This window comes from Psychrobacter sp. C 20.9 (assembly GCF_001921765.1).
Taxonomy (GTDB): domain Bacteria; phylum Pseudomonadota; class Gammaproteobacteria; order Pseudomonadales; family Moraxellaceae; genus Psychrobacter; species Psychrobacter piscatorii_B.
Window position 1 is genome coordinate 173,015 of sequence record NZ_MRYC01000001.1, and the last position, 57,671, is coordinate 230,685.

Consider the following 57,671-nt stretch of genomic DNA (forward strand, 5'->3'; position numbering starts at 1 on the left):
CAACAATTTTCTAATTATTCCCAAGCATTTCTTTACACCCGATATTATTGTTAAGCGTAAACCCTTATCAGTGACGGCAAAACGAGCAGGTTGGGTTGGTTGCAATATTGACTTACGCCAAGTACCCGAATCAGGCAAAGTGTTTTTGGTCAAAGACCAACAAGTTATACCGCGTGAAAATGTCACCCAACAGTTCCAAAAGACTTTATTTTTACGCAAACAATCTATGGCTTCACGCGGTTGGACACTCGATGTCTGGCAATGTATCGATAGGCTTGATACTCACTTTTCGCTAAAGCAGGTTTATGGTTTCGCTGATGAGTTGCAGCTCAAACATCCTGAAAACACCCATGTAAAAGATAAGGTCCGCCAACAGTTACAAGTATTACGAGATAAAGGCATCATTGAATTTGTAAGCCGTGGTCACTATCGAAAATTATACTAAAAACACTTATCATCCCATAATGGCAAACCTTTGGCAGCAACCAAACGACCGTAAAACTTGTGAGGAGGATAATCTAGCTCTAGCTCATCATTTACTTTGAAAAAGTGTTTCACATTGCCATCGAGACAGGTATAAGCTCGATTTTTTACCTGTTTATTCCAGCTCATTAACAGCCCTAACGGAGTGCGAGAAGCTTTAGTAAAAGCTTGTCTTTCGGTTGTGATTGCACACATCACAGTATCTTCATGAAACTGCTTATCTAAACCTTGTTCAATGACTTCTTGACGGGTATGCGCATACTTAAACACACTTCCAAACGCTGTGTATTTTTTATCTTTCTTAGAATAGACAATACTAAATGCTATCTGTGAATAGCAAGGTAAGTGAATTACTTCATCAGGATTTTCTTTTGCTACACAGCAAACTTTATTAAATATCATCAATCTACGAACTTGTAGCGGAATTCGTTGATCTTTATATACCGAACGCATGCGATATTTTCCTTTTAAAAATTTCTATTGAAAAAGGATCATTGATCGATTTGCTTTATGGCACAAGTCTGCGTAACAAAAGACGATCACTTCTTTTGAGGGCTTTTGCTAATCTAATTGGTATAAATGACTGAAGTGATATATGAGAGACTTTAATTATTGAGGATATTTATGATAAAGACAGGCGGTTCAAATACTTATCAAATAGAAGTAATCGAAACGATGAGTGCACTTATAGAAGTGGTTGCAGAAGATGGTGAAACTGCTCTACTAAAAGCGCGAGAAATGTATAGAAGCGAGGATATTATTTTAGAACCTGATGATATGCTTGATACTGAATTTATTATCTTTGGCGTAGAAGAGAATGAGTAGCTAGCTCAAACCAAAAGTAGCTCTCAGTACTTGTGAACATTAATGAATAAGCGTATAGATAATAGTAGAGCGCTGTCTCTTGACCAGTACATTCAACGATGGTTTGACAGTGAAAAATGGTAAAGTCCAGTCAGTCAATAAAGGTCAGTGGGACAAGCTTGTCAGTGACAATGATGCTTATGTATTTACCTACGAGTGGCTTTTTGCTGTACGAGAGAAAATGGCAGATAATGCGACATTATGGGTTAGTGGTACACATCACAATATTTTTACTCTGGGTCGTATTTTGCCGCAGCTTGGTTTTAAAATACTTAATGTTATAACTTGGGAAAAAACCAATCCACCGCCTAATTTTTCTTGTCGGTTTTTCACTCATTCAACAGAGTTTATTATCTGGGCGAGAAAACATCCTAAAGTGCCACATTATTTCGATTATGATTTGATGAAGCGACTCAATAACGATAAGCAAATGAAAGATGTGTGGCGCTTGCCAGCAATTGCTAAGTGGGAAAAATCTTGTGGTAAGCACCCTACGCAAAAACCTTTGGCATTATTGGCACAGATGATTTTAGCCTCTACTAAAAAAAATGCTTTGATACTTGACCCTTTCGCTGGATCTTCAACAAAAGGTATCGCAGGTAATATCTTAGAAAGACGTTTTATTGGTATTGAGCAGGAAACTGAATATCTACAACTCAGCCAAGCACGCTATGAAGACCTACAACATGAAGGAAAAAAAGAGTTTTTTAAACAACATTTCTATCGTTTATTAAATAAAGGAAATAACAACTAAACAGATTCAAAATCTACAATATCACCTGACAATAGCGTCAAACTGGTCATGGGCATGATGCCGCGCAGTGCATTGCAAAAGAATAACCGCGTCAACCTAGGCAAGTCCTCATCTGATAACGACCGTATCACCACTGGGTACTCTGTCGCGGACAAAGCATCAATAATCACCTGCCGCATCACACCAGCAACGCCCGATTTATCCATGGAAGGGGTATACCATTGACCTGTTGTTAGATAATTTTCATGATTGTTATCAACATCTTCGTGGCCACTAGAGTGCGTTTCAGATTCGCATAAAGGCTCATCTGCTAACTGATAGAACACATTGCTCATCGTACCTTCAACCCAGTGACCACTCATATCACGTAGCAGCCCTTCACTGAGGCTCTTTGTAACGTTAGCCGCTAATGGTTCAGCTTTTATACGCTGTAGCTCGCCACTGGCAAGGACATTATCTAGGCGGCTCAAGCTTTTGAGTCCTGCCAGCGATGGCGGCAGGCAGGCAATCTGTGAAGATAAGCATATCGCTGAGGCATTCGGCTGCATGGGTACTAGATTGCCGTCAGGTAATGACAGTTGCACAGCCGTAGAGACTCTCATAACAGACGGTTTTAGCCATATCTCACAAGCGCTTCCTGATTCACTTGATGCATAGCCATAACCGCGAATGTCTTGTGCGGCGCGAGTCACCACGAGCTTGAGCATACCCTGCTCTAGCTGCTGGGCATACATTTTTAATACTGCCAGTAGTTCCTCGCAGTCTATATCTAACTGCAAGGCGTCGGCATGGGAGATGAGCCGCTGATGATGGTAGTCTGCCCATAGGATGAGTCCGTCCATCACACCCATGGTCGTAAAAAACCCATCCGCATATGCTAGGCCGCGGTTGTCTGGCGACAGTGTCACCGCTTTGCTGGTTGCCATATCGTCTTGTGGATATAGACATACCCAGCTGTTGGGCAGTGACCTCATGTCTATCATCGCTTAGCTATTGTCTGTTTGGGCAGCGGATTTATTGATGACTAGCATACAGCTATAAAACTCACATTTTGCCAGTTCCACTTTCTGTCCGCCAATGACTCTGTTTTTGATGATTTGGTTACTGAGCATCTCAGCGACCATTTTGCCACCCTCATCACCCATCAGTCGGCGCGATAGTTGGTAGGCTTTTTTGGCATGGTCTTGGCTCAACTCTTTTTCTTTATCAGAATCGGTCGGATTGGCATAATACCAGCCAAGCTCAAGATATTTTTCGGAGTCGATAATATCTAGATAAGGCGCGTCCGTCTTCATAAAGCGATATTTGGTGGCAGGATTACTGGCATAGTCTAGGCTATTTTCATCCGTACTTATTACTTTACCAAATGCTGACTTGATACTATCTAACTCATCGGTGCCAAGGGGCTCGCCCTTGTCAGCGTTCCATGCCGAGACATCGTATCTTACTGGTGTACCTTGTTGGGCGGTCGCGCCATCTAGATCAGGATTATCCCCAGCGCTGTTCTCTACAGGAGCCTCAGCCACAGCCTGCTCGCTGCTCTCAGCGTTTGTCTCTGGATTTTGAGCATCCTCTTTGGTGCTATCACAGCCGCCAAGCGTCACACTAACTGCCATTATCGTACCGACTAGAAGAGTCTGAAGGTTATGATTCCACATAGATAATTTACTCACACTTTTAGATTGATCTTAAAAGAATATTAACGAGCTGGCCCACAAGCCACCGATAACAAAGGATTTTTTAATAAAGAATGTATGTAATAAAAGTTATAACCTAACAGTCATTAGAGCATATTATACTAATTAACATATAATCGATAGTTTACCCAACTGCTCAGCGCTTGACTACCTTTTAGGTTACACATAACGTTCCAAGAAGGTACATATTTGTTAAATATATCACTCATCAAACCCTGCCCGATATAAGGCTTATGAAGTGAGCCATTGGTTTGTCAATCATCATTTTATCGCTTATGATAAATGGCCGTAAGCGATGCATCTTTAATGATGTCTTGCCTCTTTTAGCCAATGGACCCTTTATGACCCAACATTTCATCGTTATTGGCAACCCGATTGCCCACAGCAAATCTCCTGAAATTCATGCGCAGTTTGCCTTACAGGCAGGTATTGATATTCGCTATCAGCGCCAGTATTGCCCTGACGATGCTGCCAGTTTTACAGCGGTCATTGAGGCGTTTTTTCATGGTGGTGGTGTGGGTGCTAATGTAACCATACCCTTTAAGCAAGTCGCTTATGACTGCTGTGCGGCACGCGGCGGCTTGTCAGATCATGCCAAAACAGCAGGCGCGGTCAATACCCTCATGATAAATGAGGCGCTACTACAACAAGGCGCGTCGATAAAAGAGGCCATATACGGCGATAATACAGACGGACAAGGGCTCGTCAATCACATAACACGCTTAGGTTGGCCACTGGACGGTGCTCGCGTTGCCCTGATTGGCGCAGGCGGCGCGGCACGCGGTGTCATATTACCGCTGATTCAAGCAGGTATTGGCTCACTGACTATTGCCAATCGCACCGTGAGTAAAGCGGTAGATTTGGTGGACGAGCTGAGCGCAGCAAGTTCGGTGATTGCAGCGCAGCAGATTCAGACCTGTGCCACCAAGAATTTGAGCGGCACGTTTGATATGATTATCAATGCCACCTCTATTGGCTTATCAGGCGATAAACTGCCGCTGGATGATACTCTACACTGTCAATACGCTTATGACATGATGTATGGGCGCGACCTACCCTTTTTGCAGCATTTCGCGGCGCGTGAGGCCCAAACGTCTGAAGGTTACGGTATGCTCATCGGACAAGCAGCCTTGAGCTTTGAGCGCTGGACTAATCATAAGATCGACGTCGCAAAAGCGACAGCCGCCTTGAGTCAAAATACTTAATGGAACTCTTAATTAGCAGCATCAAACTGCTGCTTATTATTCACTAAAGCGCAGCAGCAGCCAATCCTCCAAACGCCGCAGTGGTACACGCAATTGTGTAGAGTGGATGGCCAAACCACCGCTCAGACCAATCACACAACCAAGTGCCGTATCAATCATGCGCGTATGAATGACATCTCCTGCCACTGGCGGCACCGGCATCGTGCTGCCGTACTCTGCGATAAATATCGTCAACGGTGTAATAAAAATCACCGCCAGCCCATAATGCCGATCGACAAACGACTCAATCAATAACATCATTGATAATATAGCCACGGCGACACCCCATGTCGAGAGCCCCCAAGACAGCATCCAACTTGCAACCACCATACCAACTAACGTACCCAATATACGATGCAACTGTTTGATCCACATGGTTCGTAGCTGCATACCTTGGATGATAATAAAGCAGCTCATCGCTGCCCAGTAGGGATAAGGCAGCTCTAACAGAACGGCGACGACCAACGCCAAACTAACGAAACTTACCACGATAAGACTATCGCTAATCATATCAGGCTGATAATCATAGACAGGTACAGAAGCAACAGGGCGCATCGCCAATAAGAACAAACTATAGAGTAGTGCTAGCAACATCGAGGAGCCACTGCCCAATATCACAAGCCCTATCGCTGAGAGCACTTGATCAATCGGCACGGGGATAAATAGCGCAATCGCACCCGCCATCAACACAAACAATCCCGCTGGTGGTGGTTGCCGATAATAACGACCTAACATCACTACGCTAATGCCAATCAACATAAACACGGGTAGCCGAAGTACTGGTAATAGCTGCGCGATCAGACCCAGTGCAAAGCTAAGTATCATCGCAAACCCCCAAGCCATGACTGTCACTAGCCGATGTGGTAGCCCGCCTGCAAACGGTAGGTTTAAAATAATCATCGAGCCTAGCGAGGCTTTGATACCTGAAGATAAGTCACCAAAATAAGCCCCTACAAACACCGGAAAGCTAATCGCAATCGCTGCAATAATAGGCATATGCCAGGGTCTTCGGCTACGATTGACGGTTAGTAAATGCCCAAGCTCACCGTCAATGAGCAACTTAATGCGCATCAAGAATGTGGTCAACCAAGAGGTTTGTTTGTGTGATTTTGACTCGCTCATAGAGGGTCTGCCTTATTTATTATGTCTATTACTCTTCGGTCTTCTGCTTATCATCAATCATCTATAACAGATGATCTTTGAGCACATCCAGTACATATATCAGCCACTTCATAAAACTAAAATTGATTAATTAAAATAAAAGTCATGAATAATAGTTATGAATTGTATATTTATTGGTCTATAAGATTTATAATCATATCAACGCAATAATAGCTGACGCTCAACAAGGACGTCCTAAAGCCCTTCACAATGGACTCGCTGTTTATTACTAGCACTCATAACAACAGATATAGTATCTATCTCGATTAAAATAATGACACATCGCTGACATGACTTTTGACTCAAATACTGCGTCGTAAGTCCATGATAGCGAACCAACCAAAGAGAGCGATTATGTTAACTTACAAAGCACCTTTACGTGACATCAAATTTTTGATTAATGATGTATTTGATTACCAAACGCATTATAAAAGCCTAGACAATGGCGAAAACGCGGATCCTGAAACCATAGATATGATCCTACAGGGTATGGCAGATTTTGCTGAAAACGTCCTTGCTCCTATCTATCAATCAGGCGATGAAGAAGGCTGTCATTTTGAAAATGGCGAAGTCACCACACCAAAGGGCTTTAAAGAAGCTTATGACCAATTTGTAGAAGGCGGCTGGCAAGGTATCTCGTATCCTGAACAGTACGGCGGGATGAACTTACCGACGTCAATCAACCTAATCAAAGCTGAAATGATCGGTACTGCTAACTGGCCGTGGGCGATGTACTCTGGCCTCTCAACTGGTTGTATCAATACGCTACTGCAATACGGTACGGATGAGCAAAAAGCCCTTTATCTACCGAAATTGGTCGAAGGAACGTGGGCGGGTACGATGTGTTTGACCGAGCCACAGTGTGGTACGGATTTGGGTCAGGTAAAGTCAAAAGCCATCCCGCAGGATGACGGTACCTATAAAATCAGTGGTACCAAAATCTTTATCTCAAGTGGTGAGCATGATCTAACGGACAATATCATTCATATTGTTTTAGCACGCCTACCAAATGCGCCAGAGGGCACACGCGGTATCTCGCTATTTATCGTACCAAAATTCACGCCGAATGCTGAAGGCGAGTCTGGCGAGCGCAATGCCGTTGTCTGTGGTTCAATCGAGCACAAAATGGGTATCAGCTCGTCTTCGACCTGTGTATTGAACTTTGATGGTGCTACTGGCTACCTAATTGGCGAACCGCACAAAGGCCTAAAAGCGATGTTCACCTTTATGAACACTGCTCGTATCGGTACTGGTATCCAAGGTCTGGCGCACACTGAGCTGTCTTTCCAAAATGCATTGCCCTATGCCAAAGAACGCCGCTCTATGCGTACGCTATCTGGTACCAAAGATCCTGAAAAAGTAGCTGATGCGATCATCCACCACGCTGACGTACGCCGTATGCTACTGACGCAAAAAGCCTTTGCTGAAGGCGGTCGCTCAATGATTTATCATTCAGCACGCTATGCGGACAAAATGGCACAGGGTATCGTGAATGGCGATGAAGAAGAGTTTGAAAAATGGGATGACAAGCTAGGTTTTTATACGCCAATCCTAAAAGGGTTCTTGACTGAGCTTGGTATCGAAGCGGCCAAACACGGTCAGCAAGTCTATGGCGGCCACGGCTATATCAAAGAATGGGGTATGGAGCTGATTGCTCGTGATGCTCGTATCGCGACCATGTACGAAGGTACGACTGGCGTACAGGCACTGGATCTATTAGGCCGTAAGGTTATCTTGCAATCTAAAGGTAAAATCATCCGTGACTATACCTCAAGCATCATGAAATGGTGCGGCGAGTATGCCCTTGATAAAGACATGCGTAAATTTGTTTGGGCACTTACCAAGCTGTGCGCTGAATGGAACACATTGACAGTACGCTTGATGCTAATGGCTCGTAAAGACCGTGAAATCATCTCGGCGGCCTCGGATGACTTCCTCATGTACTCAGGTTACGTCATGATGGGCTATCACTGGGCGCGCATGGCAGCCGTGGCTTATGATAAGCTTGAAAATGGCGGTACAGAAGCGCCAGAATTCTATAAAGCAAAAATTCAAACCGCAGAATTCTATTTTGATAAGCTGTTGCCACGCACTTCAGGTCATGCTGAATCCATGGTCGCACCAAGCAATAGCATGACAGAGATGGACATCGAAAACTTTGCTTTTCTAGACTAACACTGTATTCATAATCCACAAAAAAGCGCCTATCATTTAGGCGCTTTTTTGTGTTTAACTGACCGTATTATGATTAAAGACTATCAAAAGTAACCTGTAATTTAGGAGCAAATAATGGTTTTACCTAACGATAAAAACACGGCTTTAGCTGCTCGATATATACGAGCATTGGTCATTAGTACCACGCTCGTCAGTATTGGCATCAGCAGTGCAGCGGCCAAAAGTAGCGATAGTACTCTACATTTTGCAAAAGGCGCTGTTACTAGCGTCGTCACTGGCAAACTCGCTCCTCATATCGATGAGCAGTGGTATCGTTTCGATGCTGCCAGTCAGCAATATGCCGTTATTAACATTTCACCACTTGCAGGTACGCCCGAGACTGCTAACGTCGGTGTATTGCATATGCCGGATGGTACCCAAGATGGCACCAAAGGCGGTATCATTTATCAAGGCTGCTTACCTAAAACGGGAAAATACCGTTTGCGTATCGCACGTAATCTTATGGCCACTCATGGCAAAACAGCAGGCTATAAAGTTGAGGTCATGATACTACCAAAGGTTGCTAGTCAGTCTTTGTGCAAGCCCGCTTAACTATAGATCTTTAACACCTTCAAACTATAACATTCAAAATAGAATAAGTCGCTTTGGAAAAGGTTAGAGCGTTCAACATTAACTAACTAGCATCTTCTTATGATATACCGCACTAATCTCTTCGACTTCTACGCATATTTGCAGTGCCGCACGACCTGATTGCTCGTCTCCGATCTTTTCTTCGATGGTAGCGACCAAGAGCTCAGCCAGCTGATTACGAGTCTCTATATCGCGGCCGCTCATCAGTTTTAGATTGGCATAGATAAACCCATTCGCTTGCTCATCATCTTCCACACCCACCAAAAACGTCTCAATAGGTAAGATACGTGTTTTGATATCTGTCGGCTTACCAAAATATCCACTGTCCCATAGTGCTTTGTTGAGCGACTTTAGCAATGATTCTTCGTGAGGGATACTGACATTGGGCGTGGCTTGAATGGTTAAATGCGGCATGATTATGTCCTTAAATATAAAAAGTAATAGAAGATCTGGCTGATAAGTTTACGCGGTATCTTTAGCCACCGTAAAACGTTTATTTGTATTATTCATCAGTAATCGCACTAAAATGCGCATCAAGTGTGTTGGCTAATTGCGCTGGTGGTAACTCAATCTCCAAACCGCGACGACCGCCACTGACATAGACTGTTGTCTGATCTTGAGCACTACTATCTATGACTGTTTTTAGGCGCTTTTTTTGCCCGAGTGGACTGACGCCGCCCAACACATAGCCGGTACTACGTTCTACTTGCTTGGGATCTGCCATTTGTACTTTTTTGCAGGACAGCAATTTATTCGCGGATAAGGCTTTGGCCATTTTTTTAAAATTGAGGGTTTTATCTACTGGCAATATCGCAACCGCAAGGTCGCCAGTATCGGTCGATACCACCAAAGTTTTGAACACTTGCACTGCCGCCACGCCAAGCTTTTCTGCGGCTTCTAAACCAAAAGAGGCCGCATGACTGTCATGCGTGTATTCGTGTATGCGGTAATCAAGACCGCGTTTTTTGGCAAGATCGATAGCTGGCGTCATAATATTTCGGCTTAATAAAATAGAACTAAAGAATAGGCGTCATACGGATTAAATAGACATGGCATCAATATATTATTACGCCAAATATCGTAACTTTCAAATACTTGACCGTTTTATATCATTGCTCGCTTACTAGTGAGTAACCCAATAGTATTAATATTAGCAGTATATACAGACACTATATATCGCTTTAGTGGCTTTTATGGCATCATAAGCGCAACATATTTGACTATTTTTGATACTGATTATGATACCGAAGTTCCTAAAAAAACGGATTTTTAAAGCGCCAGTCAGCACTGACCGCACTTCTGAAACTGACGCGGGTCCAATCGTCACCAAGCCTTACGCTAATGCTCCGATCAATCAGCTGTATCGTAAACTATCGGGACAGCTACTCGATGTTGCTGTCAAACCAAAACTATTGGGTGAATTGCCTGATTTTGATAGCGACGAGCAGGTACTTAGATTTTATGTGCTACAGGATTATTCTCGCTCCAACAGTATTTTGATCGATTTGCAGACGCAAGAGCATAACTTGCCGCCTGCATTGGTTGGGGTCAATGACGCGGCTCACAATATCAAAGAAAATGCAGCCATCATATTTTTGAATCACCCACATGCCAAAGACAATCAGTTGTCTCCGCGCCTTTCTCGCTTAGTCTCTGCGGTATTGCAATATCCAGAGCTAAAGGTGCGCCTAGTACCCGTATCTATCCTGTGGGGACGCGCCCCTGAAAAAGAAGACTCGCTATTTAAACTATTAACCGCTGACAATTGGCAAGACCCGAGTATCAGCAAGCAGTTATTTAATATCGGCGTGATGGGCCGTGATACCTTTGTACAATTCCACCCACCCCAAGATTTGCGTACTATCATCAATGATAGCCTCAAAGGTGAAAGCGCGGGCCCTAACGTTTTTGACTCAGTTTCTGAAGGCTTGGTTTCTAAAGACTTAGCTTCTAAAGATTCAATTGCTAAAAGCTCACCTGCTACAGACTCACAAGATACTGAATCAGCAACGACGGATAATGATGTCAAAACTGATGCTGAAAAATCACCCAGCTATACGCTCGTGGCGGCTGCTGATGGCAATCGTGAACTCGTACGTATGTTGCAGCAGCAATTGACGATTTATTTAGACAAGCAGCGCGCCAGTATGCTGGGCCCTGATTTGTCAGATAGACGTAATTTGGTCGATAAACTGGTCTACTCGCCAGCGATTAAGCACGCAATAGAGCTGGAAGCTGCCGAAAAAGGCACCAGCGTACGCGACGCTCGTAGTCAAGCGCGAGGATACGCCAATGAGATGGTGAATGACTATTCACATTCCATCGTGCGCGGTTTTTATAAGTTTTTAACGTGGTTATGGACGCAGTTATATGACGGTGTCGAAGTTCATCACTTTGAGCGAGTACGTGACCTTGCGACCGATTATGAGCTGATTTATGTGCCGTGCCATCGCAGTCATGTTGATTATCTATTGTTGTCTTATGTCATCTATAAACGCGGTTTGAGTATCCCTTATGTCGCAGCAGGTGATAACTTAGATGTGCCAGTATTGGGACCGTTATTGCGCGGCGCGGTCGCTTTTTATATTCGTCGTAGCTTCCGTGGCAATGCCCTTTATACCGCCGTATTGCGTGAATATATGCATACCCTTATCACGCGTAATACGCCGATCGAGTACTTCATTGAAGGTGGTCGCTCACGTTCAGGTCGCCTACTACCGCCCAAAATGGGTATGCTGGCGATGACGGTACATAGCCAGTTACGTCAAACCAATAAGCCTGTGGTGTTCATCCCAACTTATATTGGTTATGAGCGTATTATGGAAGGCGGCACTTATATCGGTGAGTTAAAGGGCAAACCAAAAGAATCAGAATCGTTGATTGGGCTACTCAAAGTGGGTCGTAAAATTGAGCGTATTTTTGGTAATGTACATCTAAGTTTTGGTACACCGCTGCATCTTAGCGATTTTATGACAAAGTTCGATGTTCCAGCCAACAGCTTACCGTCCGATCGCACCGACTCCCCACTCGATGAAAAAGCCAGTGCCATGGTCGATAATATCGGTGTAAAAGTCATGCAGCATATCAATAAATCTGCCGTGATAACGCCTGTGTCGCTGCTATCATTGGTACTACTATCCGCACCGAAAGCGGCACTGGATGAAAACAGTTGCCGTGAGCAAATCGCTTTGTACCAAGGCCTTGCGCAGCAGCTTCCTTATGCAGATGACACTGTCATCACAGATATGAGCCCGCAAGAAATCATTGATTATGGCATCAAACTAAAACTCATAGAGCGTACGCCGCACATCTTGGGCGATATCATTCAGGTCGCTGGCAAGCAAGCGGCATTGCTCAGCTATTTCCGCAATAACACTCTACACGTCTTTATCTTGCTGTCTTTCTTATCAGCGCTAGTGGCACGTAATGGCCGTATCAAACGCAGTCGCTTAGATAGTATCGCTGAGCAGTTATACCCATTCTTGCAAGGTGAACTGTTCTTATACTACCCAGCGCATGGTTTGGCGGAGACGCTCAACAAAAAAGTCGATAGTTTACTCTCTCATGGGTTGATTGTTGAGTTGGGTGATGACACGCTTAGTGTTCCTGAGTCTAATAGCAAGCGCTATCAACAGCTACAAGTACTGGCGACACCCGTTGGGCAAAGTCTTGAGCGTTATTTTATGACGCTTGCCCTACTCGCTCAGCAGGGCTCTGGTAATCTGACCGAAAGCGAAGTCGTTGACCTGTGCCATTTGCTTGGACAACGCTTGTCTGTACTGTATGCGGATGATATTCCTGACTTCTTTGATCGCGCATTATTTACTAGCTTTATCAGCGCTTTGACTCGTCTTGATTATCTACAAAAAGATGATGAAACGGGCATATTGACCTTTGACCATCGTATCAATGACATCGCCAGTCATGCCAAATATGTGCTGACGCCTGATATGATGCAAATCTTGCAGCAAGTCGCAAGTTTAAACGAAGAAGAAATCACTCATGCTATTACTGAGATTAGTAATAAAAAGCAGCGTAAATTTGGGCGTAAGCGTTAATCGTTAGTCATGACTTTTAAACAATTAAGCCAAACAAAAAAAGACCGCTAATCATTAGCGGCCTTTTTTATTCAGCTTCAATACACTACTAAACAGCGGTATTAGTTGGTAATTTTCTTATACTTAGCACGCTTAGGCGTGGCGTCATCACCCATGGTTTTCTTGCGATAGGCTTCAAATTCAGTGTAGTTGCCATCGAACCACACTGGGCCTTCTTCTTCAAACGCCAAGATGTGGGTGGCGATACGGTCAAGGAACCAGCGATCATGCGAGACGACCATGACCGTACCTGGGAATACTTGAATCGCATCCTCTAGCGCACGTAAGGTTTCAACGTCCAAGTCGTTCGAGGGTTCATCGAGTAGCAGTACGTTTGCGCCTTGCTTTAGGGTTTTTGCCAATTGCAAGCGGTTACGCTCACCACCTGATAATTGACCGACATGTTTCTGCTGGTCTGAGCCTTTGAAATTAAAGCGGCCAATATAGGCACGGCTTGGCGTGGTGTAGTCACCGACAGTAATCATGTCAAGGCCGTCTGATACTTCTTCCCAGACGGTCTTTTTGTCGTCTAGGTTGTCACGCACCTGACCGACATAGGCAACCTTGACACTTTCGCCCAAATCAACCGAACCAGTATCTGGGGTATCACGCTCAGTAATCATGTTAAATAGCGTGGTTTTACCCGCACCATTTGGACCGATGATACCAACGATAGCACCCGCTGGGACATTGAAGCTTAGGTTTTCATACAATAAACGATCGCCAAACGACTTGGAGATGTTATTGACCTCGATAACTTTATTACCTAGACGCGGACCGGGCGGAATATAAATCTCTGAGGTCTCATTTCGCTGCTGGAATTCTTTTGAGTTCAGCTCTTCAAAACGCTGTACACGAGATTTAGATTTGGCTTGTTGGCCTTTTTGATTTTTACGAATCCACTCAAGCTCTTTTTTCAAGGCTTTTGCAAAAGACTCTTCTTGCTTGTTCTGCTGTTCTAGACGGGTATTCTTTTGCTCGAGCCACTCAGTATAGTTGCCTTCATACGGATAGCCATGGCCACGGTCAAGCTCTAAGATCCACTGAGCCACATTATCCAAGAAATAGCGATCATGGGTAATGGCAACGATAGTACCGCTGTAGTTTTGCAAGAACTGCTCTAGCCATGCAACAGACTCGGCGTCCAAATGGTTGGTCGGTTCGTCAAGTAATAGCATATCAGGGCGCGACAATAGTAGACGGCATAGTGCCACACGGCGTTTTTCACCACCTGACAGTTTACTCACGTCCGCGTCCCATGGTGGCAGACGTAGCGCATCGGCAGCTTTCTCTAACTGGTTATTTAGATTGTGTGCATCCCATGACTGGATGATGTCTTCCATTTTGCCCTGCTCTTCAGCAAGCTTGTCGAAATCAGCATCAGGCTCTGCATATTCTGCATAAATGGCATCTAGACGAGCGAGCGCATCTAGTGCTTCGCGCATGCCGTCTTCGACATTACCGCGCACGTCTTTGCTGTCATCAAGCTGCGGTTCCTGTGGCAGGTAGCCAACTTTGGTTCCTGTCTGCGCGCGTGCTTCACCGCTAAACTCAGTGTCGACGCCAGCCATAATGCGTAGCAACGTTGATTTACCAGAACCGTTGATACCGAGGACACCTATTTTGGCACCCGGGAAAAACGATAGATTGATATTTTTTAAGATTTCACGCTTAGGGGGAACAAGTTTTGACACGTTGTTCATCGTGTAAATATATTGAGCCATTAACACTCCGATAGACTGCATAGAAGAGAACAGCAAATGCCACTCAGCGCTGCTGCCAAGCGTGCCGTACCTCAAAATCAGGTTACAAATTATAGGTCATTATCGCATTGTGACGCATACCCTGCAAGCTAACAGGTTGTTTTACCCCTTGTTTTGTAGCTTTTGTCATAGAGTATCGCTGTTTCTGGATAAAAGCGGGCAAAAATATTTTACTGATATTACGCGTTTAACATTCTGACTTATTGCTGTTTGATAAAAACCACAAAAAATAGCATCAAAACTTTCGCAAAGTTAATCAATAGCCGTTAGCATGTTAGAGTGGCTTAACAGCTCAAAAAATAATGGTTTAGTATGCCATTGTTTAGTATGCCATCAATGAAACTGGCTATAAGCTGAGTCATTATTTCTCATATATTTTTAATAATATTTATACAGGTACTGATGATATGGCCAACGGCTATCGCCCTGAAATAGTTCAACGTGCGTTTGTCGATTTTATCGGGTCGCGCTTACATCCGTTTTGGTCATTGACTGACGACACCCAAGCTACGCCTTATTGCTCGATACGAGATAAGTGATGATTTAATCGCACTGCAATTTGAGACCAATCAAGCGTTTAGGCAGCAGATATCCAAAGGGACAGATGATTGGCAAGGCGGTCAGTATCTTGATTTACGTGTTTTTATCGATGGGGTTTATCATCAGCGCAGCTATTCAATCGTAGGATTGGCGAATCAACCATTGTGGTGGCAAGATGATGCCGTCATTACTAAGTCAGCAAAAAGTCAACGCCATACGGTTACTATTGCTGTTAAACCGCAAGGGTTAGTATCTGATTATTTGACCAAGCAACTGTCGCTATCTAACATCGTTGATACCAGTATGCCACTGGGTCATTTTACTTTGGCACAGGCAAAGACAAGTTTAGATAATAGAGAACCAGATAACCAAAAACTGCACCCTTTGTTGTTTGTCGCTGGCGGTAGCGGTATCACGCCTATGCTAGGACTTGTTACGCAAGCACTAGCAGACGGACATCAGGTGGCGTTGCTACATTATAATCGAACGAAACTTGCTCAGTTTCAACATCAGTGGCAACAGCTGAGCGATATCTATCCAGCCTTCAGCTATCATTTTATCCATACTGACAACCCTGCGACTTATTTGGCTGGCGAACGATACTTGAGCGCAGAGGGTCTGTTATCACTTAATCTATCATTGGCAGATACGCAGATATTTGCCTGCGGTTCACAAGCGTTATTAGCCGGCTTATATAAAGCAGTGTCAGAAATCATTTTACCGAAGGGCAATCAGCTACGTGACAATATTATTATAGAGAATTTTGGTAGCGCACTGCCTGATTTTGATAGCGGTGGTAATCAAGTACTAGATAATGCACTACAGACAGAGTCGCATACGGTGTACTTACGCTCACGGCAACGGCAGTTCGATAGCGACACTACATTATTGGTCGCTGTCGAAAATGCAAATGTACGTCTAGCCTATACTTGTAGGCAAGGAATTTGCCAATTGTGCCGCTGCAATAAAGTAAGCGGCGTGGTCAAAAACATCCAAACTGGCAAGATAAGTAGTGATGGTTACGAGTCTATCCAAACCTGCATCAATATCGCCATGACAGACGTGGTGTTAGACATTTAGCCCTGCTGAAATAAAAAATACGACCACTAACCCCCTGACTATCGACCTCTTAAAACCAAAAAATAGACTGATGTTAACTCATATTGTATGCTAAAACTCAGATGACTCATCAAACCGAACCCAGTGCTGTTTATTCGTGCCGTTTCGGTTAAGGATTATATATGCGCTTATTACCACCTATTGACACAGCACATTCTGCCGTACCTATCTTGACGCCATTGTCCGATGTACAGTTGGCAAGAGATGGTAGCGAGCAGCCAGCCCCTTCATCGCAGCAAACGCCTTATCCCACTGTGACGCAGGCGCCTTTACCCAAAGCACAAAGTGATGCCTTGGCAGTAGAATTAAATGCGCTATATGAAGGTGTGATGGACTCATTAGGTAGCGATGACGCCAAATACATTCAGCGGATTTATGCGACTGTGGTCTATAGTGAGCTTGTCGCCCGTGGTTTACTGGCTGTCGCAGGACGCATGTCATCACGCCGCTCGCAGATAGGTACTTGGCTATTGGGTACGTCAATACTTAGTTTTAGCAAAATACTCAACAATATGGAGCTTGGGCATAATGTCATGCATGGTCAATACGACTGGATGCAGCATCCGCATCTGAACAGTCAAAAGTTCGATTGGGACATTGTCTGCCCTGCGCCATTATGGCAACACTCTCATAACTACTTGCACCATAAGTTTACCAATATTGTTGGGCGTGACCATGACGTTGGCTATCACTTGATTCGGGTGACCGATGAGCAGCCTTGGACACCAAGCGATCGCCATAACCTGCTTAGTACTGCCGTGTTGGCCTTTGGCTTTGAGTGGGCGGTTGCCTTTCATGATATTCAGATCAGTGCGGATGAATACGCCGACTCCCCCGATTTGCATAAAATCATGCAACAAAAATCTCGCGCACTATTTGCGAAAATTGGCCGCCAAGTGGGCAAAGACTATATTGCACTACCAGCCATCGTAGCAATGACACTAGGCCGTCGTAGTGCTCTAAGCACAATGAGCGGGAACATGACGGCTAATACGGTTCGTAATCTGTGGACGTGGGCGGTGATTTTCTGTGGTCATTTCACTGAGCAAGCACATATCTATACCCATCTCGATGCGGATGAGAGCAAAGGCGACTGGTATGTGCGTCAGATTTTGGGTTCTAGCAATATCAAAGGGAATAAATGGTTTCATATTTTGACTGGTAATTTGTCTCATCAGATTGAGCATCATATATTCCCCGATATGCCAGCCAGCCACTATGCTCGTATTGCTCCGCAGGTAAAAGCCATCTGTCATAAATATGATTTGCCTTACAACACTGGACGTTTTAGCACACAGCTGCGACAAGTAATAGGACGTATTCATCACTTTAGTAAGCCCAGCGAGCAAGAGTGGCAAGCCTACCAGTCGGTATCGGCTGCGGATACTACCACTCACTCACATAAGTCGACACTAGAGAGCGAGACAGCAAAGGGTCTTAGTCGATTCTTGCCACCTGTCGTTCGTAAAGCGATAGCTTATATATGGTGATATATTCACATTTTTAACGCAGATTAAAAGACATTAATACTATTAACAATCGTCATAACGACTATTACGGTAAGCGACTAGATTGTTTGATATCAATCATACATACTCAACTACGTACAAAGTATTTACTGACAACACAGTATTTAATAAATCTGCCTTCTTCATTCATCCTTAGAAAATAGGGCCGTTATTAAAAATTTTATAATAATAAAAGGAGTTGTATCATGAGTAACCAAACCACTAAATCAGCACTAGATATCACACATAATCAAGCAGCGAATCGTTTTGAGACCACCGTCGATGGTCAGACGGGCTATATCAGTTATCAAGACCGTGATGACACCCTCGTCTATGACCACACGATCGTTCCGCAACAGTTAGGCGGTCAAGGTGTCGGTTCAGCACTAGTCAAACATGCGCTAGATTACGCCCGTGAACATGATAAAAAGGTTGTGCCGCAATGCTCGTTTGTGGCCTCATATATCAGCAAGCACCCTGAGTACCAAGATTTGGTATAGCTTACCGCCCTTTATCCCAAACAACTGGTATGCAGCAATTTTAGATTAGAAGATCCATCCCAATATAACTTTTAATAAACCAATCCATATAACAATAAAGGTTATTAATATGAGTAGTTTATCTGACAAGCAAATTAATCTACAGTTAGAAGAGCTTGCTGGTTGGCAGCGCGATGGTAATAGTATCGTCAAAACCTATCACTTCAGCGATTTTATTGAGGCGATGAGTTTTATGAACCAAGCGGCATTTTATGCTGAAGCACTCGAACATCATCCGGAATGGCGTAATATATACAATATAGTCGAGGTACGCCTAACCAATCAGGACACCGGCGGCGTTTCTAGTTTGGACATTCGCCTTGCAAAACGCATGGAGCATATCGTTCAACCCAAACGTCTATATCCTTATATTTCTGTTAAATGAGTAACTGAAGTGCTTTAGTTGAATATAAAAAAAGACCCTCATTTGAGGGCCTTTTTTTATTGGATTTTTATAGCAATAAACTGTATTTACATTTTGCGACTGACAAATGCCACAATAAATAAAATCACAGCGACTGCTAGGAAGATGTACGCCAAATTAGCAGACAGTCCTGCGACGCCGCCAAATCCTAATAAACTTGCTAGCAGTGCGATTACTGCAAAGATAATAGCCCAACGAAACATAATATTCTCCTCAAATAATTGTTAAAAATCAGATAGTAAACTTTATATAGTATTGATTTAACTTTTTTTTTCTAATACCAGTCATATCTGCTTACAAACATAGATTAGCAATATTTCTCTTTAAACAACGTGCATTTTAGTAATGATGTCAGTAGATTATGTAAAGTTTGTAGCAAGTGTTAACACCTTTTATTTTTTCTTGTGTCTATAAACATATTATTTAAGATGATGAGCACCTTATTTGCTAAATTATTGATTGTCTTATGGTTGCATATAAATAACATCAAAAATTTCTGAAAAAGAGATTTGGCAATGAAAACTGTCGCGACCCCATAAACTTCTAACTTATTCAGACCACTTGGTTTATAGTTTAAAGTCACATTATCATCCAATATATTAAGGACAATACTTATGAGTACCGAGACGGATACCGCAAAACCCGCACAACAAGATACTAGCGACAACCGCCCTTATGCCGTCATCTTATATGGCGCAACAAGCTTTGTCGGACAAATCACCGCTCACTATTTAACCAATTTTTTATCTAATGCTAAAAATAAAGATGGCTCTAACGTCACTTGGGCAATTGCAGGACGTGATGAAGAAAAACTCAATGAGCTACAGTCGAAACTTGAGAGCAAAGTAGATATTATCATTGCCAATAGTAAAGACTCTGCCAGCCTTGATGAGATGACCAAACAGACACAAGTCATCATCTCAACCGTCGGTCCCTACCTCAAATATGGTGAGCCTCTTATCAAATCTTGTGCCGAAAACGGTACTGATTACGTCGACCTTACTGGTGAAGCGATCTTTATCAAAGAAATGATGGACAAATATCAAGATACTGCCAAACAAAGCGGCGCACGGATTGTCAACTCTTGCGGCTTTGATTCTATCCCATCAGATTTGGGCGTTTACTTTACGCAAACCAAAGCAGAAGAGAAGTTCGGAGAAGCTTGTAATGTGATTCACATGCGCGTAAAAGCGGCAAAAGGCGGCATCTCTGGTGGTACGATTGCCTCGATGGCTACGATATTCGAAGAAGTTGGTGAAGATAAATCACGCCGTAAGCAAGTAGCCAACCCTTATCTACTAAACGATGACACAGATGTGCCCAATGTACGTCAAGACAATGTCAGCAAACCAGAATACGACAGCACCCATAAACGTTGGTTGGCGCCCTTTGTGATGGCGAGTATCAACACACGTATTGTCCATCGCAGTAACCAGCTACTTGGTTATGAATACGGTCGCGATTTTAAATATGACGAAGCCATGTGGATGAAAGATGGTGTCAAAGGTAAGTTATCAAGCTACGCGATGAGCGCGGGTCTACTAGGATTTGCCACTGCCATGATGATTAAACCAAGCCGTGAGTTATTGTCCAAGCATGTTCTGCCCAAAGCAGGCACAGGCCCTTCTAAGGATGAGCAGGAAAATGGCTACTTTGATATTCGCCATTTCGGTCAAACAGCTAAAAACGACACCATCACGGTCAAAGTTACCGGCGATAAAGATCCTGGTTACGGTAGCACTTCTCGTATGCTCGCGCAGGCAGCATTATGTCTGGCACAAGATATCAGTAAAGAAGACGTTGGCGGCGGATTCTGGACGCCTGCCTCTGCGATGGGTGATAAGCTCATAGCCCGTTTAGAAGAACATTCAGGTCTGAGGTTTGAAGTTATCGATGGTTAACCGAATGTAAAACATTTAAATAATGATTTATTAACGCTGATGATTTTAATGACCGTATCTTGATAACAAGGTGCGGTTTTTCAATACGCAAATTTTATAGCACTCATCTATCATATTAGCGAATACTAATAGCGTATTTTTTTGGTAATCAATGTTGCGGCTTTTCAATTTTTCAATACATTATGCTACACATCCCTAGTCTAATGGCACAGCCATACTCTCCTCAATACGCTAGGATAAAATACGTTATGGTTTGGTTATTATAGAGAATATTGATTTAAAATTTTTAATCAAAGTTCACTTCGAAAAACATCATCTAGTAAAAATATTTCTCTAAAACAATGTTATTGATCGAATTGATATTAGTCAAAATTTCCCAGTAGTTCGTGTGCCAGATAAAGGTTTTTAGCAGCCTGTTATCGATACAAATACTGGTAAATATATCATTGTTGAATAAAATAGATCCAAATGCTTACTTCTTTTCTTAAATGAGATGTGGGCTTAATAGTTTCATAACGTCACAACAATATACCAAGCTGTTAGAACCTTAATGAGTTTACTACTGAAATGTCTGTTATATAACTGGTACTTTGTTTTTACAAATTATAGTAAGGTCAAACCAAAATTAGGCTGTCCTCAATTATCTGCATTTTAGACATAATTATATATAGATATGGCAGCTGTTTTTAATCATTGTTCATTTATTGAATTTGGAGTTTTATAATGAAAAAGAATATTTTATCGTTAGTCTTAGGAGCGACCCTTGTTTTGCCAGCGGCAGCAATAGCTGCACCTGTCAATACCAGTGACATTATGCCAGCAGATATGCGTACCACTCCTGTCGATAATACTTTGCAAGCCGAAATAGAAGGCCCTGATGGCGAGCTTGTCGCTACTCAACCGGGTGCTGTTGATAACAACAACATGGACGCGATGAATGACGATATGGAATCTGAAGAAGGTGACATGGACGAAGATATGACCGTTACAGCGGACGAAGAAATGTCTGAAGATCAAGTTAAAGCTGAAGTTGCTCAAGCCAGAGCTGAATTGGCTCAGGCCCGTGCTACCGCTGAACGCCCTACTCAGATGACAAATGATGTTCAAAGCAGCCAAATAACCCCAGCTGACATGCGCGAAAAGCCAGTCGAGATTACCTTACAAGAAAAGAAAAAAGACCGTCGTGGTGAGCTTTTAGCAACTCAGCCTGGTCAAGTGGAATTTAACGAAAACCGTCGTTTCACCATTCGTTAATAATGACAGTGCTTGATTGAATAGTATGACTAATAGTTTACTACTATCAATAAGTGACATATAAAAAGGCAGCCAATTGGCTGCCTTTTTTGTTGAACACGGCTATAAATTTTGGCTATTTCTTAGTTTTAGTCACGCCAGCTTCTTGTAACAAGGCGCCAAGTGTACCCATTTTACTAGGTGCTTCCGCTTTATCGTTTTTGATCGGTTTGCTACGGTTACTATTCGTATTATCCTGACGTTTACCACGTGGCTTAGACGAACGCTGATCAGCAGCAGAACGACTATTATTTGGACGGTCACTATTCGCCTGATTACTGCGTGGACGGCTCACTTTTTCACCACCTGTACTGGTTGCAGTAGACTTAGCAGCCGTACGGACAGGTTTTTCAGACTCAGGCTTCATACTAAATCCGATACGACCACGTTTTTCATCGATAGAAATAACACGAACCGATACGATATCACCAGGTTTGACGCGGTTCATGGGATCTGCGACAAAGTCATTGGCCATCTGAGAGATATGGACCAAACCATCCTGATGTACACCGACATCAACGAAACAGCCAAAGGCCGTTACGTTAGTGACTACACCTTCAAGCTGCATACCTTCGCTCAAATCTTTGATACTATTGACATCATCACGGAAATTGGCTGTTTTAAATTCAGGGCGTGGATCACGCGCAGGTTTGGCAAGCTCTTCGATAATCGCTTTTACGCTGACATTATCGTCATTAGCAGCCAGTGTAGTCGTATCGATAGTATTTAACACACCATCATTACCGATGACTTCTGACAACGGCTTGCCCGCTTGTGCGAGTAAACTATCGACCAATGCATAGCTCTCTGGATGCACACCAGTGGCATCTAATGGATTGCTACCATTATGAATACGCAAGAAACCAGCTGCTTGCTCAAATGTCTTAGCGCCTAGACGTGGGACATTTTTGAGTGCTTCACGGCTATCAAATGCCCCGTGCTCGCGGCGATAAGTCACGATTTGCTGCGCTACGTTGCGATTAAGACCAGCGATATGAGCCAAGATAGCTGGGCTTGCTGTATTTACATCAACACCAACGGCATTCACGCTGTCTTGAGTGACTTTATCAAGACTATCTGCGAGCTGGTTTTGGTTCACATCATGCTGATACTGACCGACTCCGATGGCTTTTGGATCCACTTTAACGAGCTCTGACAATGGATCCTGCAAGCGACGTGCGATAGACACCGCACCGCGCACCGACACGTCTAAATTGGCAAGCTCATCACTAGCAAGCTCGCTCGCCGAATAGACGGAAGCGCCTGATTCATTGACGATGACAGCTTTGGCTTTAAGTGCAGCGTTCGCGGCCAAAATCTCTTTGATCATCGCATCGGTTTCGCGACTTGCCGTACCATTACCGATCGCGACCAAATCAACGTTATAAGTGCTTAGCAGATCATCGATGACTTTTTTGGCTTCATCCATCTTGTTGTCAGGGGCAAACGGATAAACGGTTGCGATGACAGGTTTTTCTTCACTATCCGACATGACATGACCTTGCGCATCGACGATGGCCATTTTTACGCCATGACGGATACCAGGATCGACACCCAAGATCACTTTAGGACCTGCCGGCGCAGACATTAGCAAATGCTGTAAATTGCTAGCGAATACATCGATCGCATCTGCTTCTGCGGCTAGGCGCTTTTCCGTCAGCAAGCGGTGCTCGATATGCGGACGCCATTTGTCTTTCCACAAGCTACTGGCTGCCTCTGCCAAAAACTCACGGCGTACCGCTGGCGTTTTGGCATCAACATCAAAATGATTGATGATTTTTTCGATAAAGGGAGCGTCTTCGCCTTCGATTTTTAGACCCAAGACGTTTTCTTGACGACCACGTAACATCGCTAATAGACGATGGTTAGGCAGACGGGCAAGGCTTTCACTATGCTCAAAATAGTCTTTGAATTTTTCACCGACTTCGCGCTTTTCTTCGCTCGCAACGCTCGAGACGATACTGGCAGTTTTGGCAAACCCATTTCGTAAGTTATCCAACAAGCCCAATGCTTGTGTCCACTCATCGACGATAATGGCTTGTACGCCAGCGAGCTGTTTTTCGATATCGCTAAAATCAACGTCGATCTCATTACCACTATCATCAGTAATGCTTGATTGAACTTGATAATCAGCCAGCGCCTCTGTCGGGGTAATTTCTTGCGTCAAGACCGCTTGGGCGGCAGCGTCAAGACCAGCAGCACGGGCTTTGGCAGCCGGTGAACGACGACGCGGACGATATGGCAGATAGATGTCTTCAAGCTCAAGCTTAGACGTCGCGTTATCGATGCGCGTCTGTAGCTCGTCAGTCAAATTACCCTGCGTGCTCAGTAACTCAGTAATTTTGAGGCGACGTGTGGCCATGTCACGCTCATAATTGAGAGATTTTTCTAAAGCACGCAGCTGCGCGTCATCAAGGTTCTGCGTTTTTTCTTTGCGGTAACGCGCAATGAAAGGAACCGTTGCGCCTTCATCATAAAGCTTCACAAACGCATTGACTTGAGCCGTCTTAATGCCAAGCGCGCGAGCAAGCTTGTCGTGAATATTCGCGTGTGTGGTTGCATCCAAAACCTGTGCATTTGTCGAGGTTTGAGATGACGTTAAGGTATCAGTGCTACTCATATACGTATCAATCGTTGAGAAATGTAGTTTTGCATTATAGCAAAAGCTGCATGAATAAAAATCCTTTTTATCTTTTCGTTAATTATCGTCTGTTTTGCGGCATAAAACGTTTTATATCAAACGTTCTGTAGCCTTGTTAAACAAACGCATACAGCATTTATTCTTATGAGTGATGCAATTCGCGGTGCAATCTTATACACTAAAGTATCAATAGCACAAATATTGAGATGTGCTGATATATTGAACAATAGTTTTTGATTTTATGACGTGCTTGTTTTGACCCATCATTAAATAACGATAATTAATGGCAGTGTTTTACTCATCGCTTTTTACTCGTCATTTCTGCTAACAATAATTTTTATAAGAGGATGCCTGTATGACTGATAACAACAGCCCCGATACTTTGACTCAGCGTATTTTAGTTGTCGATGATGACGCTCGCCTGCGCTCTTTGCTACAGCGCTTCTTAGAAGACGATGGTTTCGTCGTTCGTACTGCCCATGATGGCAGTCAGATGGACAAACTCATGCAACGTGAGCTCTTCTCTTTGGTTGTGTTAGATTTGATGCTACCGGGCGAAGACGGTATTAGCATCTGTAAGCGCCTACGTGCAGACAATGCGGATATTCCAATCATTATGCTGACTGCTAAAGGTGGCGATGCTGACCGTATCGCAGGTTTGGAAGCGGGTGCAGATGATTACCTGCCTAAGCCGTTTAACCCAAAAGAGCTATTGGCGCGTATCAAAGCCGTGCTACGTCGTCAGAACCGTGAGCTTCCAGGGGCACCAAGTCACCAATTAGAAGTGGTTGAATTTGGTCCATGGACACTAGATCTATCGACTCGCACGCTCAAACGTGATGGGAATGTCGTCACTTTGACGACAGGTGAGTTTTCGGTGTTAAAGGCTTTAGTTCAGCATCCACGTGAGCCGTTGACCCGTGACAAGTTGATGAACCTTGCTCGTGGTCGTGAGTGGGGTGCGATGGAGCGCTCTATCGATGTGCAAGTATCACGCTTGCGTCGCTTGATTGAAGACAACCCTTCACAAGCCCGTTACATTCAAACGGTTTGGGGTGTGGGCTATGTATTCGTTCCTGATGAAGCTGAGGTAGAAACCGTCAAGAGTGAATAACCTTTGACTGATGACATTTCTTTTAATATAGGCCGTGTTTGGTTATTCACAAACACGTGCCAATATGATGAGTATACCTGTGAAAAACCCTATTATTTTTCAAAACATACCCTGCACATTAGTGACAGGGTTTTTAGGTGCTGGCAAAACCACCGTCATCAATCAGCTGCTTGCCACAAAACCTAATGACGAGCGCTGGGCGCTATTAATCAATGAGTTTGGCCGTATCGGTATTGATGGTAAACTATTGGCAAGCTCTCAAGATAACGATCTTGAGCAACAGAATATCGCCATGCGTGAAGTCAGTGGCGGCTGTATTTGCTGTACCAGTCAACTGCCCTTACAAATTGCGATCAGTCGTCTGCTTAATGACCATCACCCGCGAAGACTGCTTATTGAACCCACAGGATTGGCACATCCACGCGAGCTGATATTACAGCTCAGTGCGCCGCATTGGCAAACCGCACTACAGATGAATGCGGTGATAACTGTACTGAGTGGCGAGCAGTGGCAACAGATTAAGTATCGTGACCATAAGGGTTTTCAAGCGCATGTTCGTGATGCCGATGTGCTGATCGTCAATCGCTATGATCAACTAAGTAGTAGCGAAAAACACACCTTGATAGAGTGGATAGCCACGCTAAATTCACAAGTGAAAATCATTTGGGTAGTATCTGAACTAACGGTAGCTGAGACAATAGATTCATCAGACGTTCATTTAATAGATAATCTTGTAGCAGATGCGTATTCGACAACGTTGAACGACCAACTGAATAAGCCCAGCTCTATCATTTCGAATCAACGAAAAGTCAGTATCGCTCATCTTCACAAACCGATGATCGGCTCGCATTCTCAAGCCCATTCTTTAGCAACTGTACCATCATCGAGTTCATCTACCGATGAGACAGAAGCTCAGGCTAGTGCTAATAGTGATCTGCCCTATCGCTATCATGAAGAGCAGCAGGATTTTCAGTTGGCTGGATGGCGATTACCTGCACACTACATACTAAACGCTGACGATTTACAGAATTGGTTGTTAGCATTGCCAAACTGGCAACGTATCAAAGGCGTGGTTCATACTTCTGATGGCTGGCTGCAGATCAATTTTAACCCTGGTAGTCTGACCACCAGAACTATTAATCCACAGTCTGATAGTCGGCTAGAAATCATTTTGCAATTAGGCAATGCTGTAGATACAAATGCTGTCGATACAGCTACAGAAAAAACAGAAACTGAGCATGATGCCAAAGCGTCAGCAGCTTCTATAAATTGGGAGGATTGCGATCGCGAACTGATGGCAATGGTTATATAGCAACAGACAGAAAAAGGGCGGGCATTGCTATGTTATCTAGCAATGCCCGCCCTTTTGCTTTCTTCTTCCTTTTAGCGCAATTGGCTGTCTTTACTGCCGCGACGATTAAATAGCTCCGCCGCCTTTACCTCTCGCTCAAGCGCTGTCTGACAACTGACGCAATGCTGGATACCAGGCACCGCTAGTCGCCGCGCCTCCGGAATAGAATTACCGCATTCGTCACAAAACTCTGCACTCACACCTGTTGGCAATGAGCGTCTTGCGCGCTCTAACGCATCATTGACCGTTGCATCCATTTGCTCATGCTCAGCACCATCTCTTGACCAGCCACCTGCCATAATTTTATCCTATTTGTTTTTTATTAGTTATTATTTTGTATATAAGTTCTTTAATAACAAATATATGGGGCTAGATACGACTGATTACAACCTAATAATCGTCGCAATATCATAAATAGAACATGACCACATAAAGCAAAAATATCACTGTTAATCTTTTGGCTGCAACTCAACAACTTGCCCGCGCACGCCAATACTGGCATCACTCATCAAACAGACGTAGCCTGCCATAATATCTTCAGGTGTTTTTAAGCTCATAGGGTTCTCCCCTGGATAAGCATGAGCGCGCATATTGGTGCGAGTAGCACCCGGATTGACACAGTTAAAGCGCAGGTTGGTGGTGTTTTGAGTTTCTTGCGTGAAGATATCACTCATACCTTCAACCGCTTGCTTAGAGAGCGCATAAGCGCCCCAAAACGCACGAGGATGCGTACCTACAGTGCTAGACGTAAAGACGATAGAGCCATGATCGGCATCTTTTAGCAGTGGTAGCAATGCTTGGGTGAGCATAAAGGTCGCTGTAAAGTTAACCTTCATAACTTGAGCGAATGTATCAACGTCATACATCTCAAGTGGCGTCAATTGCCCAAGCACACCAGCATTATGCAAAATACCATCCAGCTGACCAACTTCTTTATCAATCAATCCTTCTAGCTGCTGCATTTCAGCATAGGTCGCCCCTTCTAGATTCATCGGCAACATAGCAGGCTGTTTACCGCCAAGGCTCTCAATCTCGTCATAGACATACTCGAGCTTGCTGCTGGTACGACCTAGTAGTAATACTGTAGCGCCATAGCGAGCATAGGTTAATGCTGCAACACGGCCAATGCCATCCCCTGCACCTGTCACTAAGATAGTTTTTCCATCTAGACAATGAGTAGGTGGCACAAAATTGCGAATATCGTCATGAGTCAAAGGTTGAGTAAGACTTTGAACGTTTTTTTGGTTGTTTGTCTGATTAGCTGGCTGATTGATATTGTCACTCATGGTATTACTCACTACTTATCGTTGAATCATTAAAATATATGCTTATCAGTATGAACTCAAGATGACTCATACTGACCATTTACTACCCAAAAACCAGTCTATAAATACTCAAATTTGCCAGAAGAAAGCAGCAATTTGTTCAACTGCTCAGGGGTCTCAACAATATAGTCAGCTCCCCACTTTTTGAGCGTTTTTTGATCTTCAGGTGGAATATAACCATAAGCGGCCAAAATGGTTGGCATGCCAGCGGCGTTGCCCGCTTCGATATCACGGATATGATCGCCCACATAGAGCACAGAGCCAGCGGCACCGCGAGGGATACCTAGTTTCTCTAGGGCCATATACATCGGCTCAGGATCCGGTTTTGAGCGTGATACATCGTCTGGACAGACCAAAGCGGCACAGCGCTCATCAAGTTGCATTTTATTGAGCAGTTTTTCTGCCAGATAGCGGGGCTTGTTGGTGACAATACCCCACGGTACGCCTTTGCTCTCTAGATCTGCCAGCACCGCGTCAAGGCTATCAAACAAGCAGCTATCGACACAGATGTCGGCTTCATAGTCATCTAGGAACTGTTGACGAAAATTAAGTAACTCGTCCTCGCCAACCTCTAGCTGATCGTTATGTCTGAGCATCAATTGCACCATAGCGGATGCACCCGCAGAAACTTGCTCGCGGATTTCTGTCTCAGGCGGCGCCTGCCAATTATTTTCAAGGCTCATTTTACCAATGATACGCACAAAGTCCGCGGCAGTATCGATTAACGTGCCATCAAGGTCAAATAAAACAGCTTTTACAAATTGGCTCATAGTGGATGCTCTTGAGATTGATAACATGTTTAATAAAAATACAATGGATATCGCTGGTCACTGACAATGTTAACCCAGTGGCTTTTGAACAGCGATCATATAATTGACATCGACATTTTGAGCAACCCAATAACGCTTGGTCAAAGGATTGTAATGCAAACCGATGATATCTTGGCGTACAAACCCTGTATTGATGGCCATTTTGTCTAGCTCAGCTGGCGTGATAAATTTGGCATAATCATGCGTACCGCGATCAAGCAATCGCAATACATACTCTGCCCCAACGATGGCAAACAAATACGATTTTGGGTTGCGATTGATGGTTGAGAGCACGCAGACGCCGCCAGGGGCTAGTAGTTCATAACACGCTTGTACAATTGAGCTAGGATCAGGCACATGCTCCAGCATCTCCATACAGGTCACCACATCGAATTGACCTGCATGCGTTTTTGCTAGCTCTTCAACTGGAATATGCTGATAGCGCAATGTGTTCTCTAACCCGCCCTGTGAGGCATGTAAGGTTGCGGCCTTGAGGTTTTCAGTGCCCAAATCAATTCCTGTCACATCCGCACCGCGGCGCGCCATAGATTCCGACAATATGCCACCGCCGCAGCCGACATCCAGTACTTTTTTACCAGAGAGCCCCTGCTCTGCTGTTTTGATCGTGCCAGTGTTGTTGCCATTGTTAGCGTCGTTTTGATAGCCCCGTTTGACGTTTTCTTCTATCCAATTTAAGCGTAATGGATTGATTTCATGTAACGTTGCAAATGCACCTGTATTGCTCCACCATTCACTCGCCAAGTTGTTAAATTTTTCGACTTCGCTGGGATCGACGTTTATCGTATCCGTTGCTGTTTCATCGAAGCGGTTTTTGGTTGTATCGCTCGATGTTGGCGAAGAAGATAAGGCTGAGCTCATAGTATTTCCTTTGTTGTCGTTATCGTTATTATCGTAGAAGGTGCACGATTATGTGTTTAATATTATCATGAGCGCAGCTTCTTTGTCGTAGGTACATCGTCACTGATTGTGAATGAACTGGGCAAGCACCTAAGTTTGTGTGCCAGCTGCTTTGTAATAGTACCCTTACACGGCCTATTATAAAAATATTCATTCATATTATCGACAATTACTCCTAGTATAGAGAGTTCTGATCTAAAAATATAAATGAGCGGATAGTATTGATAAAAATACAAAGCAGCGTAAGTAAGATACCTTAAATAATAGCTAACAGCTTTACAACTGTCGGTTAAGAATCCGATTCACAAGCGCCCACGTTTTACGTTATCATAGTCGATACCTCAATATTATGTCACTTAAGTATATTGAAATTCTTCTCGCTCAGATATCATGTATTATAAGCGCCATAGATACACAAACCCTTTAACAAACTCTAAATCCCTACATCTTAAGGATAAAGTATGAAACGTGTCATTACATTGACTGGTCTGGCAATGGCCATTGGACTTGCTTCTATGGGCGCACAAGCTGCAGACTATGTCGCTGGAAAAGATTACCGTGTGCTAGACAATCCAGAGACCATCAGCGGTGATGCCATTATTGTTCGTGAGTTTTTCTGGTACGGTTGCCCGCATTGTAATATTCTTGATCCACACATGGAAAAATGGGCAAAAACCAAAGACAAAGATGTCGTATTCTTCAAAACACCAGCAGCACTAAACCCTGTTTGGGAAGCCAATGCTCGTGGTTTTTATGCCGCTCAGCTTTTAGGGTTTGAAGACAAAACCCATTCTGCCTTGTTTGATGCGATTCATAAAGATGGCAAAAAACTGTTTGATCAATCATCATTGAGCAAATGGTATGCATCAAAAGGCGTGAATGAGAAGAAATTCAACAGTCTTTACAACTCATTTGCTGTCGGTACCAAAATTGGTCGCTCACAAGAAGGCGCTAAGCGCTATCAGCTTACTGGCGTACCTGCTGTAGTCGTACAAGGCAAATATGTGGTCACAGGTGAAGATGCTAAAGTACCCAAAGTGGTTGAATACTTGGTCGATAAAGCCCGCGCTGAGAAAAAATAACCTCTATATACAAGCTTATACAGCGCATATGAAAAAGCCAATCAGTCATTGATTGGCTTTTTTGTATTGGGCTACACGTCCATATCGTCTGAGAGGTCTATTTTTTTAACTGTGATAAAATGGCCACTTCGCGAATATAAGTTGCCAAGTCTTCTTTTGATTCCGCCATCAACTCATCATCTTGCATATGCTTGGCGTATTCAATCCACAATAGTAACTGATACATACTATTATGTTCAGAGGCTTTGTATTGTTTGACAAATTGCTTGAGCGTTCCCTCATCATTGATATTTAGGCGATCGTACCAACTTTCAATTTTAGACACTTGCTCTTTAGGAAAAAATGCATCAAACAATGCCTTGACCAACTCGTGGCGATTTTCTTCGCTGATGAGCTTACCGACGCGTTTGGTCTGACGGTTACGAGCATTGGCGCTGGTAATATCGGCCAATGCCATGAGCTCCGCCATAAAATAATCACTGGCTGGCAAAGTTTTTAGCTGTTTTTTTGATAGGCCAGCGAGCGGTATAGACAGTTGCTGCAAGCGCTCATGAGATTTTTTGAGCTCTGTGCGCGAAACGCGCATATCTTGTTCTGACCAGTCAATCATAAAAGCTTTCCAAAATAATAAGTAATAAATTAATAGTGCTGAATACAACTACCAACGACTTTTTTCACGGTGCTTTGCCAATACTTTGACGCCTGATGGCATTGCCTTAGCGAGACGACGCTGTAGATGATCGGTGATAAATACTGAACGATGCTTACCGCCCGTACAGCCAATCGCAACGGTCACCGTATGGCGATTATTATGCAAAAACTCTGGTAGCCAACGTGTCAAAAACTTATCGATATCATCTAGCATTTCAGCCACTTCGGGATACTCTGCAAAAAACGTGCTGACTTCAGCATCGAGCCCTGTCGAGGCACGCAGCTCAGGATTCCAATGTGGATTGGGCAAAATCCTAACATCAAATACAAAGTCAGCATCAATGGGACTACCATGCTTAAAACCAAATGACAGTAGGTTAATGACAATCTGATTGTCCATGCCAATATGTTCGCGCAATCGATCTTTTAACTGATGAATATTTAAAGTCGTTGTATCGATCTTGATATCTGCTTGACTGGAGATGGGCTTTAACAGCTCAACTTCTTTTTTGATCGCGGCAGGTAGATTGAATACGACATGGTTTGCATTGTCACTATCGACATCCTGAGACATGAGTGGATGTACACGGCGCGTCGCATTGAAACGCGCTATCAGGGTGCTCTCCTGCGCGGTCACATATAACACTTGAACAGCTTGACTGCCGTAAGTGTCTTTTAATGCTGCATAGGTCGCTGCAAAATTGGACAGATCCGCGCGCGGCGTTCGAATATCAACGCCAAGGGCAATGCGATTGATACCGCTCTCTTTTACCAGCTTGTGGGCGGCGCTCGGCAATAAAGACAGCGGTAAATTATCAATAGAGTAGTAACCTAAATCCTCTAAGATATTCAGTACTGAGGTTTTTCCTGAGCCTGAACGGCCTGATACCACTAGAATGCTGAGCTTATCCGTTGATATTTTTGACGCTGATATTTTTGGCGTTGTCGATGCGGCTTGATTATCGCTTTGATCCTGACTTATATCCATGATCTACCCATTCTAGTTCATTGCATCCGATACATTATGTACCGAAGGGTTTACCCCACCACTACTAACTGATTATCCAATAAACGTGCGCGTCCCAGCCATGCTGCAACCAAAATAACAATGTTTTTATTTTCTATATTGAAAGTTGTAGAGTCACTTACGACAGAACCCAGCGCTTCAGTTTTTACTTCTAGATAATCGATCGTAAAACCTGCATCACTAATGCGTGTACGCTTGTCTTTTAGTAATGATTCAAACGCTTGCTGACTAATACCACCACCTTTCAACTGCGCTGCCAAATCTTGTAGCTCTCGATGCAGTATAGGCGCAACTTGTCGCTCAGATTCGGTTAAGTATTGATTACGTGAGGAGAGCGCTAGCCCATCATCAGCACGAATAATAGGTGCACCAATAATCTCAATTGGGTAGCTCAAATCACGCACCAACTGCTTAATAATAGCCAGCTGCTGATAGTCTTTTTGGCCAAATATCGCCACATCTGGTTGTACAATATTAAAAAGTTTGGAGACCACAATTCCCACACCATCAAAATGACCAGGACGTGATTGACCACATAGTTGGCTACTAATAGCGCCAGCTAATACAGTAGTCGGTGGTGGTAATACTGGGTACATCGCATCAACGCTTGGCGCAAACACATAATCTGCACCAACAGTGGCAAGCTTAGCCACATCCTCGTCTAGTGTACGCGGATAACTATCAAAATCCTCACCCACACCGAACTGAGTAGGATTGACAAAAATACTAACGACGACGATATCCGCATGCTGTTTAGCAATTTTTACCAGCTCTATATGACCCTGATGCAGATTACCCATTGTTGGTACTAACGCAATACGTTGGGCGCGCTCTTGCTTACTGGCTTGGTAACCGCGATATGGCAGCAAATCGGCGCGTAGTGACGAGATATGATGATGAATGATAGGAGACATGATGTTTTCTTATATTTGCATATTTTGATATGTAAAAGCTCAAACAAGCTTAGCTAAATTGATGCTGTTCAGTTGGGAAACTGCGGTCACGTACTGATTGCTGATATAACGCAAAAGCCCCCTCAATACTATGTGCACTGTTACGCTCATCGGTCAAAAAGTCATGTACAAAACGTGGCACACGACCGTGTACCATGCCCAACATGTCATGCATCACCAGTACCTGACCATCAGTATCTGCGCCTGCACCGATGCCAATGACTGGTACAGCAACAGCATCTGTCACTGTTTTGGCAAGTGCTGCCGGCACACACTCTAGCACCAACAGCGCTGCACCAGCATCAACCACTGCCTTAGCATCAGCGAGTAATTTGTCAGCCGCTTCCTCACCGCGGCCTTGAATCTTATAGCCGCCAAAGACATTGACCGATTGCGGAGTCAAACCAAGATGTACACAAGTAGGCGTTCCTGCTTGCGCTAAAGTCGTCACCAATTCACAGAGCTCACTACCGCCTTCGACCTTAATCACATGCGCGCCTGCTTGCATCAATTGGCGGCTATTGGCAATGGCTTCTGGCAACGTCACATAACTCATGAACGGCAGGTCAGCCAATATCAAAGCGTGTTTATTACTACGGGCGATATTGGCTGTGTGATATGCCATATCATTGACGGTTACAGGTAGTGTTGAGTCATGGCCTTGCACGACCATACCTAGACTATCACCAATCAAAATCGTATCGATCTGTGCCTTATCCATCATCCGTGCAAACATTGAGTCATAGCACGTCAAGCAAGTAAACTTAGTACCCTCTTTTTTAAATTTATTCAACGTAGATAATGTTGTCATATGACCCTCAATTAACTTGCAATGCCTTTAATTATCAATGTCTATCGTTTTAGCTAGCGTTAGTGAGCTATCATAAAAAGTATCTGATACTTAATCAGTTATGATAAGCCACTGCAGATCAGTCGTTTGATAATAATTTTAAGCCTGTCCAATCATGACTTTGTGGGTAATCAGCTATTGGTGTTTCTACGATAGTCAAATGTGGCGCTAACTCTCGCAGTGGTATTAATACAAAATTACGCTCGCATAGTCCAACGTGCGGAACCGTTAGCTGTGGTTCGGCAATCTGCATATCACCATATAGTAAAATATCGACATCTAGACTACGCTCACCCCAACGGCGCAAACGTGCCCGCTTGGCCATGCTCTCTAACTGCTGACAAAAACTAAGCAGCTCAAAAGGCGTCATTACCGTTTCAAACCCAGCAACCGCATTGATAAAGTCTGGCTGGTCTTGTGGACCCATTGGCGCTGAGGCATAAAAAGAAGACACGCTAATTTCGCGTATTTTCTCACTCTTTTTCATGCTTTCAAGCGCTTGCTGCAAATGGTCTATAGGCGAGCCCAACTCATTAGATAGATTGCTACCTAGGCCCACATAACAGGTAACCCAGTGACTATCATTCATACTGTTATTCATATCAGGCACTTTCAGTACTAGGCTGACGGCGACGGCGTTTTGATGGCACAGGGCCTTTATCATCGGTCACTTTAACAGCAGGAGCTTGATTACTATCAACTTGCTCAGTCTTTGCTTTGACTGGTTTCTTGGCCTTTGTTGGTGTAGCCGCTTTCTTTGTCCCTTCACGCGCTACAGTTTTTGCTTCTGTAGTATCAGCTGGACTAGCTGATGTCGCTACTGACTTAGGTGCTTTTCTCGCATACTTCGCTGTTGATTGCGCTTTATCAGCCTTGCTTTGCAACTCGACACTATTTGCACTATAAACAGTGGGCTGACGACGGCGACGCTTGTGCGGAATCGGCTCGTTATTCATACTGACAAGCGCTGGCGATCTCGCGATTGAGCGAGTTGGCCTTGCCTGATCAGATGATACCTTAACCTCTGAAAAATCATTTCGCGACATCTGCGTTTTATTTGCACGATCAGCTTTATCCGTTTGCTTTTGTGCCTTGCTACCTGTCGATGTTTGCGTCTGCACAGTAGTATTCGTACGTGTCGGCTGCGATGCTTGCTCATCTGATAGTTGCTTCTGTAGCGGCGGTACGACTTTTTCGTGCTCTATCACAAACAGTGGCGCAGGCTTAGAGTGATGGCGTTTGTTTATCGCTTGGTTATTACTGGCAAGCGATAGCTGTTGTAGCTGAGCAAGCTCATTACTGTCTTGCTTGACTTGCTGCGTATCATATTCTTTACCAGTATTTTTGGTCTGACTGGCCGCGCGACGACGACGTGCTGGGATATTTGACGAGTCGTTTACCATTGTCTGATCCTTTCTGCCTTGTTCAGCACTCTCACTGGCGCGGTTTTGCTTCGTGCTGTTTTGATTAGACGCTACGTTATCAGTGGCATTGGCTTCTGGTTTTTGACGATTGCGCCCGCGACCACGCTGCCCTTTTTTATAAGCGCCGCGGCGGATATTTTCATCAAAATCATTAATCGCTTGCTGCTGCTCTCGCTCAGACAATGTCTGATACGTCTGCCACCACTCGCCCATATCATTCGTCGATTCTGACAGTGGGTGCTCCGCGTCACCACACTGTTCACGCAATAATAAAAAGTCGAAACCTGCGCGAAAACGGGGATGTTCAGAGAGCTGAACGATTTGCTTGCTACGCGGAGCCGCAAGTTTTGGCTGCAATATCCAGATATCACGGATAAACTGCTCAGCAAATTTTGGAATAGCGGTTTTGATGCGTTGACGGTCAATGACTTTACCAGCGGCATGCATTTGTGCTTCAGCAAACGGCATATTGCGCTTTTTAGCTTTTGCCAATTGATGCAGATAGTTTTCCCACAATAGCGCCGCATAAAAGAACGCTGGATTGATGCTTTTGCCTGCCGCAATACGCTTGTCGGTATTGATGGCCACTTGATTGACTAAGGCGCTTGGCTCGGCTGGTGGATAAATGATGAGGCTATCGATCGCGCCAGACTCAAACAATAGTGGCAACAGTGGCACTAGATAGCCACCGGTAAACATCTTCTGTGTTTCATCGTAGAGACGATGTGGCGATATCTGCTCAAGCAGCGCCCAATTACCATCATGAAACTGATCGGATAACGCATCATCAAACTCAAAGCCCAATTTGGCTTTAAATCGCAGCGCACGTAATAGTCTTACTGGATCTTCTTCAATACGCACTGGCGCATGACCCAATAGACGAATAATTCTATTATCGATGTCTTCAAGCGCACCACAAAAATCATGCACCACGCCTTTGAGCGGCTGATAATAAAGCGCGTTGATAGAAAAGTCACGACGGGCAAAGTCTTGCTTGATATCGCCCCACACATTGTCGCGCAGGATCATACCGTCCTGATTGGTATTGGCATTGCTCGTTGGTGGACCACGGAAAGTAGCCACTTCGATTAACTCGCGACCTGAATATACATGTGCCAATTGGAAGCGGCGACCGATGATACGGCAACGCTTGCCAAAGACGTCTTTAATCTCGTGCGGCTTGGCATCAGTCACGGCGTCAAAGTCTTTTGGGCGCAGACCCAATAAGGTATCGCGCACACCACCACCAACAATATACGCATCAAACCCAGCTCGGGTCAATGTGGCAATCACTTCAGTAATGGAATTGGGTAATTCAGATTTGTTCAGTTCTAACTGCTTGGCGGCACGCTCGGCCATGCATCTACTCCTCGCCGGTATTCTTTAACCACCCCTGAATAACACAGCGTTTATCAGGCGGATGTACCCGCTAGTTTAACAAATTTTGCACGTGCTGGGTGTGTTATGACATTTACTTACATGCTATTTTGTCAATATTGGGATTGATTAATGCAAAATACCGCTATTAATCTTGCACACTTAAGCGTCTTCGATTTTTCTCAAGCGTTTTTACACCAATACCTTTCACCTTTGCCAACTCATCTACTGTTTTGAATTCACCAAACATTTCACGATATAAAATAATCGCCTGAGCTTTACTGCTGCCAATACCATTCAGCGATACCAGCTCGCCTTCACTGGCAAGATTGATATTTACGGTGGCTTCATCTCGTGCCTGTATTTTGGCATTTTCTTGTGCCAACAGATAAGCGTAAGCGCGCTGAGGGTTGTCAAAACAGGGAGCAGCGTGGGCATTATTAAGCATCAGCAGAGCGCATAAAAGACTAACAATAGACATTACTATGTAGCTGCTAGGCGAAATATAGCTACTAGGTAGAATTTTATGATGAGCGTTCATGTTGTTTCGCCGCTTCCCACAATGCATCCATTTCGGTTATATCGCTGTCCTCCAAACGCTTACCACTTAATGCTAATTGCTCCTCAATATAACCAAAACGTGATTTAAATTTATGTACGCAGGTTAAGGTAGCCGCTTCTGCATCAAGGTTTAGTTTACGTGCGACATTGACGAGCGCAAACATGCAATCGCCTAATTCCTTTTCTACCTCTCTGATATTGGCTTTGATCTCGACTATAGATTTATCTGTTAGCTCATGCTTTAGCTCGGCAATCTCTTCGTCTAGCTTTTCGACTGCACCAGCAACACCGTCCCAATCAAAACCCAGCATTGACGCTTGGTTTTGCACATCTTGTGCCTGCATTAAGGCACTACCCGCTTTCACTTGATCTAAGCGACGTTTTGATTTGCCGCGTGCTTCGCGTGCCTGTTGCTCTTCCGCTTTAATTTCATCCCAGCGTACTTTTACTGCCGCATCATCTTTGAGCGTTTCGGCTTCAAATACATGAGGGTGACGGCGAACCAGCTTTTCTTGTAAAGTCGTAATGACATCACTCATATCAAAACGCCCTTGTTCAGCGTACATCTGACAATGAAAGATGACTTGTAACAGGACATCTCCCAGCTCACCTTTTATATCTTCATCATCATCGCTTTGCACTGCTTCGCCCAGCTCATAGGCTTCTTCAATGGCATAAGGAATAAGGCTATGGCTGGTCTGTTTCCTATCCCATGGACAATCTGCTCGTAGACGAGCCATCAAAGCCAGTAAATCATCAAACTCACCGCTCGCTTCTGGTGTGCCTTGCACGGGCTTAGGCACTGTTACTTTATTGTCTAAAATACTCATAGGAAATACTCTTATATCTTATTTATCATGCCATTTTTTGGCTTGGTATAGCGTATAGTTTATCATTCTCGTATGTCAGTGTAGTACGAGGCTTAGTGATCGATCAGCATAAATCTGCGTCATACATATCGACATGTGTCTAACTCATTGAGTAGTTAATGTATCATTGAACCCTGATTGGCTTATAATTATGCTATCTACTTTCTTATTTTATCATTGCTCATGCGCAAGGAATTTTATCATTATGTCGACTTCTGCGACCACCAGCTATCAGCCAGCCATGGAATTCAATGCTATCACCATCAACTCGTTTAAAGCCTATGATATACGCGGTGAGCTTGGCGTCAATCTCGATGAAGACATCGCCTACCGTATTGGTCGGGCTTTTGCTCAGATTTTATATCAGCGCTATCAGGCAGCCATTGAAAATAAAACCAATGATATGGTAGATCTAAAACCAGCTATTGTCATTGGTAGTGATATTCGCCACTCTAGTGAGCAATTAAAACAAGCCGCTATCAGAGGCATCGTTGATGCAGGCGTCGATGTAATCGATTTGGGCATGAGTGGTACGGAAGAGGTGTACTTTGCCACCAGTTATTATCAGGCGCTGGGCGGTATTGAGGTGACTGCCAGTCACAACCCTATCAACTATAATGGTTTAAAACTGGTCAAAGAACATTCAAAACCCATCAGCGCTGATGATGGTCTGGCCGAAATTCAGGCATTGGCAGAGTCTGGGCGATTTACCAGCAGTGATAAATCAGGGGCATTGCAGCTGCTGACAGATAAAAGCGCCTACATCAATCACTTGATGACCTTTATCGACACCGATAAGCTCAAACCGCTAAAGCTGGTCATCAACTCTGGTAATGGTAGCGCCGGCCCTGTCGTTGATTTATTGACTGACAAATTAACGCAAGCGGGCGCGCCGATCGACATCATCACACTGCATCATACACCAGATGGTAGCTTCCCTAACGGTATTCCTAATCCAATGATTGAAGCCAATAGACTGGCGACCCAGCAAGCCGTACTAGAAAACAAAGCGGATCTTGGTATTGCTTTTGACGGTGACTTTGATCGCTGTTTTTTGTTTGACGAAAATGGCGTGTTCATTGATGGTAGCTACATCGTCGGTATGCTCGCTCAAGCATTTTTGAACAAATACCCGAATGAATCAATCGTGTATGATCCGCGCGTCGTATACAATACTGAAGCGGTTATCGAAGCGCATAATGGCAATGCCGTCATCAGTAAGTCTGGACATTCTTTTATCAAGCAAATCATGCGGGACTCAGGTGCGGTCTATGGTGGCGAGATGTCGGCCCATCACTATTTCCGTGACTTTTTCTATTGCGACAGCGGTATGATTCCTTGGTTACTCACCATTGAGCTGCTGTCTATCACAGGTAAGACCTTATCAGAATTGGTCACAGGTTATATTCAGTCTTATCCCAGCTCAGGCGAACTAAACTTCCGCCTCACGACTCATGATGCCCCAACAATCATCAGTGCCATTGAAGAAAAATTTAGTGTAGACAATCCAACTAAATCTCTGCTTGATGGCTTAAGCCTAAATTTTGGCGAATGGCGCTTCAATTTGCGTGCTTCAAATACTGAACCACTGATTAGATTGAATATCGAAAGTCGCGGCGATCACTCGTTATTGGCTAGTAAAACGCAAGAAATTCAGCAATGGCTAGCGGTACAAGGAGCAGTACCAGCATAAAATCATAAAAAAGCTCGCTAATCATAGTTAGCGAGCTTTTTTAATAATGAAGAACTTCAATAACATTATTTAGATCGGCCAATGCCCACATAGTCGCCTACTAAGCGATCAATTTGCGATCGAGTAAATGTATTTTGCGCATCAAATACTGGCATGGCTTGCTGATTGATTTTATCAATATCCAATCGATCTCGTGGCAACCAACTGATCAAAAAAACGGCCTGAGCCTCACTCATTTTCTGGTAAGGGTTAGCGATTAATTCAAGCAATGGTTGTTGTTCGTACAGTGCAGCAAGCTCACCCTGTGCCTTATCACTATAAACCAGTGTACGGATACCATAAGACCAGAGTAATGCTAACAATGGATGAATGGCTGAGCCTGCGGTACGGCCTGAGCCTGCTTTATAACTGCCTCCCCAGATCATGACGGTTTTATTGTCAATGAAACCATCAAAATACTGCCAAAACTTGCGAAATATCAGCTCTTTTTGGTCCTCATTAATATGCACGACAGACTGTAAAAGAGGCATGTCTAAACTATGCATTTCGCTCGACTGCTGTAACTTAGCCAGCTCGGTAGGTAGTGTATTACCGCCAAACCCCCAGCCTGCCTGTAGATAGCTACTGCCTACGCGCTCGTCCAACCCCATGATACAACTCACCTGGCTGATATCCACCTGCTGGCTATCAGCCAAGCGTGACATCTCATTCATAAAGCTCACCCGGGTCGCGAGCATCGCCATGATACTACTACGCGCAAACTCTATCGTTGCGATATCGGCATGATGAGCGGCGCGAGCATGCTGCATTAACGGCTGTAACATCTCTAAATGTTGGTTGCTGTCTGCTGTTTTTTCGCCCAGTAACCATAGCGCAGGGTTTAACATGGAGTTATAAGCATCACCATCTTGCAAAAAAACAAACGGTATATAATAGACCCACGCTCGCTGTAGACGCTCAGATAGTGCTGATACAGCGCCTAATTCCTCAATTCCGCTCATTATTACAGGTAGCGCCTGCTGATGGCTTTGATTAAAAGCCCGAATCCAACCATCTTCTGTCCACGCAGACTTAATACTGTCTAAAAACAACCAGTAAAGCGACACTTTATTTTGATCATCACTATGAATGCTCTGACTGACGACGTGGCTGTCACCATGATTTGCCGTTTCATAATATTGTATTAACGTCTCTGCACTATCTGGCAATGCTTGACTCGTAACAACTCGCTGCTGTACATACATTTGCCATAGCGCTTGCAGATGATGCTCAAAGCTATATTGCTGTATCTGCTGAGCCAATAGATCCATATCTGCATACAGATGAACGCGTTGACCTAAACTTGCCAGCACCACGGCACTGGTAATCGCTTCGATACTATGGCCAACCAGCACACACACATTGGAACTGGTCAATGGGTTTGATGCAAATCCATTATAAGGCATACATTGATCGTTTGTAGCAGTCCCCATGAGTGTACCTTTTTACATTATTGATTGATCAGTATTACTAAGACAGTTTTTTGATATGCTGTAATAACTGGTCGGTAGAAGTGTCAAATTGGCTGTGAGTTTCTTGCTGCATAGCGTCATGCACAGACTCTGCCATTTGCTTGCCCATCTCAACCCCCCATTGATCAAACGGATTGATATCCCAAATACTGGCCATCACGTAGACCTTGTGCTCGTAGAGCGCAACCAGCGCACCCAAACTATGAGGCGTAAGCTCATCGATAAGCAAAGTAGTCGATGGTTGATTACCACGGTAATATTTGTATTTATCTGCACTGGATACCGTTTTTGCATCACTATTCGATGCCTCTGTGACAGCGGCATTGCCAAATGCCAAGACTCGACTTTGCGCTAAGCAGTTTGCTAAAGATAGCTCATGCTGTTGTTGCAACGAGGCGTTTTGCACCTCGCCACTATAACGGCGTACACAAGCGATAAAATCACAGGAGACTTGCTGCGTGCCTTGATGCAGTAGCTGATAAAAGGCATGCTGAGCGTTTGAACCAATCTCGCCCCACAGAATTGGGCAAGTATCATAATCAATATGATCGCCGTGCTGAGTGACCGACTTGCCATTACTTTCCATTTCAAGCTGGGTCAAGTAGCTAGGCAGATAGCCCAACCGTCCATCATAAGGCAATACGGTATGGGCATTCACCCTCAAAAACGTACTGTTCCATACAGCTAGCAGCCCTAGCAATACTGGTAAGTTATCTAAAAAACCTGCCTGTGCAAAATGCTCATCCATACTGTGAGCACCACTTAATAGTTCCCTAAACCCATTCATACCAACACGAATAGCAATGGCTAGCCCAATCGCTGACCACAAAGAAAACCGGCCTCCAACCCACTCCCAAAGCTCTAATTGATGCTCAGGATGTATCCCCCAAACCCTCATCTTTTCACTATTGGCTGATATTCCAATAAAGTGCCGACGCAACACACTGTCTTCAGTACCAGCGCGCAGCGTCGCCGTCGCAAGTAACCAAGACAGTGCGGTTTTGGCATTAGATAAGGTATCAACCGTACCGAAGGATTTGGAAGAGATAATAAATAATGTGGTTTCAGGATTGAGGTGCTTTAGTAGATTATCAAGCTGAGTGCCGTCCATATTAGAGACGAAATGTACACCGATTTCCGTATCTGCCCATTCATCAAGCGCAGCGGTCGCCATAAGAGGCCCAAGATCAGAACCGCCAACGCCAATATTGACCACATCAGTGATCGCCTTACCTGAGAACCCTCGCCATGTGCCACTACGGACACGCTCGGATAATCTCGCTACCTGCGCCAAACTATGATGTACATCGGCAACCACATCTTGCTTACCAACTTGTAGCTCTGCATTCTCAGGCAGACGTAGTGCTGTGTGTAAGGCCGCTCGCTCTTCACTATTATTGACCATCGCGCCTTGCATCAACGCATCAATTCGAGCGGACAACTCACAGCTATCTGCTAGCCGCAATAAAGCATCCATAACTCGCTCATCGATACACTGCTTGCTATAGTCCATGTACAGCGCGCCAGCTTGCGCACTAAATCGTGTCGCACGACTGTCATCTTGTGCAAATAAGCTTGCCAGCGACCATGACTGAGTTGCAAGCATTTGCAACTGCTCCCAGTATTTGGAACGGCGAGCGCTATGATACTTCTTATCGTCCTTTATCTTATCCATCGCTATTTTTCATCTGCTAATTGCTGCTCGGCAAAATAGATAAACGCTTGCATATACGAGCGCATGTCACCGGCATCATAACTGGCACCGCGCATCGTTGTCACATTCACACCATATTCGTTAATAAGCGCATCGATAGCATCAGTCAGTTGAATCTCACCACCGACTGAGGCTTCGGTATCAGCCAAATAATCAAAGATTTTATTATCAAATACGTAACGGCCCACTACGGCAAGTTTAGACGGTGCTTCTGCTAAGCTTGGCTTTTCTACAAAACCTGCCACGCCAAAGCTGGCATTAACGCCGCCAGATATCTCATCTATATGACTGGTATCGATAAGTTTGGCGATACCGTATTTGTGCACATCTTCGTCAGCAACTTCATTTACCAATATTTGCGAATGGCCATCATGACTAAAAGCATCAATCATAAAGGCCAAATTATCAGCAGCCATATCAGTAGTAAACGGATCGAGAACGACATCAGGGAGCAATACAGCAAAATCATGCTCGCCAATGATAGGACGCGCAGCTAGTACTGCATGCCCCAAACCTAAGGCCTTACCTTGACGTATCATTGATACCGTTACATCCTCTGGTAGCCAATTTAAACTATCAGCCAGCTCATCTTTACCTTTGTGGCGTAACTGATTATCTAGCTCAGCATTGATATCGAAGTAGTTTTCAATCGCGCTTTTTTGTGCATGACCGACCAAGACAATATGCTTGATACCCGCAGCGATAGCCTCTTCGACCACATAATGGATAGCAGGACGATTGCCAAGCGGTAACAATTCTTTTGGCACAGATTTAGACAATGGCAGCATACGTGTACCAAAGCCTGCGACAGGGATAACGGCATGAGTGATGTTTTTCATAATAAGAGGACTGTTTTGAGAAAGTAGGTTAGGTAAAATAATGCTAACTTAGCAAATATTTAGTAGATATTATAGCGATTTGGATTTGTACCTTGCTAATATCAAACGTCTCAGCAGATATACAGAAATTATCAGTTCAAGAACCCTGAATCAAAAATTACGAGCTATATCATTCAAAATAACATGTTTATGAAAACTGATACAATCTTTATAAGTAATGGCCAATATCTCGCTTTTCATAGGATTTTCAGATATAAAAAAACACCCCATTGTAGGGGTGTCTTCTTAACATTTCAATATAGTTTTAGTAGTTTCACTATAGACTAATGTCTATCTTACCAGCCAGTAACTTCTTTTAGTTTGTCGCCAAGCTTAGATGGGTCACGTGTGTACGCGATACCAGCATCTTCAAACGCTTTGAATTTCTCTTCAGCAGTACCTTGACCACCAGAGATGATAGCGCCAGCATGGCCCATACGCTTGCCTTCTGGAGCGGTAACACCAGCGATATAACCAACCACTGGCTTAGTGACGTGGTCTTTGATGTAAGCAGCCGCTTCTTCTTCAGCAGTACCACCGATCTCACCAATTAGGATGATTGCTTCAGTTTGTGGATCAGCTTCAAACAGTTTTAGCGCGTCAATCTGGTTCATACCAGGGATAGGGTCACCACCGATACCGATACACGTTGACTGACCAAAACCAAGCTTAGTTGTCTGAGCAACCGCTTCATAAGTCAACGTACCAGAACGTGAGATAATGCCCACTTTACCTGGCTGATGGATGTGGCCTGGCATGATACCAATTTTACATTCGCCTGGCGTGATAACGCCTGGGCAGTTAGGACCAACCAAACGCACATCGCCTGCTTCTTCAAGATAGCGTTTTGCTTTTAGCATATCGATAGTTGGTACGCCTTCAGTGATCACAACGATCAACTTAACGCCAGCATCGATGGCTTCAACAATAGAGTCTAGTACAAATGGTGCTGGTACATAGATAACAGAAGCGTCAGCTTGAGTCGCTTCCATGGCTTCCGCCATTGTGTTAAACACTGGTAAGCCTAAGTGCGTTTGACCGCCTTTACCTGGGGTTACGCCGCCAACTACTTTGGTGCCGTATTCGATGGCTTGTTCTGAATGGAACGTACCGTTTTTACCAGTAAAACCTTGTACCAATACTTTGGTATCTTTATCGATTAATACACTCATTATATTTTCCTTGTATTCGGTTGTCTTGTAATGATGGCAGCAGGCTTCAGCTGTCATTAGCATTTCAATATGCCACTGCCGTCATTACGCTTTGGCTATTACGCTTTAACAGCGTCGACAATTTTTTGCGCGGCGTCAGAAAGACCTTGAGCTGAAATTAATTTCAGACCAGACTCTTCTAAGATCTGCGCGCCTTTCTCAGCATTGTTACCTTCTAAACGCACGACCACAGGAACTTGTACATCAACTTCTTTTACTGCAGCAATAATCGCTTCTGCAATCATGTCACAGCGTACGATGCCGCCGAAAATGTTGATTAGTACGCCTTCAACACTGCTGTCTTCAAGGATAATTTTGAACGCTTCAACAACACGATCTTTAGTTGCGCCGCCGCCAACGTCCAAGAAGTTAGCAGGCTTGCCGCCATACAATTTGATGATGTCCATGGTCGCCATGGCAAGACCAGCACCGTTAACCATACAACCGATGTTACCTTCTAGAGCAACATAGTTTAGGTCAAACTCAGCCGCTTTAAGCTCACGCTCGTTTTCTTGAGTTTTATCCTGTAGCGCTGCGATTTTTGGCAGACGATATAGGGCGTTTGAATCGATGCCAATTTTGCCATCAACACAAACGATTTCGCCATTTTCACGAACAGCTAATGGGTTGATTTCCATCAATGCAAAGTCATTTTCAACAAATGCTTTATAGGCGCCAGTCATCAATTTAACAAATTGATTGATTTGCTTGCCTTCTAGACCAAGTTTGAACGCAACGTCACGCGCTTGGAAAGGCATTAAACCAACTAAAGGATCAACGTGTACTTTGAAGATTTTTTCTGGTGTGTTGTGTGCTACTTCTTCGATATCTACGCCGCCTTCGGTAGATGCCATGAAGGTTACACGGCGAGTCGCACGATCAACTACTGCGCCAAGATATAGCTCAGTTTGTACTGGATACATATCTTCTGCAACCAATACAAAGTTGACTGGCTGACCATCAGCATCAGTCTGGAACGTTACTAGGTTAGTACCGATCAGCTCTTCAGCAACTTGCTTGGCTTCTTCACGAGTTTTAACCAGTTTTACGCCACCCGCTTTACCACGGCCACCAGCATGTACTTGCGCTTTGATTACCGCGATATCCGTTGGGGTTTTATCAAAAGCTGCAGCAGCTTCGTCGCCGTTATGAGCGATGATGCCTTCTTGAATTGGCAATCCGTAGCTTTTTAATAGCTCTTTTGCTTGATACTCATGTAAATTCATTGATTGTATCCTTTATTTTTTACAATTAATAAAAAGTGAAATCAAGTGCGCACATATACATATGAATCATACGTCTGACGCACTCATGATTGTGGCATCACCAAAATAGCGATACCCCAATCAGGTTGTAAATCGATAATAATTAAACGAGCAACTAGTTATTTCTTACGCTTTTTGCGCTGGATAGCGTGGATAGCACGGCCATCTGCAGATAGCACAGCTTCATGCACTGCTTCTGAAATCGTTGGATGCGCAAATGTCATCAGCTGCAAGTCTTCAATACTAGAGACAAATTCCATCGCGATCATACCTTGATGGACGATATCGCCAGCGCCAGCAGAGATCGCATGCATACCTAGCAGGCGATCAGTCTTAGCATCAGCAACAACTTTGATAGAGCCTTGTGCTTCACTCTGAGCCAATGCACGACCGTTAGCAGCTAAATTGAAAGAGCCGGTCTTCACTTCGTAGCCAGCTTCTTCAGCTTCTTGCTCAGTCAAACCTACCCATGCAATTTCTGGGTGAGTATAAATGACATTGATGATAGTATCATAGTTAACTTGAGGTTTTTCGCCATGAATACGCTCAACAGCCATCATGCCCTCTTCCATCGCTTTATGCGCAAGCATTGGACCACGGACCAAATCACCGATAGCATAAACGCCATCAAGGTTGGTTTTGCACTGATCATTGACATCGATAAGACCACGTTCAGTCAACGTGATACCGCTGTCCTCACCAAGTAGCTTTTCAGAATAAGCACGGCGACCAACACAAACGATTAGCTTGTCAAAGCTCTCCTCGCTCGATTCGCCATTGCTTTCGCTAGTGACGACCACTTGATCACCTTGTACTTCAGCATTGGTAACTTTGGTATCGACACGGATATCAAGACCTTGCTTTTTCAGCATTTTGCCAGCTTCTTTTGAGATATCTTTGTCAGCAGCAGCTAAGAAACTTGGCAATGCTTCATATACGACTACTTCCGCACCCAGACGACGCCATACTGAGCCTAGCTCAAGACCGATAACACCAGCGCCAATAACGCCTAGGCGCTTAGGTACTTCAGTGAAATCAAGCGCGCCAGTTGAATCAACGATACGGTCACCGTCAGTTTTGGCAACAGGAATTTCGATAGGCACAGAACCTGCCGCAAGAATGACATTCTTAGCAGTGATCGTGGTTTCGCTTTCGTCTTCTAGAGCAGTAAATTTGACTTTTTTGTCAGTGCCCGTGCCGTCAACTAAAGTACCCCAACCTTGTAGCCAGTCAACGCCATTGCCTTTTAGCAACGCGGCAACACCGCCGGTCAACTGCTTAACAATACCTTCTTTACGCTCTATCATTTTTTCGATGTTAATATCAACGTCGCCAGTACTGATGCCGTGCTCATCAAGGTCATGCTTAGTAGCTTCATAACGATGTGAGCTGTCAAGTAGGGCTTTTGATGGGATACAACCGACATTTAAGCAAGTACCGCCAAGTGCTGGCTCGCCTTTGTAAACGCGCTTTTCGATACAAGCAACACTCATACCGAGCTGGCCTGCACGAATCGCTGCTTCGTAACCACCAGGACCGCCGCCGATGACGACTAAATCATAATTGTCTTTCATAGTACGTTCCTATTTTTAATTTTATGTGTTATTTAAACTGGTTTTTTTACCAAACGCTCAGCATTGTCTACACTTGATAGCTAATACGCTATGTCCGTGAGAGAAACTTACTTATCGATCACTGATCGTCAGTCACCATTATTAAATTCTTTGAATATATTTAGCAGCAAATCAGTTGCTGCTTATCAGGTAGAGCTATTATCTGTACCAAAGCTAAAAAGCTTGTATCAGCGGTTGCCAATACAAGCTTAGAAGCTTACAAGTCTAGTAGCAACATAGCTGGGTCTTCGACCAACTCTTTGATAGTTACTAGGAACTGTACCGCTTCTTTACCATCGATCATACGGTGGTCATAAGATAACGCCAAGTACATCATTGGCAAGATTTCAACTTTACCGTCGACCGCCATTGGGCGCTCGTTGATCGCATGCATACCTAGGATGGCAGTTTGCGGTGGGTTCAAGATAGGGGTTGACATCAATGACCCAAATACACCGCCGTTTGAGATAGTGAATGTACCACCCGTCATCTCGTCTAGACCAAGCTTGCCTTCTTGCGCCTTGCTACCGTATTCACGGATTTTGGCTTCAATGTCCGCCATACCCATACGGTCAGTATCACGCAGTACAGGAACGACCAGACCACGATCTGATGATACGGCTACACCGATATCATAAAAACCATGATAAACAATATCATCGCCATCTAGTGAGGCATTGACTGCTGGGAAACGTTTCAGTGCTTCAGTTGCTGCTTTTACAAACAACGACATAAAGCCTAAACGTACGCCATGACGCTTTTCGAATTTCTCTTTGTACTTAGCACGCATGTCCATCAATGGCTTCATGTTCACTTCGTTAAACGTCGTCAACATCGCGGTATCTTGTGATGCTGATAATAGACGCTCAGCAACACGCTTACGCAAGCGAGTCATTGGAACGCGTTTTTCAGTACGCTCGCCCGTTGATTCGGCAACTGGACGACCGCTGTCAGACTTGATGCTGCTGTCTGATTTCAGTGTTGGGTTAGCCATATCAGTTTTAGTGACACGACCGCCGCGGCCGCTACCTTCAACTTCTTTAGGATCAACGCCTGACTCTTTTGCCGCTTTACGGACGGCTGGGCTTTGATCTTTGTGCTCTGCTTCATCTTTTTTGTCAGTGACTTGTACTGGCTCGCCACCATCTGCAGCTTGCTTTTCTTGTACTGGCGCAGCAGGTTGATCTGTCTCTACCGCTGGTGCTTCACCAGCACTTGCGCCTGCTTCAAATTGTGCGATTAGCTCATCAGACAGAACAGTATCGTCAACATCTTTGACGATCTTGGTCACAACACCATCATCAGGTGCCACAACTTCTAGTACCACCTTATCAGTTTCGATTTCAGCTAATAGGTCGTCACGGCTAACTTGTTGACCTTCAGTGACATGCCATTCAACGATTGTGCCATCGGCAACCGATTCTGGAAAAACGGGGGCTTTGATGTCAGCCATCGATATACTCCTTAGATTTGGATATTCATACTTATTATTAAGTCGTGATAGGCAATCAGTATCGTTTTAATAATGCTATTTGGCAGAATATTAAAACATACTGACTGTCATCGCCTGATTCATTTATCTTCTATAGTCTTTCAATTAGATAATCTGTTACTGAGACAACTCATCAATACTGATACCAAGGCCACCAGCAATCAGTGCTTGTTGTTGCTGTGCATGCAGTTTTGGAGATCCTGTTGCAGGTGCTGCACTAGCAGGACGTGCCACGGGCTCCATAACTTTTGCTTTGGTTGGATGTGGTACAACAATACGGAACATATGCGGTGCTAAGTAGTACCAAGCGCCCTGATTCAATGGCTCTTCTTGCGTCCATACAATCTCGGTCAAGTTGCTGTATTTTTCAATCTCAGCGACCAAACGTTGCTCTGGTAGCGGATATAGCTGCTCGATACGGACGATAGCAACATGATCGAGACCTAATGCACGACGCTGTTCTAGTAGATCATAATAAACCTTACCACCACATAGCACCATACGAGTCACTTTATCTGCGTTGTGATCGTCCATCTCTGGCAATACCGTTTCGAACTTACCGTTAGCAAGCTCTTCTAAATGAGAAGTTGCTAGCTTATGACGCAATAAGCTCTTTGGTGACATAACGATCAAAGGCTTACGGATCGGACGTACCGCTTGACGACGTAAGGCATGATAAATCTGTGCAGGAGTCGTTGGCGTGATGACTTGCATATTGTCTTCAGCACATAGCTGTAAGAAGCGCTCAAGGCGAGCAGATGAATGCTCAGGGCCTTGACCTTCAAAACCATGCGGTAACAACATCGTCAAACCACAGACACGTTGCCACTTGGTCTCACCACTTGAGATGAACTGGTCAATGACGACTTGAGCACCGTTCACAAAGTCACCAAACTGAGCTTCCCAAACAATCAAGGCGTTCGGTACTGTCGTAGCATAGCCATATTCAAAGGCCAATACAGCTTCTTCTGACAATAACGAGTTATAAGTAGCAAAACGTGCTTGTTTCTCGCTCAAATGAGCAAGTGGCACATACATGCTGCCATCATTAACATTGTAGATTTCAGTATGACGATGTGAGAATGTACCACGGCCGACATCTTCACCAGTAATACGTACCAAGACATCATCGTTATCAACTAATGATGCATAGGCTAATGTCTCAGCGGCACCCCAGTTGAGAGGCTCTTCGCCTGTTTGCATGGCTAGACGCTGCTCAACAACCTTTTGAACCTGACGCTGTAGCTTGTAGCCTTCTGGCATCTCAGCCATACGGCGTCCATACCCTTTGAGCTTTTCGATATCAACACTGGTATCCCAATCGTCAACCAAGTCATGACCTAGATAAGGCTTCCAGTCTACAAATAGCTGCTCGTTAGGCTCTTGAACCAGTGAGCTGACAACGTAATCGCCACGGTCTAAAGATTCACGATAATTATCTTCATACTGTTTTTCTTCTTCAGCATTTAAGATACCTTCTGCGATGAGCTTTTGCGCATAAAGGGTACGTGTCGTTGGCAATTTCTTAATAACTGCATACATCAATGGCTGAGTGGCTGAAGGCTCATCTGCCTCGTTGTGACCGTTGCGACGGTAGCAGAACAAGTCAATAATGATGTCTTTATCAAACTGATGACGATAGTCTAAGGCTAATTGAGCCGCGAAAACGACTGATTCAGGATCATCACCATTCACGTGTAGGATTGGTGCATGTACCATTTTTGCGACATCAGTACAATATTCGGTTGAACGAACATCTTCTTGACGGCTAGTGGTAAAGCCAACTTGGTTATTGATAATGATATGTACAGTACCGCCAGTGGTATAAGCACGGGTCTGTGACATTTGGAAGGTTTCTTGAACCACACCCTGTCCAGCAAAAGCCGCATCACCATGGATAACGATTGGTAATACTGAGTTGCCACCAGTATTATCTAATGACGGCTGATCATTACGGCGCACTTGACGTGCACGTACTGAGCCTTGTAATACTGGTGCAACGATTTCAAGATGCGATGGGTTAAATGCTAAGGCTAAATGCGCTTCACCACCTGGGGTCATCACGTTAGATGAAAAACCATTGTGATACTTAACGTCGCCTGAGCCTTTTTCTGGCTGCACTTTACCGTCAAACTCATCAAATAAGTCTGCAGGGTTTTTGCCCAAAATATTGACCAACACGTTTAGACGTCCACGGTGAGCCATACCAATGACCATCTCTTTTGTACCATAGCCACCAGCACGTTGGATGATTTCATTGACTGCAGGTATGAAACTCTCACCACCTTCTAGACCAAAACGCTTAACGCCTGTATATTTACGCGCCAAATATTTTTCTAGACCTTCGGCCGCTGTTAGACGCTCAAGAATAGACAAACGCTTTTCTTTGTCAAACTTGATATAGCCTAGATTGCTTTCTACATACTCTTCCATCCAGCGTTTTTCAGTGCTGGTGGTCACATGCATATACTCAATACCGATATGGCGGCAGTAAACACGCTCCATGATTTCGATAATTTCACGTAATGGTGCTTCGTCTTTACCGATCACTAAATCATTGGTTGGGAATACAGTATCAAGGTCGGCTTCTGATAGGTTGTGATAAGCTAGGGTCAGATCTTCCACTTCTGCACGTGGATGTAAGTTCAATGGATCTAGCTTGGCGCGGCGGTGACCACGGCGGCGGTATGCGGAGATGAGTTGCTGTACACCCATTTGCTTTGGATCAGTACAGTTGTCTGAATTACTACTACTTGTACCGGTACTTTCATTACTCGATTTGTTCGCCGTTTGATTGCGGGCAAGTAACAAAAATTGGTCTTTAATAGCATTATGCTGAGCATCATTTGACGATTTGTACTGTTCGAAGTACGCTTGCCAATCTGTGTCAACACTATCAGGGTCCGTTAGGTATTGCTCATAAAGAGCTTCTATATAGCTGGCATTATCGGCGGCCAGTTCAGTATGTCCTTGGTCCGCTTTTTCTTTGGTTATACTATTCATAATAATCGTCTATTTGATAGATAAATGAATGGAATCGTGCTTATTATGGTGTCAGTCGTTGTATGCTAGGCGTTCAGACAATTCGTCATACCCCATTGAATACGGTTCGATAAAACACTTTTATCCCTAAGTATTGCCGTCACTATAGAATATTGCTGTCATTGTCTAAAAGAGCAAGTAATGCTAAATAGTGATAACAAGTCTTATTGCAACACCTATGTTAAAAATAAATTTATTTGTGAATACTCAGTTTTCTGATCTAGCTCGTTTCACAACATTAATTTATATATACTTCTTTTAGCCATAACCAATTCATCAATGATAAATTATTAATAAATGGTCAATCTTTCAGCTAGCCTATAAAATGGCTATTATCGCTGAAATATCCGCTATTTGCTAACAAATCTTATCGTTTCAGATAAACATACATTGCTGTATAGAATATCATGAGCGTTTTTTACGATATAGTTTGTTTGTTCAATACTAAGTATTTACGTAATGAATATCTATTATCAATTATAGAAGCCTCGTTATTGTATACATAACGTTTTATTGTATTAATGCAATAGCCCGTACAGATGCTACTTTTAATGCATCGGAAACAAAATTTGCAATGTTTGATCAAGTTCAAGATGCAATTATACCAAACTTTACGTGTATCCGATTATATAGATTGGCTGTTTATATAATATGTCTTCTTACATATGGTCAACGTATCGCCCATACAGATTTACGGATAGACTAACGTCCTATTATTCACCAGTGTACTAGGCATATTATTCTACCTATCCGGCACAATTGCTCATTGCCACAGACAGAAGCCCACTTCAAACAATAGTGAACAGAAAATTAACACTACTATAATCAGTGATTTTGACTAACAAAAACACCACCTAATGAATAGGTGGTGTTTTTGTTAGTCAATAATAATCAAAACAATTAACCAGCTTGATCAATCAACATATTACGTAAATGACCGATTGCTTTGGTTGGGTTCAAGCCTTTTGGACAAACTGACACACAGTTCATAATACCACGGCAACGGAATAGACTAAACGGATCGTCTAAACGCGCCAAACGTGCTTGCGTGTCACCATCACGGCTGTCAGCAACAAAGCGATACGCATGTAGCAATGCTGATGGACCTAAGAACTTATCAGGGTTCCACCAAAAAGATGGGCAGCTCGTTGAGCAGCATGCACACAGAATACACTCATACAGACCATTTAACTTTTCACGCTCAGCAGGAGACTGCAAACGCTCAGTTGGTGGTGCTGGCTGATCGTTGATTAAGTACGGATGTACTTTTTCGTATTGCTCGTAGAATTGGTTCATATCAACAACCAAGTCACGAACCACTGGCAAACCAGGTAACGGACGAACGGTTACTTTTTCTGGTAGCGTGTTCATGTTGATTAGACATGCTAGACCATTTTTACCATTGATGTTCATGCCATCAGAACCACAAATACCTTCACGGCAAGAGCGGCGGAAAGTGATTGTTTCATCTTCTTTCTTTAGGCGTAATAACACGTCAAGCAACATACGATCTGAATCAAGTAATTCAATCGTATAAGTTTGCATGCGGGGGGCTGCGTCCACATCAGGATCGTAGCGATAGATTTCGATGGTGCGAGTACCTCGGCTCATAATGCTAAACTCCACACGTAGGTGATGGCGGGCATACAAAGATTGCAACATATGAGTGCTGGCTATTAATCACTACTGATAATCGAATATCAATTAGTAGCCTAGCAGCACTCCTATGAGCATGTAGCTGGCGGTCACCTTTTTAATAAATTAATAAGGGATAAAACGTTTAAGCTTTCTGTTTATATCGAGCGCATAGTCTAGGATTAATAGACGCGAACTTTTGGTTCGATATAGTCAACAGTCAGTGGCACTTTGCGAACTGGTTTGTAAATGATACGGTTGCCTTCAGAATACCATAAAGTATGCTTCATCCAATCGTGGTCATTACGGCCGTTTGGTGCATAGTCATCATCTTCTGGACGATCATAATCAGAGACACTATGCGCGCCGCGGCTTTCGTGACGACTCGCGGCTGATACCATCGTCGCTTTTGCTACTTCGTATAGGTTTGCCACTTCAAACGCTTCAATACGAGCAGTGTTGAAGACTTGTGATTTATCACCCAAATGGATTTGTTCGACTTTCTCACCCAGCGCTAAAATTTTCTCAACGCCTTCATCCATCATGGCTTGCGTACGGAATACACTGGCATGTGCCTGCATGGTGGCGCGAATCTCATCAGCCACGTCTTGTGCATTGTAGCCTGATGTTGATTGCTGCAATTTGTTTAAACGACCAACCGTGATGTCAAGTACATGCGGATCAAGTGGTTTGTAGTTATGATCGTTTTGATGGAACTCATCAACAATGTGCTTACCAGCAGCACGACCAAACACAACCAAATCAAGTAGTGAGTTGGTACCTAAACGGTTGGCACCGTGTACACTCACACAAGCGCACTCACCAATAGCGTATAGGCCTTTAACGACGTTACCATTAGCATATAAACCGTCTTCATCAGTACCCGCTTCTAGATCCGGCACGATTACCTGACCATGGATAGTGGTTGGAATACCACCCATCATGTAGTGAATGGTTGGGATAACTGGAATAGGTTCTTTAGTAATATCAACGTTGGCGAAGTTTTTACCGATCTCAAATACTGACGGTAGACGCTTCATGATAGTGTCGACACCCAAATGGGTCATATCCATGACGATATGGTCAGCATTAGGGCCACAACCACGACCTTCTTTGATTTCTTGGTCCATAGAACGCGATACGAGATCACGTGGTGCCAAATCCTTAACGGTTGGCGCATAACGCTCCATGAAAGCTTCGCCATCCTTGTTACGCAAGATAGCACCTTCGCCGCGGCACCCTTCGGTCAATAGTACACCTGCACCATGAACGCCCGTTGGATGGAACTGCCAGAACTCCATATCCTGTAGTGGGATACCAGCGCGAACTGCCATACCAATACCATCACCAGTGTTGATATAAGCGTTGGTAGAGGCGGCAAAGATACGACCTGCACCACCTGTTGCTAGAACAGTCACTGGTGCTTGGAATACTGCAACCGTACCTGTCTCTTGCTCAAGAGCGATAACACCGTTGATGTTACCCGCTTCGTCTTTGATCAAGTCAAGTGCGATCCACTCGATAAAGAACTCAGTACCTTGCTGTAAGTTTTTCTGATACAGCGTATGTAGCAATGCGTGACCTGTACGGTCAGCAGCAGCGCACGCACGTTGTACCGCTTTTTCGCCATAGTTTGACGTATGACCGCCGAATGGACGCTGATAAATCGTACCATCTTCGTTACGGTCAAACGGCATGCCCATGTGCTCAAGCTCATAGACTACCTTTGGCGCTTCACGGCACATATACTCGATAGCGTCTTGGTCACCTAACCAATCTGACCCTTTTACGGTGTCATAAAAGTGAAAATGCCAGTTGTCGTTACTCATGTTGCCCAAACTTGCACCGATGCCACCCTGAGCGGCAACCGTGTGCGAACGTGTTGGGAATACTTTGGTCAGGACTGCAACCTTCATACCCGCTTCCGCTAAGTGCAATGAAGCGCGCATACCTGAACCACCGCCACCAACGATAACTGCATCGTAGTTTAGGGTCTTAATATTACTAATGGTATTGTCTTGTCTAGTTGCCATTACGGTTTTCCTAATGCCTATTAATGCTTATAAGTAAATGAAAAGCGTGTTTTAAAATCTTCTTATTGCAGGTTTAAGGGCTTTTATCTGGCCATCACATGCACTTATTAAAGAAGAGGATATAACAGTCTTTGACCACTTAATTTGCATATCTATCGTTATACTGAACCAAACCTGCTCAACCTTGTTGCTTATTCAGCGACAATCTAAATAGTGGGCGCTATTGGTCCAATGCTATGACTATTTTTGGCTATCAACGGATACTTTTAAACTACTCTATCAGCTGACATACCAGCTGCGCGCATCCGTTATATATAGATATTTATATCAATACTAAAGCTGGTCACTCAATCATTAAACAGCAACGACACTAAAGCCGTTACCCCAAAAAATCATGATTCCCCAAAATAGAAATACTAAAATAGCGATAATCATCAATG

50 protein-coding genes (2 of these 50 running past the window's edge) are annotated in these 57,671 nt (G+C 44.1%); 18 read left to right on the forward strand and 32 right to left on the reverse strand.

Translation table 11 applies throughout. From position 1 onward, the window contains the following. On the forward strand, window positions 1-445 hold the 3' portion of the coding sequence (locus tag BTW00_RS00770) for a DpnI domain-containing protein (protein WP_075105792.1). 320 nt of this gene lie to the left of the window's left edge; 445 of the gene's 765 nt are visible here — the last part of the coding sequence; its start codon lies beyond the left edge, outside the window; it ends in the stop codon at window positions 443-445. Here the strand turns inward: BTW00_RS00770 and BTW00_RS00775 are convergent. Then, window positions 442-936 carry a hypothetical protein gene (locus BTW00_RS00775; protein WP_075105793.1) on the reverse strand — a complete coding sequence of 165 codons (495 nt, stop codon included), beginning with the start codon at window positions 934-936 and terminating at the stop codon, window positions 442-444. The two genes, BTW00_RS00770 and BTW00_RS00775, sit on opposite strands and share 4 nt — an antisense overlap. Window positions 937-1,107: 171 nt before the next feature. On the opposite strand from BTW00_RS00775, the gene BTW00_RS00780 reads away from it, so the two are divergent. Together BTW00_RS00780 and BTW00_RS00785 are read left to right on the forward strand one after the other, a co-directional pair. After that, window positions 1,108-1,308 (forward strand): DpnD/PcfM family protein, encoded by a 201-nt coding sequence (locus BTW00_RS00780; RefSeq protein WP_058024875.1) that lies wholly within the window; start codon window positions 1,108-1,110, stop codon window positions 1,306-1,308. Between the two features lie 109 nt (window positions 1,309-1,417). Next, window positions 1,418-2,101, forward strand: a complete 684-nt coding sequence (locus BTW00_RS00785) for a site-specific DNA-methyltransferase (RefSeq protein WP_075105794.1) — start codon at window positions 1,418-1,420, stop codon at window positions 2,099-2,101. Here the strand turns inward: BTW00_RS00785 and BTW00_RS00790 are convergent. Together BTW00_RS00790 and BTW00_RS00795 are read right to left on the reverse strand one after the other, a co-directional pair. Continuing rightward, entirely contained in the window at window positions 2,098-3,075 is a 978-nt protein-coding gene (locus BTW00_RS00790; protein WP_075105795.1) for an aminotransferase class IV, read from the reverse strand. The two genes, BTW00_RS00785 and BTW00_RS00790, sit on opposite strands and share 4 nt — an antisense overlap. A gap of 12 nt (window positions 3,076-3,087) precedes the next feature. Next, window positions 3,088-3,717, reverse strand: a complete 630-nt coding sequence (locus BTW00_RS00795) for a hypothetical protein (protein WP_256713942.1) — start codon at window positions 3,715-3,717, stop codon at window positions 3,088-3,090. A gap of 422 nt (window positions 3,718-4,139) precedes the next feature. Here BTW00_RS00795 and aroE point away from each other — a divergent pair, with 422 nt between their 5' ends. Further along, on the forward strand, window positions 4,140-5,003 hold the full coding sequence (gene aroE, locus BTW00_RS00800; RefSeq protein ID WP_075105797.1) for a shikimate dehydrogenase: 864 nt from the start codon (window positions 4,140-4,142) through the stop codon (window positions 5,001-5,003). Window positions 5,004-5,039: 36 nt separating this feature from the next. Here the strand turns inward: aroE and BTW00_RS00805 are convergent, their stop codons facing one another. Then, the gene (locus tag BTW00_RS00805; RefSeq protein WP_075105798.1) at window positions 5,040-6,164 is read right to left on the reverse strand and encodes an FUSC family protein; all 1,125 of its coding nucleotides are present in this window, start codon (window positions 6,162-6,164) and stop codon (window positions 5,040-5,042) included. Between the two features lie 393 nt (window positions 6,165-6,557). Between BTW00_RS00805 and BTW00_RS00810 the strand changes: the two genes are divergently transcribed. Both BTW00_RS00810 and BTW00_RS00815 read left to right on the forward strand, forming a co-directional pair. Beyond that, entirely contained in the window at window positions 6,558-8,378 is a 1,821-nt protein-coding gene (locus tag BTW00_RS00810; RefSeq protein ID WP_075105799.1) for an acyl-CoA dehydrogenase C-terminal domain-containing protein, read from the forward strand. A gap of 114 nt (window positions 8,379-8,492) precedes the next feature. After that, the gene (locus tag BTW00_RS00815) at window positions 8,493-8,969 is read left to right on the forward strand and encodes a hypothetical protein (protein ID WP_075105800.1); all 477 of its coding nucleotides are present in this window, start codon (window positions 8,493-8,495) and stop codon (window positions 8,967-8,969) included. Between the two features lie 78 nt (window positions 8,970-9,047). Here BTW00_RS00815 and BTW00_RS00820 read toward each other — a convergent pair whose 3' ends face one another. Further along, window positions 9,048-9,422, reverse strand: coding sequence for a 5-carboxymethyl-2-hydroxymuconate Delta-isomerase (locus tag BTW00_RS00820; protein ID WP_075105801.1), 375 nt, complete (start codon window positions 9,420-9,422; stop codon window positions 9,048-9,050). Between the two features lie 88 nt (window positions 9,423-9,510). Beyond that, window positions 9,511-9,999 (reverse strand): Cys-tRNA(Pro) deacylase, encoded by a 489-nt coding sequence (gene ybaK / locus BTW00_RS00825; protein WP_058024885.1) that lies wholly within the window; start codon window positions 9,997-9,999, stop codon window positions 9,511-9,513. A 247-nt stretch (window positions 10,000-10,246) separates the two neighbouring features. Between ybaK and plsB the strand changes: the two genes are divergently transcribed. Further along, window positions 10,247-13,066, forward strand: coding sequence for a glycerol-3-phosphate 1-O-acyltransferase PlsB (plsB, locus tag BTW00_RS00830; protein ID WP_075105802.1), 2,820 nt, complete (start codon window positions 10,247-10,249; stop codon window positions 13,064-13,066). A gap of 101 nt (window positions 13,067-13,167) precedes the next feature. On the opposite strand, the gene ettA is transcribed toward plsB, so the two are convergent. After that, a complete protein-coding gene (gene ettA, locus BTW00_RS00835) occupies window positions 13,168-14,829 on the reverse strand; it encodes an energy-dependent translational throttle protein EttA (protein WP_075105803.1) in 1,662 nt (553 codons plus the stop codon). A 446-nt stretch (window positions 14,830-15,275) separates the two neighbouring features. Here ettA and BTW00_RS14145 point away from each other — a divergent pair, with 446 nt between their 5' ends. From BTW00_RS14145 to BTW00_RS00855, 5 genes are all read left to right on the forward strand, one after another. Beyond that, the gene (locus BTW00_RS14145) at window positions 15,276-15,407 is read left to right on the forward strand and encodes a hypothetical protein (RefSeq protein WP_256713945.1); all 132 of its coding nucleotides are present in this window, start codon (window positions 15,276-15,278) and stop codon (window positions 15,405-15,407) included. A gap of 148 nt (window positions 15,408-15,555) precedes the next feature. Then, window positions 15,556-16,488, forward strand: a complete 933-nt coding sequence (locus BTW00_RS00840; RefSeq protein ID WP_256713946.1) for a flavin reductase family protein — start codon at window positions 15,556-15,558, stop codon at window positions 16,486-16,488. Window positions 16,489-16,649: 161 nt separating this feature from the next. After that, window positions 16,650-18,017, forward strand: a complete 1,368-nt coding sequence (locus BTW00_RS00845; protein WP_075105804.1) for an acyl-CoA desaturase — start codon at window positions 16,650-16,652, stop codon at window positions 18,015-18,017. Window positions 18,018-18,241: 224 nt separating this feature from the next. Then, the gene (locus BTW00_RS00850; protein ID WP_075105805.1) at window positions 18,242-18,535 is read left to right on the forward strand and encodes a GNAT family N-acetyltransferase; all 294 of its coding nucleotides are present in this window, start codon (window positions 18,242-18,244) and stop codon (window positions 18,533-18,535) included. Between the two features lie 109 nt (window positions 18,536-18,644). Further along, the gene (locus tag BTW00_RS00855) at window positions 18,645-18,959 is read left to right on the forward strand and encodes a 4a-hydroxytetrahydrobiopterin dehydratase (RefSeq protein ID WP_075105806.1); all 315 of its coding nucleotides are present in this window, start codon (window positions 18,645-18,647) and stop codon (window positions 18,957-18,959) included. An 86-nt stretch (window positions 18,960-19,045) separates the two neighbouring features. Here BTW00_RS00855 and BTW00_RS00860 read toward each other — a convergent pair whose 3' ends face one another. Next, window positions 19,046-19,201, reverse strand: a complete 156-nt coding sequence (locus tag BTW00_RS00860; RefSeq protein WP_021814049.1) for a DUF1328 domain-containing protein — start codon at window positions 19,199-19,201, stop codon at window positions 19,046-19,048. 411 nt (window positions 19,202-19,612) lie between these two features. Between BTW00_RS00860 and BTW00_RS00865 the strand changes: the two genes are divergently transcribed. After that, window positions 19,613-20,899, forward strand: coding sequence for a trans-acting enoyl reductase family protein (locus BTW00_RS00865; RefSeq protein WP_075105807.1), 1,287 nt, complete (start codon window positions 19,613-19,615; stop codon window positions 20,897-20,899). 723 nt (window positions 20,900-21,622) lie between these two features. Then, window positions 21,623-22,153 (forward strand): hypothetical protein, encoded by a 531-nt coding sequence (locus BTW00_RS00870; protein ID WP_075105808.1) that lies wholly within the window; start codon window positions 21,623-21,625, stop codon window positions 22,151-22,153. 115 nt (window positions 22,154-22,268) lie between these two features. On the opposite strand, the gene BTW00_RS00875 is transcribed toward BTW00_RS00870, so the two are convergent. Next, window positions 22,269-24,812 carry a Tex family protein gene (locus tag BTW00_RS00875; protein WP_075105809.1) on the reverse strand — a complete coding sequence of 848 codons (2,544 nt, stop codon included), beginning with the start codon at window positions 24,810-24,812 and terminating at the stop codon, window positions 22,269-22,271. Between the two features lie 376 nt (window positions 24,813-25,188). On the opposite strand from BTW00_RS00875, the gene ompR reads away from it, so the two are divergent. Then, window positions 25,189-25,947, forward strand: coding sequence for a two-component system response regulator OmpR (ompR, locus tag BTW00_RS00880; RefSeq protein WP_071002551.1), 759 nt, complete (start codon window positions 25,189-25,191; stop codon window positions 25,945-25,947). Window positions 25,948-26,026: 79 nt separating this feature from the next. Further along, window positions 26,027-27,259: a GTP-binding protein gene (locus BTW00_RS00885; protein WP_256713948.1), complete on the forward strand. Its 1,233-nt coding sequence runs from the start codon at window positions 26,027-26,029 to the stop codon at window positions 27,257-27,259. A gap of 71 nt (window positions 27,260-27,330) precedes the next feature. Here the strand turns inward: BTW00_RS00885 and BTW00_RS00890 are convergent, their stop codons facing one another. From BTW00_RS00890 to ubiG, 4 genes are all read right to left on the reverse strand, one after another. Continuing rightward, entirely contained in the window at window positions 27,331-27,597 is a 267-nt protein-coding gene (locus BTW00_RS00890) for a DksA/TraR family C4-type zinc finger protein (RefSeq protein WP_075105811.1), read from the reverse strand. Between the two features lie 150 nt (window positions 27,598-27,747). Then, complete coding sequence (locus BTW00_RS00895) at window positions 27,748-28,584, reverse strand: YciK family oxidoreductase (protein ID WP_071002553.1); 837 nt, start codon at window positions 28,582-28,584, stop codon at window positions 27,748-27,750. A 98-nt stretch (window positions 28,585-28,682) separates the two neighbouring features. After that, complete coding sequence (locus BTW00_RS00900) at window positions 28,683-29,393, reverse strand: HAD family hydrolase (RefSeq protein ID WP_075105812.1); 711 nt, start codon at window positions 29,391-29,393, stop codon at window positions 28,683-28,685. 69 nt (window positions 29,394-29,462) lie between these two features. Continuing rightward, on the reverse strand, window positions 29,463-30,311 hold the full coding sequence (ubiG, locus tag BTW00_RS00905) for a bifunctional 2-polyprenyl-6-hydroxyphenol methylase/3-demethylubiquinol 3-O-methyltransferase UbiG (RefSeq protein WP_075105813.1): 849 nt from the start codon (window positions 30,309-30,311) through the stop codon (window positions 29,463-29,465). 500 nt (window positions 30,312-30,811) lie between these two features. On the opposite strand from ubiG, the gene BTW00_RS00910 reads away from it, so the two are divergent. Next, window positions 30,812-31,432, forward strand: coding sequence for a thiol:disulfide interchange protein DsbA/DsbL (locus BTW00_RS00910; RefSeq protein WP_058023985.1), 621 nt, complete (start codon window positions 30,812-30,814; stop codon window positions 31,430-31,432). A gap of 97 nt (window positions 31,433-31,529) precedes the next feature. Here the strand turns inward: BTW00_RS00910 and yjgA are convergent, their stop codons facing one another. The 8 genes from yjgA to mazG all read right to left on the reverse strand — a co-directional run bounded on the left by yjgA (window position 31,530) and on the right by mazG (window position 39,105). Continuing rightward, a complete protein-coding gene (gene yjgA / locus BTW00_RS00915; protein ID WP_075105814.1) occupies window positions 31,530-32,042 on the reverse strand; it encodes a ribosome biogenesis factor YjgA in 513 nt (170 codons plus the stop codon). 48 nt (window positions 32,043-32,090) lie between these two features. Next, a complete protein-coding gene (rapZ, locus tag BTW00_RS00920; protein ID WP_075105815.1) occupies window positions 32,091-33,071 on the reverse strand; it encodes an RNase adapter RapZ in 981 nt (326 codons plus the stop codon). Window positions 33,072-33,121: 50 nt separating this feature from the next. Beyond that, complete coding sequence (panC, locus tag BTW00_RS00925) at window positions 33,122-34,024, reverse strand: pantoate--beta-alanine ligase (protein ID WP_083603516.1); 903 nt, start codon at window positions 34,022-34,024, stop codon at window positions 33,122-33,124. A gap of 49 nt (window positions 34,025-34,073) precedes the next feature. Beyond that, window positions 34,074-34,874 (reverse strand): 3-methyl-2-oxobutanoate hydroxymethyltransferase, encoded by an 801-nt coding sequence (gene panB, locus BTW00_RS00930; RefSeq protein ID WP_075105816.1) that lies wholly within the window; start codon window positions 34,872-34,874, stop codon window positions 34,074-34,076. A 118-nt stretch (window positions 34,875-34,992) separates the two neighbouring features. Further along, entirely contained in the window at window positions 34,993-35,514 is a 522-nt protein-coding gene (folK, locus tag BTW00_RS00935) for a 2-amino-4-hydroxy-6-hydroxymethyldihydropteridine diphosphokinase (RefSeq protein ID WP_223334360.1), read from the reverse strand. A gap of 1 nt (window position 35,515) precedes the next feature. Then, window positions 35,516-37,696 carry a polynucleotide adenylyltransferase PcnB gene (gene pcnB, locus BTW00_RS00940; protein WP_075105817.1) on the reverse strand — a complete coding sequence of 727 codons (2,181 nt, stop codon included), beginning with the start codon at window positions 37,694-37,696 and terminating at the stop codon, window positions 35,516-35,518. Window positions 37,697-37,862: 166 nt separating this feature from the next. After that, window positions 37,863-38,162, reverse strand: a complete 300-nt coding sequence (locus BTW00_RS00945) for a ComEA family DNA-binding protein (protein WP_256713949.1) — start codon at window positions 38,160-38,162, stop codon at window positions 37,863-37,865. Window positions 38,163-38,238: 76 nt separating this feature from the next. Then, complete coding sequence (gene mazG / locus BTW00_RS00950) at window positions 38,239-39,105, reverse strand: nucleoside triphosphate pyrophosphohydrolase (RefSeq protein ID WP_075105819.1); 867 nt, start codon at window positions 39,103-39,105, stop codon at window positions 38,239-38,241. 244 nt (window positions 39,106-39,349) lie between these two features. Here mazG and BTW00_RS00955 point away from each other — a divergent pair, with 244 nt between their 5' ends. Next, complete coding sequence (locus tag BTW00_RS00955) at window positions 39,350-40,837, forward strand: phosphomannomutase (RefSeq protein WP_075105820.1); 1,488 nt, start codon at window positions 39,350-39,352, stop codon at window positions 40,835-40,837. Between the two features lie 65 nt (window positions 40,838-40,902). Here BTW00_RS00955 and BTW00_RS00960 read toward each other — a convergent pair whose 3' ends face one another. The 11 genes from BTW00_RS00960 to sdhD form a co-directional block, all read right to left on the reverse strand. Continuing rightward, a complete protein-coding gene (locus tag BTW00_RS00960) occupies window positions 40,903-42,309 on the reverse strand; it encodes a UDP-glucose 6-dehydrogenase (protein WP_075105821.1) in 1,407 nt (468 codons plus the stop codon). Between the two features lie 37 nt (window positions 42,310-42,346). Then, window positions 42,347-44,023, reverse strand: a complete 1,677-nt coding sequence (gene pgi, locus BTW00_RS00965; RefSeq protein WP_075105822.1) for a glucose-6-phosphate isomerase — start codon at window positions 44,021-44,023, stop codon at window positions 42,347-42,349. 2 nt (window positions 44,024-44,025) lie between these two features. Further along, on the reverse strand, window positions 44,026-44,901 hold the full coding sequence (locus tag BTW00_RS00970; RefSeq protein ID WP_075105823.1) for a UTP--glucose-1-phosphate uridylyltransferase: 876 nt from the start codon (window positions 44,899-44,901) through the stop codon (window positions 44,026-44,028). 335 nt (window positions 44,902-45,236) lie between these two features. Continuing rightward, on the reverse strand, window positions 45,237-46,112 hold the full coding sequence (gene sucD / locus BTW00_RS00975; RefSeq protein WP_058023974.1) for a succinate--CoA ligase subunit alpha: 876 nt from the start codon (window positions 46,110-46,112) through the stop codon (window positions 45,237-45,239). A gap of 98 nt (window positions 46,113-46,210) precedes the next feature. Beyond that, window positions 46,211-47,377, reverse strand: coding sequence for an ADP-forming succinate--CoA ligase subunit beta (gene sucC / locus BTW00_RS00980; RefSeq protein ID WP_058023973.1), 1,167 nt, complete (start codon window positions 47,375-47,377; stop codon window positions 46,211-46,213). A gap of 158 nt (window positions 47,378-47,535) precedes the next feature. Next, on the reverse strand, window positions 47,536-48,990 hold the full coding sequence (gene lpdA / locus BTW00_RS00985; RefSeq protein ID WP_075105824.1) for a dihydrolipoyl dehydrogenase: 1,455 nt from the start codon (window positions 48,988-48,990) through the stop codon (window positions 47,536-47,538). Between the two features lie 256 nt (window positions 48,991-49,246). Further along, window positions 49,247-50,482 carry a 2-oxoglutarate dehydrogenase complex dihydrolipoyllysine-residue succinyltransferase gene (odhB, locus tag BTW00_RS00990; RefSeq protein WP_075105825.1) on the reverse strand — a complete coding sequence of 412 codons (1,236 nt, stop codon included), beginning with the start codon at window positions 50,480-50,482 and terminating at the stop codon, window positions 49,247-49,249. Between the two features lie 156 nt (window positions 50,483-50,638). Beyond that, window positions 50,639-53,524 carry a 2-oxoglutarate dehydrogenase E1 component gene (locus BTW00_RS00995; protein WP_075105826.1) on the reverse strand — a complete coding sequence of 962 codons (2,886 nt, stop codon included), beginning with the start codon at window positions 53,522-53,524 and terminating at the stop codon, window positions 50,639-50,641. A gap of 939 nt (window positions 53,525-54,463) precedes the next feature. Next, the gene (locus tag BTW00_RS01000; protein WP_058023969.1) at window positions 54,464-55,174 is read right to left on the reverse strand and encodes a succinate dehydrogenase iron-sulfur subunit; all 711 of its coding nucleotides are present in this window, start codon (window positions 55,172-55,174) and stop codon (window positions 54,464-54,466) included. Window positions 55,175-55,380: 206 nt separating this feature from the next. Continuing rightward, on the reverse strand, window positions 55,381-57,231 hold the full coding sequence (gene sdhA / locus BTW00_RS01005; RefSeq protein ID WP_075105827.1) for a succinate dehydrogenase flavoprotein subunit: 1,851 nt from the start codon (window positions 57,229-57,231) through the stop codon (window positions 55,381-55,383). 354 nt (window positions 57,232-57,585) lie between these two features. Continuing rightward, window positions 57,586-57,671 carry the 3' portion of a succinate dehydrogenase, hydrophobic membrane anchor protein gene (gene sdhD, locus BTW00_RS01010; protein WP_178379226.1) on the reverse strand. It continues 322 nt past the right edge of the window, so 86 of the gene's 408 nt are visible here — the last part of the coding sequence; its start codon lies beyond the right edge, outside the window; the stop codon is at window positions 57,586-57,588.

Bases quoted from the DNA above. Each gene is read 5' to 3' on its own strand.
- BTW00_RS00995 (WP_075105826.1), bottom strand. From the start codon at position 53,524: ATGAATAGTATAACCAAAGAAAAAGCGGACCAAGGACATACTGAACTG.
- BTW00_RS00955 (WP_075105820.1), top strand. From the start codon at position 39,350: ATGTCGACTTCTGCGACCACCAGCTATCAGCCAGCCATGGAATTCAAT.
- BTW00_RS00910 (WP_058023985.1), top strand. From the start codon at position 30,812: ATGAAACGTGTCATTACATTGACTGGTCTGGCAATGGCCATTGGACTT.
- BTW00_RS00875 (WP_075105809.1), bottom strand. From the start codon at position 24,812: ATGAGTAGCACTGATACCTTAACGTCATCTCAAACCTCGACAAATGCA.
- BTW00_RS14145 (WP_256713945.1), top strand. From the start codon at position 15,276: ATGGCCAACGGCTATCGCCCTGAAATAGTTCAACGTGCGTTTGTCGAT.
- BTW00_RS00775 (WP_075105793.1), bottom strand. From the start codon at position 936: ATGCGTTCGGTATATAAAGATCAACGAATTCCGCTACAAGTTCGTAGA.
- BTW00_RS00895 (WP_071002553.1), bottom strand. From the start codon at position 28,584: ATGAGTGACAATATCAATCAGCCAGCTAATCAGACAAACAACCAAAAA.
- pgi (WP_075105822.1), bottom strand. From the start codon at position 44,023: ATGGATAAGATAAAGGACGATAAGAAGTATCATAGCGCTCGCCGTTCC.
- yjgA (WP_075105814.1), bottom strand. From the start codon at position 32,042: ATGATTGACTGGTCAGAACAAGATATGCGCGTTTCGCGCACAGAGCTC.
- rapZ (WP_075105815.1), bottom strand. From the start codon at position 33,071: ATGGATATAAGTCAGGATCAAAGCGATAATCAAGCCGCATCGACAACG.
- BTW00_RS01000 (WP_058023969.1), bottom strand. From the start codon at position 55,174: ATGAGCCGAGGTACTCGCACCATCGAAATCTATCGCTACGATCCTGAT.
- BTW00_RS00805 (WP_075105798.1), bottom strand. From the start codon at position 6,164: ATGAGCGAGTCAAAATCACACAAACAAACCTCTTGGTTGACCACATTC.
- mazG (WP_075105819.1), bottom strand. From the start codon at position 39,105: ATGAGTATTTTAGACAATAAAGTAACAGTGCCTAAGCCCGTGCAAGGC.
- BTW00_RS00860 (WP_021814049.1), bottom strand. From the start codon at position 19,201: ATGTTTCGTTGGGCTATTATCTTTGCAGTAATCGCACTGCTAGCAAGT.
- BTW00_RS00790 (WP_075105795.1), bottom strand. From the start codon at position 3,075: ATGAGGTCACTGCCCAACAGCTGGGTATGTCTATATCCACAAGACGAT.
- aroE (WP_075105797.1), top strand. From the start codon at position 4,140: ATGACCCAACATTTCATCGTTATTGGCAACCCGATTGCCCACAGCAAA.
- BTW00_RS00795 (WP_256713942.1), bottom strand. From the start codon at position 3,717: ATGGCAGTTAGTGTGACGCTTGGCGGCTGTGATAGCACCAAAGAGGAT.
- BTW00_RS00845 (WP_075105804.1), top strand. From the start codon at position 16,650: ATGCGCTTATTACCACCTATTGACACAGCACATTCTGCCGTACCTATC.
- pcnB (WP_075105817.1), bottom strand. From the start codon at position 37,696: ATGGCCGAGCGTGCCGCCAAGCAGTTAGAACTGAACAAATCTGAATTA.
- BTW00_RS00815 (WP_075105800.1), top strand. From the start codon at position 8,493: ATGGTTTTACCTAACGATAAAAACACGGCTTTAGCTGCTCGATATATA.
- BTW00_RS00780 (WP_058024875.1), top strand. From the start codon at position 1,108: ATGATAAAGACAGGCGGTTCAAATACTTATCAAATAGAAGTAATCGAA.
- BTW00_RS00820 (WP_075105801.1), bottom strand. From the start codon at position 9,422: ATGCCGCATTTAACCATTCAAGCCACGCCCAATGTCAGTATCCCTCAC.
- BTW00_RS00870 (WP_075105808.1), top strand. From the start codon at position 21,623: ATGAAAAAGAATATTTTATCGTTAGTCTTAGGAGCGACCCTTGTTTTG.
- sdhA (WP_075105827.1), bottom strand. From the start codon at position 57,231: ATGGCAACTAGACAAGACAATACCATTAGTAATATTAAGACCCTAAAC.
- ompR (WP_071002551.1), top strand. From the start codon at position 25,189: ATGACTGATAACAACAGCCCCGATACTTTGACTCAGCGTATTTTAGTT.
- BTW00_RS00865 (WP_075105807.1), top strand. From the start codon at position 19,613: ATGAGTACCGAGACGGATACCGCAAAACCCGCACAACAAGATACTAGC.
- BTW00_RS00960 (WP_075105821.1), bottom strand. From the start codon at position 42,309: ATGGGGACTGCTACAAACGATCAATGTATGCCTTATAATGGATTTGCA.
- sucD (WP_058023974.1), bottom strand. From the start codon at position 46,112: ATGAGTGTATTAATCGATAAAGATACCAAAGTATTGGTACAAGGTTTT.
- BTW00_RS00855 (WP_075105806.1), top strand. From the start codon at position 18,645: ATGAGTAGTTTATCTGACAAGCAAATTAATCTACAGTTAGAAGAGCTT.
- BTW00_RS00810 (WP_075105799.1), top strand. From the start codon at position 6,558: ATGTTAACTTACAAAGCACCTTTACGTGACATCAAATTTTTGATTAAT.
- ybaK (WP_058024885.1), bottom strand. From the start codon at position 9,999: ATGACGCCAGCTATCGATCTTGCCAAAAAACGCGGTCTTGATTACCGC.
- BTW00_RS00850 (WP_075105805.1), top strand. From the start codon at position 18,242: ATGAGTAACCAAACCACTAAATCAGCACTAGATATCACACATAATCAA.
- ettA (WP_075105803.1), bottom strand. From the start codon at position 14,829: ATGGCTCAATATATTTACACGATGAACAACGTGTCAAAACTTGTTCCC.
- BTW00_RS00900 (WP_075105812.1), bottom strand. From the start codon at position 29,393: ATGAGCCAATTTGTAAAAGCTGTTTTATTTGACCTTGATGGCACGTTA.
- odhB (WP_075105825.1), bottom strand. From the start codon at position 50,482: ATGGCTGACATCAAAGCCCCCGTTTTTCCAGAATCGGTTGCCGATGGC.
- lpdA (WP_075105824.1), bottom strand. From the start codon at position 48,990: ATGAAAGACAATTATGATTTAGTCGTCATCGGCGGCGGTCCTGGTGGT.
- BTW00_RS00945 (WP_256713949.1), bottom strand. From the start codon at position 38,162: ATGCTTAATAATGCCCACGCTGCTCCCTGTTTTGACAACCCTCAGCGC.
- plsB (WP_075105802.1), top strand. From the start codon at position 10,247: ATGATACCGAAGTTCCTAAAAAAACGGATTTTTAAAGCGCCAGTCAGC.
- folK (WP_223334360.1), bottom strand. From the start codon at position 35,514: ATGAATAACAGTATGAATGATAGTCACTGGGTTACCTGTTATGTGGGC.
- panB (WP_075105816.1), bottom strand. From the start codon at position 34,874: ATGACAACATTATCTACGTTGAATAAATTTAAAAAAGAGGGTACTAAG.
- panC (WP_083603516.1), bottom strand. From the start codon at position 34,024: ATGTCTCCTATCATTCATCATCATATCTCGTCACTACGCGCCGATTTG.
- sucC (WP_058023973.1), bottom strand. From the start codon at position 47,377: ATGAATTTACATGAGTATCAAGCAAAAGAGCTATTAAAAAGCTACGGA.
- BTW00_RS00890 (WP_075105811.1), bottom strand. From the start codon at position 27,597: ATGGCAGGTGGCTGGTCAAGAGATGGTGCTGAGCATGAGCAAATGGAT.
- ubiG (WP_075105813.1), bottom strand. From the start codon at position 30,311: ATGAGCTCAGCCTTATCTTCTTCGCCAACATCGAGCGATACAACCAAA.
- BTW00_RS00970 (WP_075105823.1), bottom strand. From the start codon at position 44,901: ATGAAAAACATCACTCATGCCGTTATCCCTGTCGCAGGCTTTGGTACA.